Genomic DNA, 57,671 nt, shown 5'->3' on the forward strand with positions numbered 1-57,671 from the left:
GCCCTCGGCGTCGAGGACGGCATCGCTGGTCATCAGATGGCCGACGTTACGGACGAACAGCAGCGACCGGCCGTGCAGCGCCAGCTCGGAACCGTCGAGCGCGGTATAGACGCGGTCCGGGTTCATGGTGCGGGTGAAGGTTTTGCCGTTCTTGGTGACCTCTTCGGCGAGATCGCCCTTCATCAGGCCCAGCCAGTTGCGGTAGCAGAGGGTTTTGTCCTCGGCGTCCACGGCGGCGACCGAATCCTCGAAGTCCATGATCGTGGTGACCGCGGATTCGATGACGACGTCCTTGACACCGGCGGTATCGGTGCTGCCGATGGGCGATTCGGGGTCGATCTGGATCTCGATATGCAGGCCGTTGTGCTTCAGCAGGATCGCGCTGGGCGAGGCCGGATCGCCGATATAGCCGATGAGCTGGCCGGCGTCGGCCAGGCCGATGGTGGTGCCGTCTTCCAGACCGACCTCGAGCTCACCGTCGACGATCGCGTACGAGGTGGATCCGATATGCGAGCCGGTGATCAGGGTGACGGCGTCGTCGAGGAAGTTACGCGCCCATTCGATGACCTTGTCACCGCGCACCTTGTTGTAGCCGGTGCCCTTCTCCGCACCGCCGGTCTCCGGGATGGCATCGGTGCCGTAGAGCGCATCGTAGAGCGAACCCCAGCGCGCGTTCGCGGCGTTGACGGCGAAGCGGGCATTGCTGACCGGCACGACCAACTGCGGGCCGGCGGTGCTGCTGATCTCGTCATCGACACCGGTGGTGCCGATCGTGAAATCCGCAGGTTCGGGACGCAGGTAACCGATCTCGGTCAGGAACTGTTTGTAGGCCGAGCGGTCGTAGCCCGTGCCCGGGTGCTCGCTGTGCCAGGCGTCGAGCTTGCCCTGGATTTCGTCGCGTTCGGCCAGCAGGGCCCGGTTGCGCGGCGCGAACTCCTCGATGATCCGCTCGGCGCCGGCCCAGAACGCGGCGGAATCGACGCCGGTGCCGGGCAGCGCCTCGTTCTCGACGAAGTCGTGGAGAACGGTGGCAACCTCGAGCCCGCCGACCTTTTTCCGCTCTGTCATCTACTTGCCTCACTTCCGCGAATACCGGGTGGAAAGTCGATAGATATGTTACCGACCGGTAGTGCCGCTTCGGCCGCCGGGTGAGCTGTGTATATCGCGCCGCCTCCGGCGTCGGGGGTCGGGGCCCTGTCGACCCCTGTTCTTCACTCCTCCGCCGGCCGTTCCGGCACAGTCGAAGGCGCCGCAACGGCCCCGAAAAATGGGCCGACAACTGCTGGGGCCCTGTGCCACCATGTATTCCACCGGCCATCACAGGGGCGGCCGATGATTCTCAGGAAGGAGGAGTGGTCTTGTATCCCATCGCACCGGCAGAGAAACCCGGTTCGTGTGTGCCGTCCGGGCAGTGCGCCGGCGTCGCCGAGCGGCCGATGAACGCCGAACAGTCGCGGCAGCCGAAATACGCGAACGATTCGATCGACCGGCTCCTCCCGCAGCAGCGCTGAGTCGCTCACCTCGCTCCCTGTTCAAGTCCGGGCTCTCCCGGCCGTCGAAACCTGGTGATTCCCATGCCGTTTCCCGCTGTCACCGAACCGGTGACCATCACTGCGGACAATTGGATACACAGTCGAGTGTTGGTGCTCAATGCCAGCTACGAGGCGCTGGACCGGGTTGCCGCCGATCGGGCGGTGGTGCTGCTGATCAGCGGGATCGCCGAATCGGTAGTGGTCCGCCGGCCGCATTTCCCGATCCGGTCCCGGCATACCGAGATCATGCTGCCCGAGACCATCCGGCTGGTGCGGTACCGGTACCTGGCCCATATCGCCGTCCGGACGCCGGGCAGCCGGGCCACCCACGCCGGGGTGTTGCGACGGGACGGGAACCGGTGCGGCTACTGCGGTGACTGGGCGCCGACCGTGGACCATATCCGGCCCCGCAGCCGCGGCGGACCCAACACCTGGGAGAACCTGATCGCCTGCTGTGTCCCCTGCAACACCGGCAAGGCCGACCGCACCCCTGAAGAGGCGGGGATGCGGTTGCTGTGGGAACCCCGGGCACCGCAGCCGCTGGCCCGTGAACAGCGGCGGGTGTGGAAACACCTGGCCGCTACCCCCTGAACCGATCCGCGAAAGGAGGGGATCGATATGACCGTCGAAGTGCTGGCGGACCTGCTGCCCATATCCGACAGCCGCGGATGGCACCGCGCCGCCTGTCGCGGCGACCCGAACCACGAAGCGTGGTTCCCGTATCCATCGCAGGACTTCGAGTACGCGCGTGCGGTATGCGGCCGGTGCCCGATCCGGCCGGACTGCCGCGGCTTCGCCGAACGGACCGGCCAGTCCGGGGTGTGGGGCGGGCACGAATTCGACCGGGGAAAGATGATCCGCGAATAGCCGGCTCGAACCGGCGCGACGCCGGAGGTGGTGCCGAGTGCACCCCTCCGGCGTCGTGGGGTGAGCCGTCCGTGGCGCCACAATCGGTTGTCCTCCTTACACTGACTGGCCGTGGGTACCCATCGCAGCACCGGCTCTTCCCGGGAAATCAGCAGGGGGCCGGTGATCACCGCGGTGGTGGTCGTGGCCCTGATCGCGGTCGTCGTCGGCTGGTGGCAGTTACGCCCGGATTCGGCGAATGGCACAACGGCCGGCGGCACCTGCTCGGAGGGCCGCGCCATCCTCGATGTCACCGTCGACCCGGAAATCGCCGACCCGGTGCGCACCATCGCGGCCCGCTACAACGAGACCCGGCCGGTGGTGCTCGATCATTGCGCGGAGGTGGCGGTCACCGAACGGCCGACCGCGGATATGGTTGCCGCCTTCACATCGGGTGCCACCTGGAATCCGGTCCTGGGGCCCCGGCCGGCACTGTGGATTCCGGTATCGGGCAGGCAGATCGAGTCGATGCGGGTGCCCGGGCTGATCGAAGGCACGCCGCGTTCCATCGCGTCCAGCCCGATCGTGCTGGCCGTCCCCGAGATACTGCGCCATGCACTCGCCGCCACCCAGACGTCCTGGGCGGACCTGCCCCGGCTGCAACAGGACTCACTGGAGGCCATCGGTCTACCCGGCTGGAACGGACTCGAGCTGGCGCTGCCGCCGGGCGATACAACGCTGGCGGTGGCCGCCGCGGTGGCGGGAGCCGTCGCGGGAACCGACCCGCTCACCGCGGAGGCGGCGACCGGCGGACAAGCCGTCTCCGCGGTATCCGCGCTGGCGGCCGCGGCGCCGGAGGTCGCCGACACCTCGGCAGCGATCACGGCACTGTCGGCGGCCGCCCCGGCCGAGGCCGCGGTCCACGCGGTGCCGGTGACCCAGCGGCTGCTCGCGGCGAACCCTGGCGCCACGTTCTACCTACCGGTCGGCGCAGCACCCGTGGCCGACTATCCGGCCGCGGTGATGGCGGGGCCGTGGGTGGACAAGGCCGAGAACTTGATCGCCGGTCTGTTCGCCGAGTACCTGCGCAAACCGGAACAGCAACGTGATCTGATCGCGGCCGGCTTCGCCGCCCCGCCGGCCCAACCCGTTCCCGTCCCGCCGCGGGAAGCGCTGGACCGGCTCCGCGCTGTCCTCGACAACCCTGTCCTCGGGGTACACGCGACAGCGCTCGTGGATATCTCGGCGTCGATGGCGACCACCGACGGCGAACAGAGCCGGCTCACCAATACCGTCGGTGCACTCGCGTCCACGGTCAACGTCATGCCACCCGAATTCGGCCTGGGCATATGGACCGTCGGCGCGGACACCGGCGGCGGTAACCCGTACGAGGTGGTCGTCGGCACCGCTGCACTCACCGACGAGCACCGCGGGACACTCATGGGTTCGCTGGGCGATATCGAGGCCGCGGCCGCGGACACCGGCGAGTGTTACCCGGCGCTGCTCGCCGCCTACCGCGCCGCAGTCGAGAACTATGCCGCCGACCGCACCAATTCCCTGCTGCTCGTCACCGACGGCCCGGAAGAAAATTCCGCCCTGAGTGGCGCCGACTTGCTGGACGCCATCGAGGCGGCAGGCGGCCCGCAGACCCCGATCCGCGTCGACGTCATCGTCATCGGCGGTGTCGGCGCCGGCGCCGACACCCTGCGCATCCTCACCGAACGCACCGGAGGCACTTACAAGGTCCTGCCCACCAGCAACGATCTCGAATTCGGAACGGCCATGGTCAACGCGCTGACCGCCCCCTGACCCGCCGACGAGGTCAGCCGACGCCGCTCACACCGTCGAGCGGGCCCAGGCCACGGGCCGGCTCTGCGGTGCGAGCGGTGGTTCCGGCGCTGGCCGCTGGGAGACTTCGTGCCCGATTACGGGCGCTACACGATCGGCGGCACAGTCGAATCCGCGGCCGACCGGCTCATCGGCGAACGGGCCCAGCACAGCGGTTCACGGAAACCGCCGCCGCGAAACGCGGGCCGAGCCTCCCCGTACCCCGTCTTCCGATACGGCACCGGACCGGCACCGCCGGCGGACGACCGAACCGCTGGTGGGACGGCCGGGTGGCTGCCCGACAACCGCCGAACGGTCGAGCCCGGAGGCGAACCCCGGCGACCGGGCAGCCGGAGCGTCGATACCGGACGGCACTGTGGTCAGCGTCTTCGGATCGAACCGCTCAGTCGATGTACGCCTCGGGCGGTGGGCAGGTGCACACCAGGTTGCGGTCGCCGAACGCACCGTCGATCCGGCGTACCGCCGGCCACACCTTGGCCCGGGTATGCGCGACCCCACGCGGGTATACCGCGACCTCCCGGCTGTAGGGATGATCCCATTCCGCGACCAGGCACGCCGCCGTATGGGGCGCGTTGCGCAGCGGGTTGTCGTCCACCGGCCACTCCCCCGCGGCGACCCGGTCGATTTCGCGGCGGATGGCGATCATCGCGTCGGCGAATGCGTCGAGTTCGGCGAGGTCCTCGCTTTCGGTGGGCTCCACCATGAGTGTGCCCGCCACCGGGAAACTCATGGTGGGGGCGTGGAATCCATAGTCGGCCAGTCGTTTGGCCACATCGTCGACGGTGACACCGGTGCGTTTGGTGATCTCGCGCAGATCCAGGATGCATTCGTGGGCGACCATATCGTTGGCCCCGGTGTACAGCACCGGATAGTGCTCTCCCAGCCGGCGAGCCAGATAGTTCGCCGAGGCGATCGCGGTGAGGGTGGCGCGGCGCAGACCGTCCGCACCCATCATCCGGATATAGGCCCAGGTGATCGGCAGAATCGATGCCGAACCGTATTTCGCCGCCGATACGGCGTGCGAATCGGGGACCAGCGGATCACCGGGCAGGTACGGGGCCAGGTGTGCGCGAACGGCGACCGGGCCGACACCTGGTCCGCCGCCGCCGTGCGGAATGCAGAACGTCTTGTGCAGATTGAGATGGCTGACATCCCCGCCGAACCGGCCCGGCCGGGCCAGCCCGACCAGCGCGTTCAGGTTCGCACCGTCGACGTAGACCTGGCCGCCGGCATCGTGGACCAGCGCGCACAGCTCGGCGATCTCCTGTTCGTACACGCCGTGCGTGGACGGGTAGGTGATCATGATGCAGGCCAGCCGGTCGGCGTGGTCGGCGATTCTGGCGCGCAGATCGTCGAGATCGACATCGCCGTTGGCCCGGCATTTCACCACCTCCACCCGCAGACCGGCCATGGCCGCGGAGGCGGCGTTGGTGCCGTGGGCACTGGACGGGATGAGGCAGGTGTCGCGGCCGGTATCGCCGCGGCCGAGGTGGTAGCGGCGGATGGCGAGCAGGCCCGCGTATTCCCCCTGGCTACCGGCGTTGGGCTGCAGGCTCACCGAGTCGTATCCGGTGATGTCGGCCAGCCAGCGCTCCAGATCGCCGATCACCCGCAGCAGCCCGGGGGCGTCGCCGGCCGGCGCGTACGGGTGCAGCCGGGCGAAGCCGGGCCAGGTGATCGGCTCCATTTCCGCAGTCGCATTGAGTTTCATCGTGCAGGAGCCGAGCGGGATCATACTGCGGTCCAGCGCGATATCCTTGTCCGACAGTGCCCGCAGGTACCGCAGCATCGCTGTTTCAGTGTGGTACCGCGTGAACGCCGGGTGGGTGAGGAACTCCGAGGTGCGGTCGGCGATACCAGGGCCGACAGGTTCGGCGGGCGCGACGCCGAATGCGTCGAGCACCGCGGCGATATGGTCTTCGGTCGTGGCCTCGTCACAGGCAACAGCGATATGGTCGTCGTCCACCTGGCGCAGGTTGATCCCGCGCGCCGCGGCCTTGGCGACCACGCTCTCGGCGTGCCCGGGCACGCGGGCCAGAACGGTATCGAAATACTTGTCGTGCACCAGGGCCTCGCCCAGCGCGGCCGCCAGCCGTTCGGCGTGCCGGTGCACACGCCTCGCGATGGCCCGTAATCCGTCGGCGCCGTGGTAGCAGGCATACATTCCGGCCAGGATCGCCAGCAACACCTGCGCGGTGCAGATATTGGAGGTGGCTTTCTCCCGCCGAATATGCTGCTCCCGAGTCTGTAATGCGAGCCGGTAGGCCGCAGCGCCGTCGGCATCCTTGGACACCCCGACCAGGCGGCCGGGCAGCTGCCGCGCGTGCGCGGTACGCACCGCGAGATAACCGGCATGCGGCCCGCCGAAGCCCATGGGCACCCCGAACCGTTGCGTGGTGCCGAAACAGACATCGGCGCCCTGTTCCCCCGGCGGAGTGATCAGGGTGAGCGCAAGCAGATCGGCGCCGGCCGCCACCAGCGCACCGCGCTCGTGGGCCTGCGCAATGGTGCCGGTCCAGTCCACCACGCGTCCGGAAGCACCCGGCAGTTGCACCAGCACGCCGAAGAACTCGCCGTCGGGCAGCCCGGCGCCGGCCAGATCGGCTTCGACGATTTCGATACCGAGCGGTTCGGCGCGGGTGGCCAGCACGGTGCGGGTCTGCGGGAAGAGATCCCGATCGACCACCAGACGGGTACCGCGGCCGCGGCCGGCCCGGTGCATCAAGGTCATCGCCTCGGCCGCCGCGGTGGCCTCGTCCAGCATGGACGCATTCGCCACGTCCATACCGGTCAGGTCGGTGACCATGGTCTGGAAGTTGAGCAGCGCCTCGAGCCGGCCCTGGCTGATCTCGGGTTGGTAGGGCGTGTAGGCGGTGTACCAGGCCGGGTTCTCCAGCAGGTTGCGCACCAGCACGGGCGGGGTCAGGGTGTCGTAGTAGCCGAGCCCGATCATCGAAGTGGCCACCGTATCGGTGGCCGCGAGCGCGGCCAGTTCGGCCAGTACCTCGTGCTCACTCGCGGCCGGCGGCAGCCCTGCGAGGGGGTCGGAGGGGCCCGTCGGCGGGTAACTGTCCCGGATCCCGGTAGGCAGTGCGGCGGCGGCGAGTTCCTCGGCGGAGGCGATACCGATCTCGGCGAGGATATGCGCGAACCCGGCGCCGTCGGGTCCGATATGCCGGTCTGCGAAGCTCTGGGTCACCACGGCTCCCTGGTAGAGCGGGCCGACCGTACGGCCGGCGCTGGACCCTCCCCCTCTGTCGCGGCGCCTGAGAGCTTCGGCAACCGGCCGGGGACCGGGCGCCTTTCACCATGGGCGGGTGGCCCGCAGCCACCTCTTTCCAGAGGCGCCGGTTCCCGCACGGTCCTGGTGCCTGAGAGATTGACGGGGAGGTGCTGCTCCTTCGGCGCCCGGCTCCATCGAGGATCCGGGGCTCTCCCGCACGGCTACGGCGCCCGGCTATCTTATCCCGGTGGCCGGGCGGGACGAGAACTCACCCAGAATGTGTCCTTCGCCGCACCGGAATCCCGCGAACCGGGCACAGGGCTACGTCAGCCGGTTTTCCGGGTCATCCGCGCTTTGCGCCGGTAGGACAATTCGTCCTCGGGCCGCTCGGTCGATTCCGCCGCGCGTTCCGCGGGAAAAGCCGCGATCGCGCCGGTGAGCTCCCGCATCGCGCTGTTGACCGCGATACCGAATACGCCTTGGCCGCCCTGCAGTAAATCGACGACTTCTTCCGGCGAGGTGCACTCGTAGACCGAGGTGCCGTCGGAGAACAGGGTGATATTCGCCAGATCCTGCACGCCGCGGCTACGCAGATGATCGACCGCGATGCGGATGTTCTGCAGCGAAATACCGGCATCGAGCAGACGTTTCACGATTTTCAGGACCAGGATGTCCTTGAAGGAGTACAACCGCTGGCTACCCGACCCGGCCGCGCTGCGAATGGAGGGTTTGACCAGGCCGGTCCGCGCCCAGTAGTCCAATTGCCGATAGGTGATACCCGCGACCTGGCACGCCGTCGGAACCCGGTATCCGACCAGGTCGTCGGGGACCGAATCGTCGGGGAACAATCCGGGTTGTATTTCGTAGCGCCGAGGCGGGCCCACTTCCGACCGCATATCCCGCATATGCTCTGCCACTGAACTACTCCCTTGCTCCGCCGATCTGTGCCCATACCCGACGGCCCGGCGTCGAGTACGAGGCTACTCTTCCCATTCTCTCGGCCGCAGAGGTGCCGATCCAAACGCGACGCGCGGTAATGGTCTCGACCTGTAGTTGAGGTCTAGAAAATATTCGGGAAACTCAACTGTCGGTCGCTTTGAAATCGTCCGGGGATACCGACTCGAGGAACTCCTTGAACTTTTCGACTTCGTCCTCGCGTTCATCGGGCATCACCAGACCGGCTTCCTCGAGCACGGATTCCGCCGCATAGATCGGGCAGCCCACACGGAGCGCGATGGCCACCGAATCGGAGGGGCGCGCCGATATCCGCACCTCGTTCTCGAACACCAGATCCGCGTAGAAGGTGCCTTCCTTCAGATCCACGATATGGACCTCTTCGAGAGTGTGCCCCAGATCGGCGATCAAAATCTTGATCAGATCGTGGGTGAGCGGCCGGACCGGTGTGACGCCCTCCTGTTCGAGCACTATCGCCGTAGCCTCGGCCTGCCCGATCCAGATGGGCAGATACCGCTCGCCCTCGGCCTCCCGCAGCAGCAGGACGGGCTGATTCTGTGGCTGCTCGACCCGGATGCCGATCACGCGCATTTCGCTCATCGCACTGCCTCCCATACTCCCCGGCCGCCCGCCCTCGCCGATGCAGGACTCGCCGTACCACGAGTCTAGGCGAATTCCGGGCGCTGCCGCGATGGCACACGGGGCTAGCGGAATCGGTGTGTTGCCACCGGCGTCGGCGCCGGCGATCCCCCCGCAGGTCAGACCGATACCGCCGCCGGGACGGCACCCGGCGCGGGCAATTCAGCCGCCCAGCGAGTTGCGCACCGACGCCTTCACCAGGCTCGCGTGCAGGGTGAGCGACAGTGCGGCCAGTTCGCGCACGGTCTCCTCGGCCCGGGCGCGGGCGCCCGCGTCGCGGCTCTTCGCGATCGGCGCGGCGATCTGCGCAACCAGCGCCGCCTCCCGGTCCGCGGCGAGTTTGAACGCCCGCAGATGCCGGGCTTCCAAACCGAATTCGGCCATCGCCTTGGCTGTGGTGGCCAAAGTCACCGCATCGGCATCGAAGAAACCGGCGGCACCCGGGGTGATCAGATTCGCCCGGATCAGATCGGTGAGGAATTTATCGTCGATACCGGCCTGCTCGAGCAGATCCTCGCGGGTCACCCGGATCTCGTGATCGAATTCGAGTTCGTCGGCGGTGATCCGGCCGGGCTGGACCGCCAACCGGCGCGGCGGCCGCGGTGTCAACGCGGCCTCGTCCGCCACATCCCGCCCCGCGTCCGGCCGGGCGGTGCGAGCCCGCGCACGGGCCTCACGTACCCCGAGCGTCGCGGCTCCGCTGTCGATGGCCTCGAGCTGTTCCTTGATCACCTTCAGCGGCAGATACTGGTCACGCTGCGCGGTGAGCACGAATCGGAGCCGCTCGTAATCGGCCACCGAGAACCGGCGGTAACCCGACGGGGTTCGTTCCGGCCGGATCAGGCCCTCTGCTTCCAGGAAACGGATCTTGGAGATGGTGATATCCGGAAAATCCGGCCGCAGCAGATCGAGCACGGAGCCTATCGACATCCCTCCGTGCGCCCATTGCTGCGCCGCGCCTGTCATGACTTGGAGTCTTTCATGCCGAAGCGCCGATCACCCGGATCGGCGCACCGATCATCACCTGTTCACAAACTACCGGCACCGGCGGCCGAACCGGCCTCCTGTGTCCGCGGCCCGGTGAGGAAAACCAGCCGGAACTTACCGATCTGCACCTCGTCACCGTTCTGCAGTTCCGACGAGTCCACCGGCTCCCGGTTGACATAGGTGCCGTTCAGACTGCCCACATCCACGACCTGGAAGGAGTCCTCGTCCTGCCGGAACTCGGCATGACGGCGGCTGACGGTGACATCGTCGAGGAAGATATCGCTGTCGGGATGACGGCCGGCCGAAGTGGTCGGCTGATCCAGCAGGAACCGCGAACCCGCGTTCGGGCCGCGTTTGACCACCAGCAGCGCCGCTCCGACCGGAAGACCCTCGACACCCTGCACCGGCTGTTCACCGGTCGGCTCGCCGGAGCGCGATGCGTCGACCTCGTTCAGGAAATCCGCGCGGAAGACCGACGTCGTCTCGGCCGCGGTCTCCCCGTAACCCGGGTCTTTGTTCTCGCTCACCGTTTCTCTCCTCCTCGAACCTCATAAACCATGCAGGCAGATGCCGCGGTGCGACGTGGCTCGGCGGCCCCGACTCCGGGCGGCACATCCGTTGGCATTGACCGTACCCTGCCGGGCCGTGCCCGTGCAGGTAGAACCGGGAAGGCTGAATCAGCCCCCGATAACTCCTTGATAACCTGCGGCATCGAGCAGTTCACCGAGACTCGAGTCCAGTGCCGGAGCACTGTCGACCTCGAGTTCGAACAACCACCCGCCACCGTAGGGATCGGTGTTCAGCGTTTCCGGCTTCGCCTCCAATTCCTGGTTCACCGCAACGACTTTCGCGCTCAGGGGAGCGTAGATGTCGGAAACGCTCTTGGTCGATTCGACCTCGCCGACGCCGTCCCCGGCGGCAACCTCGGCACCGGTTTCGGGCAACTGAACGAACACGACGTCACCGAGTTGCGACTGCGCGTAATCGGTGATCCCCACCCGGACCCGGGTGGGCTCGATCCGACGCACCCATTCGTGTTCGGCGGTGTAGCGCAGGTCCTCCGGAGCCCGGTTCACGTGGTGTCCTTTCCTCGTGTCGTCGTGCACGATGCAGCAACTCTATGCGAGCCCGCCGGGATTCGCCGCGCCGGTATCCCGACTGCGGGCGTCACCGGGGCGCGCCGGGGGCCGGGGCACCGTACGCGCGACGGCGATCGCGCGGCCGAGATACAACAGGCCGGTCCACACGTAGACCGCGGTGCCCCAGATGAGCAGCGCCCCACCGAAGGCCCGGCCGAAGCCGTCCCCGGCCCAGTCCATCTGTCCGGCCAGTAACCAGGGCAATGCCGACATGAGCGCGAACGTGGCCGCCTTGCCCAGATAGATGACCTCGGGTGGGTCGAGGTCGCGCCGGCGGTACACCGTGAGCGTGAGGGTGAGCACCAGATCGCGGCCGATCAGCAGCGCCGCCACCCACCAGGGGAGAAGACCGCGAGCGACGAACGCGGCGAGCGTGGTCACCAGGTAGAGGCGGTCCACGAACGGGTCCAGCAGCGCGCCCAGCCGCGACGACTGATCGAGCAACCGGGCGAGTTTGCCGTCCAGGAAATCGGTCAGGCCGCTCACTACCAGCAGGGCGAACGCCCAGCCGTCGGCGCGCTCCACCAGCAGCAGCCAGAGGAACACCGGGACCCCGATCAACCGCAGCACGCTCAGCACATTGGGGACGGTGAGCAGCCGATCGGACAGCACCGCCGCCAGGGCGCCACCGGATCCGCGGCCCGCGGCCGTGGTCTCGGATCCGCCGGTTCCCGAATCACTCGTCACATGCCAGTGCTTACCGCACGACCTCCGCAGATGCCAGCACGCCCCCCGCACGGGCCGCGGAGACGTAACGAGCATCGAACACCCGGTACCCCCGGTATGAGTGAGAGAAAGATCATGTCGGGTCGGCGGGGTTCGTTCCGATTCGGCCTTTCCGGTCGCACTGCCGCGCGTGAACGGCATGTCGGGTGCGGCATTCGGATGTTGCTTCCGGCCACATCCAGGTCCTGGCCCGGGACGCTGCGCCGGACCGGCGGACCGGCGGGTGACCTCCCCCGAGCCCGGCCGGACTGTGCTCACCGGACCGCGGCACCGCCCGGCGGCGACTCTGGACAACGCGGCAGAGGCTCACCGTGACGGGGCTGCGGCCACGGCCTGACCGAGCAGTACGGCGAGTGCGCACGGGATCCAGACCGAGAAGCCCGCACCGGCCGGAACCACTCGATTCTGTGCCGCCAGGAGCACGGGAGGGGTCCGGCATACCGAAACCTCGCTGTGATCCGGCGCGAGCCACGATCACCGTGGGTACGGTTACCCGGTGTCGAACAGCCGGATCCCCTTGCGCTCGTATATCCCCGCCGAGGACATGCTGGCCCGCGGCCGTGCGGTCCGCGGCCGGGTGTCGCTCACCGCACGGGATCGCGCGATCCGCACCGAGGGGCGGCCGTCGATCGTCGAATTCGTCGAGGCCACCAACAAGGGCCGGCTCGAACATCTGGTCCCGTTGCGGATCGGCCGGATGCTGGCGTCGCCGTTCGCGTTCTACCGGGGCGCGGCCGGTCTGATGGCCCGCGACCTGGCGGGCAGCCCGGATACCGGGTTCCACGCCCAGCTCTGCGGTGACGCACATGCGGGCAACTTCGGCCTGTACGGCACCTCTCGGGGCGAAATCGTCATGGATATCAACGATTTCGACGAAACCGTACCGGGACCGTGGGAATGGGACCTGGAACGGCTGGCAGCGAGCCTGGTCCTGGCCGGGCGGGTCGGCGGCGCGAACGAGCACGAATGCCGTACCGCCGCTGCCGATGCCGCGCGCAGCTACCGGCGCACCGCCGCGGCGCTGGCGCAGCGACCGTTTCTGACCTCGTGGTCGGCCCTGGCCGACGAATCGATTCTGGATCGCGTCGAAGCCGACGATCTGCTGGACAACTTCAAGAAGGCCGCCAAGAAGGCGCGTAAGAACACCAGCGAGAAAGTCGTCCGCAAATGGACACATATCGACGATCACGAAACGGGTATCGAAAGTCATCGCTTCGTCAGTGATCCGCCGATCCTCACCACCGTGGCACAGGAGGTGGAGGACGCGGCCATCGATGCACTGGAACGTTACGGATCGAGTCTGCGCGAATCCCGGCAGGAACTGCTGGGACGGTTCGCCGTCGCCGATATCGCGTTCCGGATCGTCGGCACCGGTAGCGTGGGTATGCACAGCTATGTCGCTCTACTGCACGGCAATTCGGGTGAAGTACTGGTATTGCAGCTCAAACAGGCCGCGCCTTCGGCCTTGGCATCGGTACTCGGGACCGCCGCACCGAAACACGAAGGCAAGCGAATTGTCCAGGGTGCCAGACTGGTTCAGACGGAAACCGATATCCTTCTCGGCTGGACCACCATGACGATTCCACAGCCCGGAGGCGGCAGCCGGGAACTGCCGTTCATCGTCCGCCAGTTCCGCAATCTCAAGGGCGGAATAGCGCCGGAAGAACTCGAACCGCACGATCTCGACGATTACGGCCGTCTCGCCGGTGCCCTGCTGGCGCGCGCCCACGCCCGTTCCCTCGATCCCCGGTTGATCAACGGCTACCTCGGCGAAGACGCCGACTTCGACGGAGCCGTGGCCGATTTCGCGGTGCGCTACGCCGATCGCACGGAAGCCGATCACGACGAACTCGCCGCCGCGGTTCGGGCGGGGAAACTTCCGGCGGAGGAGCCGGACCGGTAGTTTCGAGAGGTGCGCCGCGCTCGGCGCCGCAGGAGTCCCGGTTCGGACGCGAAGGGCGGTCACCATGCTCGTGCAGGTTCAGGACGGCACCGACAGTTTTGCCGAGCGGTCCCTCATCGATTGGCTCAGTGGGTGGGGCACGGTCGACAGTCCGCACGGAGTGGCGATCCTCAACTGCGATCTGCGGTACGACAACGAGATCCACCACTTCGATGCCGTGGTGTGGACACCCACGAGCTGCGTTGTCATCGATGTGGCGGGCTTGCGCAGCGATCAGGGTGGCACCCTGCATGTTCCGCTCACCGGCAGGTCGACGCTCAACGGGGTCCGCGCGGACTTGGAGGCCGCCGACGACCGCTCGCTGCTGGAACGATCCCGCGAACACACTTTCGCGATGCAGAACTGGCTGGCCGCGCGCGGGTTGGGACAGCGCATGGTGCACGGTGTCGCGCTGATCGTGCCGTTCCATCCGGTCCCGGTGCAGATCGACCAGAAAGTGCACGACCCGAGTTTCGATGTGATCGTCGGCAACGATCCCGAACGACTGCGGCACTATTTCGGGGTCCTCGCCCAACGCGAATCGCACCGCTGGACCGCCAACGATGTGGCCGCCGCATTCCGCGGTCTGGGAATCCTGGCGTACCTCCCCGCACCCCAGCTACTGATCGACGAGGGGTTCCTCGGCCCGATCGATGTCACGCGGTGGCACGGCAGTCCCGCGCAGGCGGAGGCGGAGAAGTACGCCGAGGATCTGGCCGAGATGGAGCGGCTCGCCGGAACACGCCGGTTCCGCGCACCCTGGTACAGCCCGTGGCTGCTGTATCCCAGGGAGACCGGCGATATCGATTTCGGCCGGGCCGTTATGCGCGCGCTCTACGCGCTCGGAATCTTCGTCGCGGTGGCATGGGTCCTGTGGTTCGTGATCACGGCCTTCGTCACCTACGGGCCCGGCTGAGCCGTAGCCGTCGCAGCACCACGGATTACCCCGTGGCCGCCCGCGATGGATATGGTCGGCTGGTGAGCACCACATCCGGCGCGCCGAACCCGTATCCCGCGGATCAGCCCACCGGAGACGATCACCGCCCGGCCGAGAACCGCCCGAGGCCACCGGCGCACCTGTCCCCCGCCCACCGGGATCGGCCGCCGGGCCCGCACCCGGTTACCGCCTCGATACCGCAGGCCGCCGGCCCCCTGGGCACCGGAGTCGTCGCGGCGACCGCAGCGACGGTGGCGGCGGCGTTACCCTGGTCGTTCCCGCCAGGCGGCGGGCCCACAACCTTCGATCTGGTGGTCGGGTCGCGCGTGGACCCACGGCTGGATCCGCGGCCCTGGGTGGCCGAGGTCCTCGCGCTGGCGACCAACACCGGAGTTGTGCTCGCGCTGCTCTGCGGTAGCGCGCTGTGGTTCACCTGGCAACGCCGGTGGTGGGAGGCGGCAACCGTGGTCCTGGCGCCGGAACTCGCGGTGGCGGTCAACACCTGGGTGCTGAAACCCTGGTGGGGGCGGCCGCTGCACGACTATCTCGCGTATCCGAGCGGCCATACCGTGCATCTCGTATCGGTGGTCACAGCGTTGGTCCTGTTGCTGCGCTCCGCGCGGGCCCGGGCGGTGATCGTCGCGCTCGCCACGGCCGCCTGGTGTGCGGGCGCGGCCGGTATGATCGCGCTCGACTACCACCACGCCACCGATATCATCGGCGGGGCAGCCGCAGGGATCTCACTGACCATTGCCCTCTACTGGGTCTCGGTGTGGATCCGCCGCACTTTCGGGCCGCGCCCGCGCTGACCCCCATGCCACGGCACCGCACCATCCAGCTCATCCCTGACCGCGACGCCCGGCGCGACAGCCGCGACCACACCCATGACCGGCTGAGTTCGGCTGGTCGTACCCGGTTGCCCGCCTTCGCCTCGTACCCGGCGGCACCGGGCTTCGCCGCTGGTTGCCGCTTGTTTCCGCCGGGCCGACCGGGCTCCGCGCGGCCACCGCTATGCGTGACCCCCAGGACTACCGGCCCCGAACAACCGGATCCGGACCCGCCCGTAGTGGTCGAGACGGATCCACCGACCGGTGCCATGGCGGCGTACATACATGGTCGGCGTACATATCGGAGACGCGCCCGGCTGCCTGCAAGGCCGGCGCCCCGCTATTGCCGCTCGTAGACGCTGGCGTCGTCCAGCATGGCGGCGCCCAGCATCGATTCGGGTACACCGAGTGCTTCCACCAGAGTGAGGGCATCCGGGCGGAGGCGGTCGACCAGTTCGTTCACCCCGCGCCGGATGGCTTTCGCCCGTTCGACCGAGATGAAACGGTGCATGATGAACCAGGCGGAGTTCTCCTCCAGCACGGAGTACACGTAGAGATCGCAGACGGTTTCGGCCAGCGCGCGAGCGTGCTCGTCCTCGATATCGGCGATCCCCTCGATGAACGCCTCGAGTACCAGCCGATCGATATGGGCGGACCCGGCCGCGAGGATATGGTCCTGCGCATTGTTGAATGCCTCGAAGGGCCCGGTTTCCTCGGCCCGGGCGCGCAGCCGGTGGGCGGCGGTACGGGTGAGATAGTCCTCGCGGTCGGCGAACAGCTGCAACTGGGTGGCGCGTTTACCGAGGTCGCCCTCGTCGACGGTTTCGCCGCTGCGGTCGCGCAGGGTCTGGATCAGCTGGCGCACGCCGGAGCGTTTGCGCACCACATCGCCGGCCATGGTCGCGGCGAAGCGGACCCAGCCGAGCGCGTCCAGATCGCGTACCTCATCGGCGTACGCGGTGAGGATCTCCTTGGCGACGAGTTGGGTGAGCACCACATTGTCGCCCTCGAACGTAGTGAACACATCGGTATCGGCCTTCAGCGTGACCAGGCGGTTCTCCGTGAGATAACCGGCACCGCCGCAGGCCTCCCGGCATTCCTGGATGGCGCGGGTGGCGTGCCGCGTCTGCGCCACCTTCAAACCCGCGGCGCGTTTCTCCAGCGAGCGCTGCGCATGCGGATCCAGGTTCTGGCCCGTCTGGACCAGATGCATCCGGCGGACCAGATCGTTCTGCGCGAAGGCCAGCGCGTACGAACGGGCCAGCAGCGGTAGCAACCGGCGCTGATGCATCCGGTAGTCCAGCAGCAGGGTTTCCCCGCCGTCGTCGGGGTTGCCGAACTGGCGGCGCTTCAGCGCGTAGCGCACCGCGATACTCAAGGCCACCCGGGCGCCGGCCGCCGCGGCGCCGCCCACGCTCACCCGGCCGCGTACCAGGGTGCCGAGGGTGGTGAAGAAACGCCGGCTGGGGTTGTCTATCTCGGAGCTGTAGGTGCCGTCGGGGGCGACATCGCCGTAGCGGTTGAGCAGATTCTCCCGCGGTATCCGTACCTTGTCGAAGACGATCCGGCCGTTGTCCACGCCCGGCAGGCCGCCTTTGCCGCCGCAGTCGGAGGTGGTGACGCCGGGCAGGTCGTTACCCTGTTCGTCCCGGATCGGGACCAGCAGGCAGTGCACCCCGTGTGCGCCCGCCGGTGTCCGCAACTGCGCGAAGACCGCCGCCATCCGGGCGTGTTCGGCGGCACCGCCGATATAGTCCTTGCGCGCCGAAGGGGTGGGGGTGTGGATCACGAACTCTTCGGTGGCCGGATCGTAGGTGGCGGTGGTCTCCAGATTCGCGACATCGCTGCCGTGCCCGGATTCGGTCATCGCGAAACAGCCGAGCAGATCCAGCGAGATCAGCCGCCGGATATGCTCGCTGTGCCGTTCGGTGCCCAGGTTCTCCACGGCGCCGCCGAACAGACCCCACTGCACCCCGGACTTCACCCAGAGCGAGAGGTCGGCGTAGGCCAGCATCTCCAATCCCACCACGGCGGCGCCGGGCTCGCCCGTACCGCCGTGCTCGCGCCGGAAACCGCGTTCGGCGAGGCCGAGTTTCGCGATCTCGCGCATCTGGTCCAGGACCCGGGCGCGGGCGTCCTGTTGATCGAGGCCGGGATCACCGGCGAACCGCCCGTCCGCGAGTTGGGTGCGGGCCTCCTCCCGGACTTCGCGCCACGGCCCGTCCAGTGCCTGCCGTAACTCTTGTGCTGTCGCAGTGCTCCCGGTGCTCATACCTTCGACCCTAATGGCGGCGGCAGGGGGAAGCCCGGCGACAAACCGCACACGATCGCGGCGCCCGCGGGCGTACATGGTCACGACGGGAGCGGGTAAGCCCGGAACGCGGAACGAGGCCGGGCGGAGTCGGCACCACAGCGGGTGGCGATGCGCCGGACGTATCGGCAGCGCGGGCGTAACACCTGCGCGGCACCCGCCGACGCATTAGGAAAGACCTCGCTCAGCTGGGGAAACGTGCCTCTTTTTCCATTTCGAACCGGGAATAAACCGGCACGTAACGAAGATCACATTCATCCGACCTATTTTTCGGTGGATAAGAGGGCCCTCCGGCCACTACCTTCGCGGCTATGGCTGCGCAAGGATTCCTGGAAGGAGCGACCTCCACACCACAGATCTCTCCGGACCCGTCGGGTTACGCCGAGCACCGGCGTACTCCCCTGCGTTTGCCTGTGATCACCGGTGCCATCAAGAAATTGGTCGCCGATCGGCCCGCGACGGCCGATACGATCGTCTCCGCACCCGCCCCGTTGCAGCCGATCGATCTCACCGACGACGCCACCGTGGCCGAGGTGATGGATCTGGCCATCCGGATGGGTGAAGTGGTGCTGGCCTCGGGTTCCGCCGTCACCGATACCGAGACCACAGTGCGTTTCATCGTCGCCACCTACGGTCTGTCCGAATGCGATGTCGAGGTCACCTACAACGCCATCCGCATCTCGGTGCATCGCGGCCGCCGGCTTCCCCCGGTCAGTTCCATGCGGGTGGTGCAGTACCGCTCACTGGACTTCACCCGGCTGGCCGCGGTGGATCGGCTCACCCGCCGGATCCGTCGCGAAGTCGTGCCCCCGGCCGAGGCGCGCGCCGCACTCGATGCCATCACCTCGGCGCCGCACCCCTACAAGCGGTGGACCGCCACCTTCGGCTGGTCGCTGATGGCCGCGGCGATTTCGCTGCTGCTCGGCGGCGGTGTACTGGTCGTCGCGTTGAGCTTTGTCACCACCGCCCTGATCGATCGGACCAACCGCGCCCTCAACCGGTACGGTCTGCCGTTCTTCTTCCAGCATCTGGTGGGCGGCGCCATCGCCGCCACACCGGCCGTGGTGCTGGCCGCCGTCGCCGAACCGCTGGGTATCTCGGTGAGTCCGACGCTGATCATCGCGGCCGGGATCACGGTGCTGCTCAGTGGGCTGAGCCTGGTGGGCTCGGTCCAGGACGCGATCACCGGGGCGCCGATCACCGCGGGCGCGCGAATGCTCGAACTGCTGATGATGACCGGCGGCATCATCGCCGGTATCGCGCTCACGCTGCGGGTCGGCGAAATGTTCGACGCAACGGTGCCCCTGGACCTCGGGCCCGGCCACGCGCTGACCAATCTGCCTGTGCAGGTCATGGCCGGCGCCACGGCCGCGCTCGCGTTCTGCCTCGCCTGCTACGCCGAGAAGAGGGCACTGGCCGCGGCCGCCGGGAGCGGCGCCATGGGCACTATCTGCTACCTGCTGGTGATGGCGGCCGGATTCGGGCCCGTGCTCGCCGCCGGTGCGGCGGCCGTGGTGATCGGCATGGTCGGTGGTCTGCTCGCCCGGCGGGCGCTGACGCCGCCGCTGGTCGTCGCACTCGCCGGTATCACCCCGCTGCTGCCCGGCCTGAGCATCTACCGCGGCCTGTACGGCATGCTCAATGACGAGTTCACCCGCGGCGCGGACCAATTGCTGGCCGCGTTCGGTATCGGCTGCGCGCTGGCCGGTGGGGTGACCCTCGGCGAATGGTTCGACCGGACCGTGCGCCGCCCACCGATCCTGCGCAAGTTCGGGGCGCTGCGGCGCCCGGTGGTCACCCGCAAGCGGTTGCCTTCGGTGAACCTGGCCAAACGCCTGTACTCGGTGAACCTGGGCAAGCGCCGGGCCGCGCCGCTGGGCCGGGCCCACGGACCGGTGCTGGGGGCGCCGCCTGCCGCGGTCATGGCTTCGCCGGAAATGCCGCTGGGGTTCCCGGTCGCGGGGCAACTGCCGCAGGCGCCCGTGCCGGTCGCTCCGCCGGCACGGCGGACCACCGCACCACACGCACCCGTACCGCCCGCGCGCGGGCGGGCCACGGTATCCGGTTCCGGCTACAACGTCTGGACCCACGACCTGGATCCGGCACCGTTGAGTTCGGCGGTCTCGGCGCAGCCGCTGGATCTGTCCGATACTTCGGCCGTGGCGGCGTCGCCGGAGATACGCGAGATGCCGGTACTACCCGCAGATCTGCTGTCCCTGCCCACTGCGGCACTGGGTATGGCCGAGGATATGCTGCCCACCGCGGCGATACCGTTCGCCCCGCCGGAGCCGGTCGGTGTCGGCGCCGCGGCCGAGCCGGTAGGCGTGGGTGCGGGTGAATCCGGCCCCGTGCCGACAGAGCCGCTCCCCGCGTCCCGGCGCCCGGACGCCGGCTGACGGAGATCCCCACGGGCGGTATCCGCCCGGTATCGTCGGGTTGCCGGTGCCGGCGGCGGCGCGGTACGAAGCCGCGCCGCCGCCGGCGGCGTGGAAGGAGCGGCGCACTGCCGCCGTGTTCGCAGGAAGGGTTTTGTATGCCGCAGACCACCGAGACCGCCGATCCGGCTGCCCCTTTCTCCACCCGGATCCGGGAGGCCACCGCGCGCGAACACGAGGAAGCGGAGAATTCCTCCTTCATCACCGATATGCTCGCCGGCGCGCTCGGCATCGATTCCTACCGCCGCTACACCGCGCAGCTCTGGTTCATCTACCGGGCGCTGGAGGATCACAGCGCGGCGCTCGCCGACGATCCCGTAGCGGGACCGTTCATCAAACCCGAACTTGCGCGTACGGCGGAGCTGGAACGCGACCTGGCCCATCTGGCCGGGCCCGGCTGGCGCGAACAACTGGACCCGCTACCCGCCACCGCCGCCTACGCCGCCCGGATCGAGGAATGCGCCCGGACCTGGCCGGGCGGCTATATCGCGCACCATTACACGCGGTATCTGGGCGATCTGTCCGGCGGGCAGGTGATCCGCGGACACGCCGAGAAGCTGTGGGATCTACCGCATCGCGGTGACGGCGTCCGGTTCTATGTTTTCGACGGTATCGGCAATCCGGCGGCGTTCAAACGGGAATACCGGGCCCTGCTCGACCGGATCGGCGCCGACGAACTCGAACAGCGCCGCATCCTGGACGAGGGCAAACGGGCCTTCGTCCTGAACCGCGCGGTGTTCACCGAATTGGCCGCCGAATTCGCGGTTCGGCGGCCGGGCTGAACCCTGTCCGGCCGGCCGGCGGGTCTGATAGGTTTCCCGCCGGTAACTACCGTGAGCGAAGGGTGAACCGTGTCCGAAACCTCTCCCGGTGACCGGGTATCCGACGAATATCCCGTGATCGTCGTCGGCGCCGGATTGGCCGGTCTCGTCGCCACCTACGAACTGACCCGGGCCGGGCACCGAGTTCTCGTCGTCGACCAGGAGAACCGCAACAATCTCGGCGGGCAGGCCTTCTGGTCGCTCGGCGGGCTGTTCTTCGTGGACAGCCCGGAACAGCGGCGGCTCGGAATCCGCGACTCCTACGAACTCGCCCTGCAGGACTGGCTGGGTTCGGCCGGATTCGACCGGGACGACGAGGACCACTGGGCCCGGCAGTGGGCGCAGGCCTACGTGCAGTTCGCGGCTACCGAGAAGCGGGACTACCTCTACGACCTCGGTCTCCGGGTGACGCCGCTGGTCGGCTGGGCCGAACGCGGTGGCGCCCTCGCCGACGGACACGGCAATTCGGTGCCGCGGTTCCACATCTCCTGGGGAACAGGCCCCGGCGTGCTCGAGGTCTTCCTGAACCCGGTCCTGGAAGCGGAACGCAACGGCCTGGTGCGGTTCGCGTTCCGGCACCGGGTCGACGAACTGATCGTCGACGACGGTGCGGTCACCGGGGTCCGCGGCAGTGTGCTGGAGCCCACCGAGCTGCCCCGGGGGGTCGCCACGTCGCGCACCGTGGTGGACGATTTCGAATTCCGGGCCGGTGCTGTCCTGGTGACCTCCGGCGGTATCGGTCACAACCATGACCTCATCCGGCGGAACTGGCCGGTCGATCGGCTGGGGCCCGCGCCGCGCACCATGATCTCCGGGGTGCCCGCGCATGTGGACGGCCGGATGCTCGGTATCGCCGAATCCGCCGGTGCCGCACTGGTGAACCGGGACCGCATGTGGCATTACACCGAAGGCATCAACAACTGGGACCCGATCTGGCCCGACCATGCGATCCGCATCATCCCCGGCCCGTCGTCGCTGTGGTTCGACGCGAACGGTAAACGGCTGCCGGCGCCGTGTTTCCCCGGTTTCGACACCAACACCACCATGAAGGCGATCCTGTCGACCGGCCACGACTATTCGTGGTTCGTGCTGACCCAGGCCATCATCGAGAAGGAGTTCGCACTCTCGGGATCGGAGCAGAACCCGGATATCACCAGCAAAGACCGGCTCACCACCGTACGCAGCAGATTCACCAAGGGGGCGCCCGCCCCCGTGGAGGCGTTCAAGGAACACGGCGCCGATTTCGTGGTGGCCGATACCCTGCGCGAGCTGGTGGACGGGATGAACGCGATCGCCCGCGGACCGCAGCTCGACTATGCGGATATGGAACGCCAGATCGTTGCGCGGGACCGGGAGATCACCAACAAGTTCAGCAAGGACGCCCAGGTGACCGCGATCCACAACGCGCGAACTTTCTTCGGTGACAAGACCGCCCGGGTCGCGAAACCGCATCGGATCCTCGATCCGGCGGCGGGGCCGCTCATCGCGGTCCGGCTCAACGTCCTCACCCGCAAGACGCTCGGCGGCCTGCAAACCGACCTGGACTCCCGGGTGATGCGCCCGGACGGCGCCCCCTTCCCCGGCCTGTACGCCGCGGGCGAGGTCGCCGGATTCGGCGGCGGTGGCGTGCACGGCTACAACGCGCTGGAAGGGACGTTCCTCGGCGGCTGCATCTTCTCCGGCCGGGCCGCGGGCCGCGCCCTCGCGCGGTCGCTGGACACGCCCTGACCGCACTGCACCGGGATTACTCGGGTCCCGGGCGCTCGGCGTATCGCCGACTCGCCGTCACATGCGCGTGTACCTCATCGAAAAGTTCCCAGCCGTCGCACGGACCGGCGGTCCGTGCGACGGCTGGGAAGCCTCGCCGAACGGCCGCGTCGAGAAACGCCCGGACCACACCCGGCTCGTTCAGGTTCAACCAGAGGTCGCGGGTCCCGACGACGCCCGCCGTGGAGACACCGCCGTCGGGTATACGGCGCTCCGCACCCGGGCGAAAGACCAGTGTCAGGCCGGCCGGCGCCCCACGCTGCCGTATCCACAGGACCTCCTCGCAGCCATCCACGTGCCGGTGGTAGGTCCGCCAGCGGAATTGCTGACCACGCACAGTGAGAACGCGCGGGCGACGGCTGTTACGCATGGCTTGCGGGCCTCATTCCCGGGAGAGCAGCCGGCCCGCTTCGGCCGCCAGCGCGCCCAGTTGGCGGGCCTGTAGTCCGGTATCGACGACCGGGCGGCCGGAGCCGATCCGGGTGGCCAGCGACAGCGCCGCCACCGCCACTCCCCGGCGTCGCACGGGTACCGCCACGCAGCCGATTCCGGCGACCGCTTCCTCGTTGTCCACCGCGACCCCTTGGCGGCTGCGGATCCGGGCCAGTTCCCGGTGCAGTTCCAGCCGGTCACCGATCGTGCGAGCGGTGAGCCTGGGCAGCTGTTCGCGTAAGGAGGTTTCCACGACACCGGGGTCCAGGCCGGCGAGCAGCGCTTTGCCGAGCGCGGTGCTGTGCGCCGGCAGCCGACCGCCGACCCGGGTGGGGACGGTGGCGCTGGTACGGCCACCGGTTTTGTCCAGATACACGACATCTCGGCCGTCGAGGACGCCGAGATGCCCCACCGAGGTGGTCCGCTGGCACAGTTCGTGCAGTAGCGGGCCGATCACGGCGCGCAGTTCGTTGTGCCCGGCCGCCAGCCCGCCCAGTTCCAGGGCCCGCAGGCCCAGGCGGTAGCCGCCGGGCGAATGCGCGAGCCAGCGCAACCTGATCATCTGGTCCAGGATGCGGTGCACCGTGGACCGGGGCAGACCGGTGCGCTCCACCAGGTCGTGCAGGGTGAGCATCGGTGTGGCGGGCGCGAACGCGTCCAGGATCGATGTCATCCGCTCGATCATCGATACCGGTGGTGTGGGCCGGGCCGGTTGTCGCCCGCCCTGCCACGACCCGCCCGGCTCCGGGTCGGCCAGTACCTCGACCGTCAAGACTTACCTCCATCGTGCAGCCCGGTCAGCTTATGCGTAGCGAACCGGACGCTATCGACGATGCCCCGTTCCGGGGCTGTGCAAACCCCCCCTAGCCGATCATCCCGGCATGAACGGGGCGTCGAACACGCTGCACAGCCACCGCCCGTCGACGAGTTCCATCACAGTGGACACCGACAGTTCCCGCGGTGTCTCCGCGGCGCCGGGTTCGGCGTTGAGGGTGGTGAGCTGCACCTGGACCTCGGCCCGGGTATCGGCCGCGCTCATCGTCGCCACACAGGTGGCCTTCTCGACCCGGGACCGTTCGGGATCGGCGGAGATGAGGACCCTGGCCATCGGCAGGACGGTTTCGGCCTGGCTCCTCCACTGCCCCGTGGCGCCGGCCTGTACTTCCTGTTCCCAGCCGGCCGGGTCCGCGTAGTCGTAGGTGCCGACCAGAGTCGTGTAGGCGCAGGCGGCCTGTTCGGCGGCGGCTTTCGCGCCGGCGGGCGGAGCCGGCGGACCGTCGGAGCCGGCGGTGCCGGTGCGCGAGATCCCGGTGAGCCAGGCCGCCGTGCCGAACACAGTCAGGGCCGTCGCGGCGGCGAGTGCCGTCAGCACCCGCCTGCCCCGCGAAGGCCGCCCCGGCAGAGGCGATGTGGAGGGCGCGATCGGCGGCACGGGCAGGCTCGCCGGCCGGGTGACCGGCGGGTCGACGAGCGCCCGGCGGGCGGCCAGCGCCAGCTCACCGCAAGTCGGGAAACGCTCGGCCGGGTTCTTCGCCATGGCCTTGGCGATCACCCCGTCGAAACCGCGGGGCACCCGGGGATCGGCTTCGGACGGTCGCGGGACCGGCGCATTGAGATGGGCGTTGATCAACGCGCCGGTGGTGGCCGCCGGATACGGCAACCGGCCGGTCAGCAGGTAGTACAGCGTGCAGCCCAGCGAGTACACATCGGCGCGGCGGTCGATATCGGGGCGCATCTCGAAGTATTCGGGTGCGGCGTAGTGGAAACTCGCGTACAACTCGCCGGTGCGGGTGAGCCCGTCGGAACGGTCGAGTGCCTTGGCGATACCGAAGTCGGACAGGTACACCCGCTGGTGCTCGCCCCAGGCCAGCAGGATGTTCGCGGGTTTCACATCGCGGTGCAGGATTCCGGCGGTATGCGCGTGGTCCAGGGCCCGCGCGGTCTCCTCGGTGATCCGTACGGCATGGTCGGGCCGGACGGGCCCGTCGCGCAGGACCGCCGCCACATCGGTGCCCTCGATGTACTGCATCGCCATCCAGAGGCGGTGCTGTTCTTCCCCACGGGCGTAGACGGCGACGATATTCGGGTGTGCGAGCCGTGCGACGGTATCGGCCTCGCGCAGGAACCGGGCCCGGACCTCCTGCTCGGCACCGGCCACCGGGTTCAGCAGTTTGAGGGCGACCGGGCGCGGCAGGTCACGATCGCGGGCCAGATACACCTGCCCCATTCCGCCCACGCCGAGAAGCCGCTCGATGCGGTAACCGGCGAAAACCGCGCCCGGTTCGAGTGCGCCGTTCACGCCGGCCGCAGACCGGGCCACCCGTAGGGATGGGGTCCGGGGACGAGCCCCGCCCGCCCGTCCGCGGGTTCGGTCACGGCGGGAGCGGTGGCCCCGTGTGACGGCTGTCCGTGCTCGCGCCGGAAGGTCTCCATATCCATCCACCGGATCTGCTGGACCAGTTCCTCGAGCTGAGCGGGCGGCAGGAAGCCGGCCTGCGAATGCACCAGCATGCCCTCGCGGAACGCCATGATCCACGGGTACCGGTCGACCTGTCCGGCCGCCGCCAGCGCGGGTTCGGCCTCGGCCTCGACCGTGGCGTGCACGATATCGCGATGTGTTTGCGAGGATGCCTCGTACACCGGCGCGAATCGGGTGCACCAACCGCACCAGGTCGCCCAGAAATCAACCAGCACAATGTGATTGGTGGCAACTACCGTCTGGAAGTTCTGCTGGGTCAGTGGCGTCGTCGGCATCTGTCGTCCTCCCGGCGGCCCGCGCCGACCGCCCCGCGTGCGTATCACCCGTCCGGAAATACTCCCATGAACGAGCGCCGGATGCCCGGCGAAGAAGTACTGCCGGACAGCCGTTGCCCGGCAGCCTACGCGGTCCGAGCAGCACGGGGCCGATCGGTGCTGGGCGCGCGGTACGGCCCCGGCCGGCCGCGACCACGGACCCGAACGATAACGTGTTCTCATGAGCGAAAACGAGGCCGGGAACGCACTGCCGAGCGCGGAGCATCACGAAGGCGGCTTCCGGCCGATGTCGGAGCTGATGGATCAGATCCGTTCGGTGGACACCAGCCGCGGCGGACCCCACTACGGCGATTTCATCGAACAGGTCCGCACGCTCATGGACCGGGCCCGGCTGGCGGTACCGCCGGACGATCTGGTGCAGGAAGCGGCCGGCATCCTGGAAAAGCTCAACGACCGGCTGGCCGGGCATGTCCACGAGGAATGGGACGCCCCCGGCTGGACCCGGTTCGATCTGCCGTCGCGAGGCAATGTGACCCTGCCGCCCTACCGTGTGGACCGGGCGAAACCGGACGGGGTGGAGGCCCGGATCACCTACCGCACCTTCCATCTGGGCGGGAACGCAGCGGCCCACGGCGGATACATCTCCCTGGGTTTCGACGATCTGATGGGTCTGGCGGGTTCCCTGTATTCCGGGTCGGTCACTCGCACGGCCTCGCTGACCGTCGACTATCGGGCGATCACACCGCTGAACAAGGAACTGCAATTGCGTGCCTGGGGGGAACGGCATGAGGGCCGCAAGGTCTGGATCAAGGCCACCCTGCACGACGGCGACCTGCTCTGCGCCGAAGCCCACGGCCTTTTCATCGTGCTGAAACCCGGCCAGCCCTGACACTCGGCCCGGCTGCGCCGGCCGCCGCCGCGGCAGTGGGATCGACAGCCGACGGCGGGCTCACTCCCTGAGCTGAGCCGAAGTATGCGCATCGGGCGAGGAATACCGGGGGTGCAGACCGGTGGATTCCGAGCATGGTCATCATGGTGCAGAACAAGCTCGATCGACTCACCCGGTTGAATCCCGGTACGACGCCGCCGAAGAATACGAACCCATCGGAACGCGCAGGTCCGGGAGCGCTTCGGAGGCGCAGCGGTAACCCGTGTTGCGTCCACGGCCGGGCCTCGCACGCGGCCGGCGCGCACGCCCGGACAGCGAGCGCCGATGCGCCCACTGTCCGGCGCTCGGCTACCTGCCGGTACCGGCCGGATAGTGCTCGGCCAGGTACGGGGCGAATGCTTCGTCGACCTGTTCGGCGGTGAGACCGAAATCGGCCAGCGAGTACTTGTGCGCGGGACGTGCGGCGCCCGAGGTGGATTCGCTGTGCAGGCCGGCCATCCGGGTGCGCGCCGCTCCGGTGAACTCGATCCCGAAGTGGTCATAGACCCGCTCGACGGTGGCGATCGGATCGGTGACGAAGTCCTCGTAGTACACATCGCAGAACTGCGCGGCGGGATACTTCGCGCGATCGGCGAGGAATGTCCGTGCGCCGCGGGACCACAGCTCGAGCTGCGCCTGTCCCACCACCGGACCGCGGAACTTCTCCGACCAGCCGTCGGTGGCCTGTTCGTTCAGGCTGCATACCGACGCCACGATCGTGCGTGGCTGCCGGTGCATCTGGATGATCAGCGCGTCGGGGTATACGGCGAGCAGAGCGTCGAGCGCGAACAGGTGACTCGGGTTCTTCAGCACCCACCGGCGGTCCGGATCGTTGAGCCCGATCAGTTGCAGATTGCGGCGGTGGCGTTCGTAGGCGGGTGTCCAGTCCTGGTTGCGCAGCCAGTCGGAGTAGCGCGGCAGGTAGGCCAGGCATTCGTAGGAGATCGACATCGCCGACTGCCGCAGCAGTTGCCAGCACTCCTCCACCTGGTCGGCCGAGATATGGTGCACGCCCATGAACTCCGGGTGCTCCACGTGATGTTTCTCGTAGGCCGCCTGCAACTGCTGGAACACCGGGTTGTGCTCCCAGGTCTCGCGCGGCGGGCGCGGCTGCGGCATCTCGGTCAACCACATCTCGAGGCCCTGATGGCCGGGGTCGGCGGTGAGCAGGCGGTGCACGGCCGTCGTCCCGGAACGCGGTAGCCCGGTGACGAAGATCGGGCGTTCGACTCCTACCTCGGCATGCTGCGGATACTGTTTCCAGCCGGCTTCACTCAACGCCCGGGCGATGAGCGCCCCGCGCAGGAACGCGCGGTTGACCTTGTTGCCGAACGGAGTGAGTTCGGCGTCCCGTTCGAACGATTCGAGCAGCACCGACAGTCCGGTGCGGTAGTCGTCGGCGCCGAAATCGTCCAGGCCGATCACCTTGGTGGCGGAGGCGTGCAGATCGTCGATCGTGCCGACGTCTTCCCTGCCGATCATTTCTGGTTTCTCCTCAGTGGTGGAATTCGCCGCAGTTCACGTCGAGACAGGTCCCGGTGATCGCCCGGGACATCTCGGAGGCGAAGAAGATGACGGCATCGGCGATTTCGTCGGGTTCGGGCAGCCGGCGCAGATCGATATCGGCGGCGGTCTCGGTGTATACCTGCGCGGCCGTGATTCCGCGTTCCTTGGCGAGGTAGTCGAAATACCATTTCAGAGTGTCGGCCCAGATCCAGCCCGGCGCCACCGAATTGACCCGGATACCCCGGGGTCCCAGTTCGGTGGCGAGGCTCTGCGCCAGCGCCAACAGCGTGGTCTTGGCCATCTTGTACGGGCCGTAGGGTTGCCGGGAGTGCCGCAGGACGGCCGAGTTGATCATCACCACCGACCCGTTGCGTTCGGCGAGCGCCGGTGCGAACAGGCGGGTAAGGCGTAGTGCGGCGAAAACGTTGGTGTCGAAACTGGCGCGCAGATCGTCGATCGCCACATCGGCGAGGTCGGCCATCGGCGGCATGGCGAACGCATTGTTCACCAGCGCGTCCACCCGGCCGAATTCTTCGTGGGTGGCGCGCACGAGTTCCTGCGCCGCCGCATCATCGGTGATATCGGTCGGCACGACCAGCGCGTGCCCGCCCAACGCCTCGATTTCGGCGGCCACCTTGCGTAGGCGTTTCTCGGTACGCGAGGCGAGCACCACCTTCGCGCCCGACTTCGCGCTCTGTACCGCGATGGCCTGGCCGAGCCCGGGGCCGATTCCCGAGACGACCACCACTTTGTCCCGCAACAGCATCAGCCCAGCATCCTTTCCGCCACCGCGGCCTGCCGGGCGGCGATGCGCACCTTCCAGTCCTGCGGGGTGATCCGGGATTCCCGGTAATAGGGCAGCCGGTCCGGCAGTTCGTCGAAGGACACCAGTTCCACCGTCGGCCCGTCCTCGGGTTTCAGTTCCCGGGACAGCCGCTGCCAGCGGAACTGCAGGTAGGCACGGTCGTGGCCGGTGCGCTCGATCCAGTTGACCAGGCCGGGGTCGCGTTCGCTGATCACCAGCCGGATCATGCCGTCCGGATCCACCTTCGCCTGGTCGGCGTTGAGGCTGGTCTGGTGGTTGATGTAGTCCAGCGACAGGTACCACATACTGCCGAGCTGGAACCCTTGGTAGGGGGCGTCGGATTTCGGCACGGTGAGGATCATGACCTGGTCGCCGGTGAGTTCGTAGTGGCCGACCGAGGAGAACTGCGTGGACAGCCCACCGGGGGTACGCCGCGGTTCGGTCATGGTGTTGACCGGCAGATTCAGATAGAACCATTCGGGGAAGGCCAGGAAGGTCTTCAAACGGGAGACCAGCATCTTGCCGGCGACTTCGTACCGTTTGGCCATCAGGTCGGTGGTGACCGCCGGTGGCGCCGTGCCGGCGGTGTCGACCCGGCGGATCCGGACGGTACCGGCCTTCTCGTTCGCCCAGTCGCCGTAGACCTCGCGCACCGCGAGCATGGTCGAATCGGCGGCGAGCTGGATATGGTTGCGGCCGCCGGCTCCGGGGCCCAGTGTCAGTTCGTAGGTGCCGTCGGCCGCGATATCGATGGAGCGGTCGTCGAAGGCGGTTTCCCCGCCGGGCACCTCGGTCGGCGAATAGTTGCCGTTGAGCACCTGGAAGCTCAGGTCGCGGGTGGTGCCGCGGGTCCCCGTCACCACGTATTCGGCGTCGGGGCGCAGGTTGGCGTGCCAGTAGAGGGTATCCGGGTTGTCCAGGCCCATCTTCGTATAGGGGCCGGTGGAAGTCACGAAGAACGGGAAATCCTTGTCGAAGGCCCACGACATCTGGATGGCGGCCCGGATACTTGCGGCCAGATAGTCGTACCCCTCGGCCAGATCCTGTTCGGTGCGGATATGGGGGGCGCCTTTGATGATTTCCTCGGCGGCGGCGATCGCGTCCGCGAACGGCTGAGTCAGCACGATACTCCCGGTGTTCCATATATGTACCGCCCTGGTACATTCTTATATCAAAAAGATTAGAACCTGTTCTAGGAGTGGTCAATGGCAGCGGGCCCGGCGGAGGTGCGCGAGGTGGGACGGCGATCGGCGCCCACACAGCGCGTGATCCAGGTGATCGATTACCTCACCGCGCGGCGCGGCCGCCGCGCCGGACTCTCGGAAATAGCGCGTGACCTGGGTCTGGCCAAACCCACCTGCCTGGGAATCCTCACCGAGCTCACCGCCGCCGGCTACCTCACCCGCGACCCCCGCACCCGCGACTACGGCCCGGGTCCCGCACTCATCGCCGCGGGACGGGTCGCCCAGGACAGTTTCGCCATTGCCGGGCTCGCCCACCCCGAACTGGGGCGCCTCAGCGCGAAATATGCCACCACCTGCACCGCGTCCGCCGTGGTCGGCGAACGGATCAGCGTCTTGGACAGCGCCGGCCCGGCCATGGTGCGTGTCGGAGCGACCTATCGTTTCGCGCCGCCGGTCGGCCTGATGTACGTGCTGTGGGATACCGATGCCGCCTTCGACGCCTGGCTCACCACCCCACCGACGGTGCCCCTGCATCAGGACGAGACCCGGCTGCGCCGACTCGTCGCGGAATGCCGCGAGCGCGGCTATCTGGTGGAGAGCATGACCGGCGCGGGCCGGCAGCTGTACTCCATGCTGGCCGGGGTCGGCGGCCACGAAATGCCGGATGAGCTGCGCACCGCCGTTGCGGAGCTGGTGACCACACTCGGCGAGCGGGTGTACCTGGGCGCGGATCTGCGTCCCCGCAAGGAGCATCCGGTGAGTCTGCTGGCCGCCCCGACGTACGACGCCGACGGCCGCCAGCAACTGGTGCTCACGATGTATGTGGGCACCTCGATCACCGGCGCGGAGATCGCCCGCCGCGGCACAGCGCTCGTGGCGGCAGCGGACGCGGTCACCGCGGCGGCGGGCGGGCAGCGGCCGCAACACCATTGACCGTTCATAGAAACGTGTTCTAGTTTTTAAGCGTGAGCCAGCACACGAAGTCGGCAGCGGGCACTTACGAGCTTTCGCATCAGGCCGCACTCGAGGCCGAATCGGTCCACATCCTGCGGGAGGTGGCCGCGACCTTCGAACGTCCCGTTCTCCTGTTCTCCGGCGGTAAGGATTCGGTGGTGATGCTGCATCTGGCCACCAAAGCGTTCTGGCCGGCGCCGGTACCGTTCCCGATCCTGCACATCGACACCGGGCACAACTTCGACGAGCTGATCGCCTACCGCGACGAGGTCGTCGCGAAGTACGGGTTACGCCTGCTCGTGGGCCGGGTCCAGGACGATATCGACGCGGGGCGGGTCACCGAGGACACCGGCCCGCGGGCCAGCCGTAACCGGTTGCAGACCACGACACTGCTGCGCAGTGTGCGCGAGGGCCGGTTCGACGCAGTATTCGGCGGCGCCCGCCGCGACGAGGAGAAAGCCCGCGCCAAGGAACGGGTCTTCAGCTTCCGCGACGAGTACGGCCAATGGGATCCGCGCCGGCAGCGGCCGGAGCTGTGGAATCTCTACAACGGCAAACACCGCCCCGGCGAGCATATCCGGGTGTTCCCGCTGTCCAACTGGACCGAACTCGATATCTGGAGCTATATCGCGGCCGAGGATATCGATCTGCCGCCGCTGTACTACGCCCATCGCCGGCCGGTGGTCCAGCGCGACGGGATGCTACTGGCCCACACCCGGTTCCTCACCCTGCTCGACGGCGAGGAACCGCGGGAGGCGCTGGTCCGGTTCCGCACCGTCGGCGATGCCACCTGCACCGGCTGTGTGGAATCCACCGCGGCCACACCGGCCGAGGTGGTCACCGAGGTCGCCACCGCCCGGATCACCGAACGCGGTGCGACCCGCGCCGACGACCGGATCTCCGAGGCCGGGATGGAAGACCGTAAACGAGAGGGTTACTTCTGATGAGCTCCCTGTTGCGCCTGGCCACGGCGGGCAGCGTCGACGACGGGAAATCCACCCTCATCGGCCGGCTGCTGTTCGATTCGAAAACCCTGTTCACCGATCAGCTCGACGCGATGGAACGCACCAGCCGCGACCGCGGCGAGGACTATCCGAACCTGGCTCTGCTCACCGACGGATTGCGTGCGGAACGGGAACAGGGCATCACCATCGACGTCGCGCACCGCTACTTCGCCACCCCGCGCCGCAAATTCATCATCGCCGATACCCCGGGGCATGTGCAGTACACCCGGAACATGGTGACCGGCGCCTCGACCGCCGATTTGGCACTGATCCTCGTGGACGCCCGGCACGGCGTGGTGGAACAGACCCGCCGGCACGCCTTCCTGGCCTCCCTGCTCGGCGTACCGCATCTGGTGCTGTGCGTGAACAAGATGGACCTGGTGGACTGGTCGGCGCAGCGGTTCGCCGAGATCCGGGAGGAATTCGCGGGTTTCGCGTCCCGGCTGAACATCGCCGATCTCACCTTCATCCCGATGTCGGCATTGCACGGCGACAATATCGTGCACCGCAGCGCCACCATGGACTGGTACGAGGGCACGCCGCTGCTGCACCATCTCGAAGAAGTGCATATCGCCTCCGACCGCAACCTGATCGACGCCCGGCTGCCCGTGCAGTACGTGATCCGCAGTCACACCCCCGATTTCCGCGGCTATGCGGGAACGATCGCCAGCGGGGTGTGGTCGCCCGGGGACGAGATCACCGTACTGCCCTCGGGGCTGTCCACCACGGTGACCGGGATCTGGGGGCCGGGCGGCAGCCCGCTGACCGAGGCTTTCCCCCCGCAGGCGGTGACGGTGACGCTGGCCGATCAGCTCGATATCGGCCGCGGCGATATGCTGTGCCGCCCGGCCAACCGGCCGCAGACCGGCCGCGATCTGGACACCATGGTGTGCTGGTTCAGCGACGAAGCGGAGCTGCGCCCCGGCGCGTCGTACACGGTGCGGCACACCACCCGCAGTGTCACGGCGGAGATCCGCTCCCTGGACTACCGGCTCGATGTGAACACCCTGCACCGCGACGAGAACGCGAATACCCTGGCGCTCAACCAGATCGGCCGGGTCCAGTTGCGGACCCGGCAGGCGCTGCAATTCGATCCGTATCGCCGTAACCGCACCACCGGCAGTTTCCTGCTGGTCGACGACGCCACCGGCGATACCGTCGGCGCCGGGATGATCACCGGTCCCAGCCTGCCCGCCTCGCGGGTGGTGTGGCATTCGAGCGCGGTCGGCCGCGCGGAACGGCCCACTCGTGGTCGTACGGTCTGGCTCACCGGGCTGTCCGGTTCCGGGAAATCGTCGGTGGCGGTGGAGCTCGAACGCCGCCTGGTCGCGGCGGGGCGGCCGGCGTTTCTGCTCGACGGCGACAATCTGCGGCACGGCCTCAATGCCGATCTGGGGTTCTCGGCCGCGGACCGGACGGAGAACATCCGCCGGGTGGGTGAGGTCGCGCGACTGTTCGCCGAGTCGGGAACGGTCGCGATCGTCTCGCTCATCAGTCCTTACCGAACCGACCGCGAAAGGGCCCGAGCGGTGCACGACGCCGCCGGTATCGCGTTCCTGGAGGTCTTCGTGGACACCCCGCTGGACATCTGCGAGGCCCGCGACCCCAAGGGGCTGTACGCCAAGGCCAGGACCGGGGAAATCCGTGGGTTCACCGGTATCGATGATCCCTATGAACCGCCCGTGGCCCCGGCGCTCGTGCTGCGGCCGGAGGACGGCGACCCCGCGGCGATGGCCGCCGCGATCCTGGCGTTGCTGGCCAGCGAGGACGACGCCTGATACGCACGGCCGGCCCAGCGCGGAGACCCGCGGCGTTCGGGATCACGACATCCGGCCATATTTGATACTCTGGCCGCAACTTGTACCGAAAGGGTGGTTATGCGGTCTACTCTGCTGTCCCGGCGTGATCTGGAGTTCCTGCTCTACGAATGGCTCGATGTCGAAAGCCTCACCCGGCGGGACCGCTATGCCGAGCATTCGCGGGAGACCTTCGATGCCGTTCTCGACCTGAGCGAGCAGCTGGCCACCAAATATTTCGCCACCCACAACAAACTCAACGACAGCCGCGAACCGGCCTTCGACGGTGACAAGGTCACGATCATCCCGGAGGTCGGACAGGCATTGTCCGCTTTCGCCGACGCCGGGATGGTCGGCGCCACCATGGACACCGAGCTGGGCGGCGCGCAGTTGCCGGCGGCCGTCGCGCAGGCCGGTTTCGCCTGGTTCCACGCCGCGAACCCGGGCACCAGCGCCTATCCCCTGCTGACCATCGGCAATGCCAACCTGCTCGCCGCCCACGCCGAACCCGGCCTCGTACGCCGGTTCGTACCGCCGATGCTGGCGGGCCGGTTCTTCGGCACCATGTGCCTGTCGGAACCGCAGGCCGGATCCTCACTCGCCGATATCGTCACCCGCGCCGAACCCGACGCTTCCGGTATGAGCGGGCCCGACCCGGAGGCGGTAGCGGAAGGTAACCACGCAGGGCCGCCGCCCGGGCCCGGTCGTTACCGGCTGTTCGGCACCAAGATGTGGATTTCGGGCGGCGATCACGAACTCGGTGACAATATCGTGCACCTGGTGCTGGCCAAGATCCCCGGCGGCCCGGCGGGCACCAAGGGAATCTCACTGTTCGTGGTGCCGAAATTCCTGGTGCACGAGGACGGATCGCTCGGCGAACGCAACGATGTGGCGCTCGCCGGACTCAACCACAAGATGGGTTTCCGCGGGACGGTGAACACGGTCCTCAATTTCGGCGAGGGCCGCTGGACGCCACACGGTGCCGCGGGCGCGATCGGCTACCTGGTCGGCGAACCGCACCAGGGACTGAAATACATGTTTCACATGATGAACGAGGCACGCAACGGGGTCGGGCTGGTGGCCGCCGCCCTCGGTTACACCGGCTACCTCGAATCCCTCGACTACGCCCGCAGCCGTCCCCAGGGCCGCACCAAAGGCGCCGCCGATCCGGCCGCCCCGCAACGCCCGATCATCGAGCACGCCGATGTGAAACGGATGCTGCTGGCGCAGAAGAGCTACGCCGAGGGCGGGCTGGCCCTGGTGCTGTACTGCGCCCGGTTGATCGACGAACAGCGCACCGCCGAATCCGATGAGGAACGCCGCGCCCGCACCCTGCTGCTGGACATACTCACGCCGATCGCGAAGAGCTGGCCTTCGCAGTGGTGCCTGACCGCCAACGATCTCGCCATCCAGGTCCTCGGCGGATACGGCTACACCCGCGAATACAACGTCGAACAGCACTACCGCGACAACCGCCTCAACCCCATCCACGAGGGCACCCACGGTATCCAAGGCCTGGACCTGCTGGGCCGTAAAGTCACCCAGCAGGGTGGGGCAAGCCTGCGCGAACTCGACGACCGCATCCGGGCCACCCTTTCGGCCGCGCACGAACTCGGCGGTGAGCCCGCCGAACTCGCCGACCGGCTGGAGAAGTCGTGGAGTCGACTGATCACGGTCACCGGCAACCTGTTCACCACCGGGGATATCGAGGTCGCGCTGGCCAACAGCTCCGTCTATCTGGAAGCCTTCGGCCACCACGTGGTCGCCTGGATCTGGCTGGAGCAGATGCTCGCCGCGCACGGCCGCACCGGCGATTTCTACGACGGTAAACGGCATACGGCTCGCTACTTCTTCCGCCACGAACTTCCCCGTACCGGACCGCAACTGGACCTGCTGGGCGATCTCGACACCACCACACTCGATATGGCACAGGATTGGTTCTGACCCGGCCGGACACCGCACCGTATCGCGGCGCGAGCCCGGCTTCCGGACCGGCCGAACGGTTCGCGACAGACTGCTCCCCGGATGCAGTGATCCGGGGAACTCGGCTCGAGCAGGCCGAACCCGGCGCCGGCCGGTGTGGTCATCTCCGCACCCGGAGATGTGGTCGGTCCCGGGACAGTGGCGCGTCGCAGACGACCGGTTAGATTGGTCGGGATGAGCTGGCGCGCCCCCGATATCGACCGGATCGACACCGTACCCACCGGCCCGGAACGGCCGATGCTGCAGTCCTGGCTGGACTTCCACCGGCAGACCCTGCTCGCCAAATGCGCCGGCCTCGGCACCGCGCAGCTGAAACAGCGTGCGGTACCACCCTCGGCACTGTCGTTACACGGCTTGGTGCGCCATATGTCGGAGGTCGAGCGCGGCTGGTTGCGAATCACCGCGGCGGGACAGCGGCTCGAGTATCTCTACTGCTCCGAAACCGACCCGAACGGCGATTTCGGCAATACCGGCACCGCCGATCCGGCTGCCGATTTCGCCGTCTACCGGCAGGAGACACAGCTGGCGGACGCAGCGGTGGCCGATCTCCCACTCGACCACCGCTGCCACCATCCGGCCGGAACCGAATACAGCCTGCGCTGGGTATATCTACATCTCGTCGAGGAGTATGCCCGGCACAACGGTCACGCGGATCTGCTGCGCGAACAGATCGACGGCCGGACCGGAGACTGAGCCCCCGGGTACGACCGGCGGCCACGCGAGCGAGCGCCGCGACGAAGCCGGACGGATTCCGCCCCCGCTCACCCGCGAGCGGCCGTCCCGGCGGCCCGCACCACGGCTGCCACCGCGGCCGCGTCCACCGAATCGGCGCGGGCACACGACCATCCGATCCGGCCGGCACGCCGATACTCCAGGTAGGCGATCGCCTGTCCGGCGACAGGGTGGCCGGACAGGCCGAGCACCTCGATCACGCGGCCCACCTGCCCGAGTGCCGAGACCACCGCGGATACCGGGCTGCGCTCCGCATGGGTACTCCGGTGCGGCCGGCCGTCGACCACGAGCCCCACGCTGATCACCGGGAACTCCTCCGAGCTGACGACACGCAGGTCTTTCAACTCTACGTCGGGCGGTTCCGGCGTATCCAGATAGGCCGCGTCGAACAGGGCACGCAGTTCGGCTCCGGTGACCTCCGTCCCGGAACCGTCCGTATGCCGCTGCACCTGCCGGGCGAAGTCGATCTGCAACCGCCGGGGCAGGTCCAGACCGTATTCGGTGTCGAGCAGGTAGGCGATACCGCCCTTGCCCGACTGCGAATTCACCCGGACCACGGCGTCGTAACCGCGTCCGATATCGGCCGGATCGATCGGCAGGTACGGTACCCGCCATTCGATCTCGTGTTCGGGTCGGTTCGTGCGCGCGGCCCGTTCCCGATGCTCGGCGAATCCCTTCTTGATGGCGTCCTGGTGGGTGCCGGAGAACGCCGTGTGCACCAGATCCCCGACATAGGGATGCCGTGGATGGACGGGCAGACGGGTGCAGTATTCGACGGTGCGCCGGATCTCGTCGACATCGGAGAAATCGATCATCGGGTCCACGCCCTGGGCATGCAGATTCAGGGCGAGGGTGGCGATATCGACGTTGCCGGTGCGTTCGCCGTTGCCGAAGACACAGCCCTCCACCCGTTGTGCACCGGCCAGTACCGCCAGTTCGGCGCAGGCCACCCCGGTGCCGCGGTCGTTGTGCGGATGCACCGACAGCACGACGCTGTCGCGACGGGCCAGATTGCGGTGCATGTACTCGATCTGGTCGGCGTACACATTGGGAGTCGCGATCTCCACCGTGGCCGGCAGATTCAGGGTCACCGGGCGCTGCGGACTCGCCTGCCACAGCTCGGTGACACTGTCGCAGATGTCGAGGACGTAGCCGGGTTCGGTTTGGTTGAACACCTCCGGGGAGAACTGGAAACGCACCCGCGGCAGATCACCGGCGAGTTCGAGAACATCGCGCGCGCCGGCCAGGATCAGTTCGCGGACTTCGCGGGAATCTTTGCCCAGCACGGTATCCCGCCAAACCGGGGCGGTGGCGGTGTACAGGTGGATCACCACCTCGCCGGCCAGCCCGCGGACCGATTCCACCGTCCGGGCGATCAGGTCCCGCCGCGCGGGGGTGAACACCACGACCGTGACGTCCGGCGGGACGGTCCCGGTATCGGCCAGGACCCGTACGAAATCGAAATCGGCTTGCGAAGCCGACGGATAGCCGACCTCGATCTCCTTGTACCCCATGGCGACCAGCAGGGCGAAAAACCGCAGCTTGCGCTCGGGATCCATCGGTTCGGCCAGGGCCTGGTTGCCGTCGCGCAGGTCCACCGGGACCCACAGCGGGGCCTGCCGGATCCGGGCGCCCGGCCAGCGCCGCTCCTGCTCGGGAACCTGTACCCGATCGTGGATATCGCGATACCGGTGCGACGGCATCTGTGAGTGCCGCTGCCGGTACCAGTCCGGCGCGGCCTCGGGGAGCGCGCCGGCGGGTGTGTCGATGGTGGGGTATGTCGTGGTCATGGGGATTCGTCCCGAATCTTCCTGTTCGTTCGGCCGCACGGAAACGGTGATCGGCCGACGACAAGACCCCACGGCGGGGCGGCCGATCGTTCAGGCCCCGCCGTGGCGGCCGAGGAGAAGCTGCTGCGACATATGGCAGACTGTACACAACTCATCAGACAAGTAGCGAGGTTCGGATGGTTACCCAGGTGCGACGCCACCCGTTGGCCGAGCAGGCAGCCGATCTACTACTGGCCCGCATCCGGGCCGGCGAATGGCCGCTCGGGCATAAGCTGCCGGGCGAGACGACGCTGGCCGCCCAGCTCGGCGTGGGACGCTCGACACTGCGCGAGGCCGTGCGCGTCCTGGCCGGTAAGGGCGTGCTCGCCAGCCGGCAAGGCGCGGGTGTCTTCGTCACGGCACTGGACATCCCTGAGGACTGGGATATCGTGCTGCGCCGGGCCACCATCGCCGCGGTCCTCGAAGCCCGGATCGCCATCGAGGCCGAGGCCGCCGCGCTGGCCGCCGCGCGGCGTACTCCGGCCGATCTGCGCGCCATCCGGCGGGCGCTGTCGGTACGGGCCACCGAGGGTGGCACGATCGCCGACCTCGTCGACGCCGATACGGCGTTCCATCGCGCCGTGATCGTGGCCGCGCACAACGACATCCTGACCCAGCTCTTCGACACCTTCCTCCCCCGGTCCCGGGCCGCGATGATCGATATGCTGCAACTGCGCCCGATGCCCACCCCGGACGAGGACCACGCGGCGCACGAACAGCTCGCCGAGGCGATCGCCGCGCGCGACTCCGCCGCGGCGGCCACCTACAGCCGCGCCCACCTCCACACCATCAAGGAAGCCTTCGCGTGAGCGTGTCACCGCGGCGGGTCACAGCGCCGGCCAGCCCCCAGAGTCACCGACGATGCCCCATCGCACAGAGCACACCCACACCTGAAGGAAAAACACAGTGAACACCACCGTTGTGGAGCTGACCGATGTCACCTTCCGGCGCGACGGCAATCCGATCATCGACGGCATCTCGCTGACCGTCCGCGCCGGCGAACACTGGGCACTGCTCGGCCCGAACGGGGCAGGAAAGAGCACACTGCTCGGTTTCTGCGGCGCACTCACCCATCCCACCAGCGGGACGGTCCGCATCCTCGGGGAACAACTCGGGCGGGTGGAACTGCAGAAACTCCGGCGCTCCATCGGGCATGTGAATCCCCGTCATCCACTGCGGTCGCCACTGACGGTGCGGGAAGTCGCACTCACCGGGCTCACCGGCACGGTCGATTTCCCGATGCGCTGGACACCGCGCCCGGCGGATATCGATGCGGCGAACGATGCGCTCGAGGCGGTCGGCATGGCCGCCAAGGCCGGACGGACCTGGCCCACTCTCTCCCAGGGCGAGCGGGGACGCACGCTGATCGCCCGCGCGCTGATCACCGCCCCGCGGCTGCTACTGCTCGACGAACCGACGACCGGCCTCGATGTGGCCGCGCGCGAACAACTGCTGCACACCATCGCCACCCTGGACCGGACATTGCCCGACCTCGCATCCGTGCTGGTGACCCATCACCTGGAGGAACTGCCGACGAGTACCTCCCATGCACTGCTGATCGCCGGGGGGCGGCCGGTCGCCACCGGCGCGGCGGACGAAACCATCACCACGGCAAACATTTCCGAGGCATTCGACCATCCAGTCCGCGTCGACCGCCGGGGCGGCCGCTGGTCCGCCCGATCCCCGGTGACCCAGCCGGTGGCATGATCTCTACACTCGGAGCCCGGATGACCCCAGAAACCACCCTTTAGATACACGGGACACTATGTGTATCGTAACTGGGGTGACCACAGCCAGCCGTACGTCCCGACCCCCCGGCCGTCCTGCCTCTGCCACCCGGGAAGAAGTCGTAGCCCTGGCCCGGCAGGCCTTTCTGGCCGGCGAACGGGTCGATATCCAGGCGATCGCCGCCCAGCTCAAATTGAGCCGCGCCTCGATCTACCGCTGGTTCGGCTCCCGCGACGGCGTCCTCGGCGCGGTCCTGTCCGGGGAATTCGAATCACTCATCGAACGCGCCGACGCGCGACGGCGCGATACGGGCGCCCGGCGCATCCTGGCCGTACTCGACCGGGTCAACCGCTGGATGGCGGGCAACGAACCGTTCCGGCGCTATTTCGAGAACGAACCACTGGCCGGCCTGCGCATCCTGACCTCCAGCGACGGCCCGGTCCAGCCACGCGTCCTCGCCGCGGTGCAACAGCTCATCACCCGCGCCGAAGAACAGGACGGATACGCACCGCAACTGGAACGCCCGCTGCTCGCCTACTCCCTGGTGCGACTGGGTGAGGCATTCCTCTACCACGACAACGTGACCGGGCTCCGCGGCGACGTCGACCGGCTGTACCAGGTGCAGGCCGCGCTGCTGGGTATCGACCTACCGCAGGCATAGGCCCCGCCGGCCATGGATGCCGAAAGTTCCGGTCCGCGCACGGAAGCCGCGGGAGTGGTGCTCGCCGCCGGCGCCGGCCGCCGGTTCGGCCGGCCGAAGGCCGAGGTGCGGTTCGCGGGGGAGCGGCTGGTGGATCGCGCCGTCCGGCTGCTGCGCGACGGCGGCTGCACGCGGGTGGTCGTGGTATCGGGTGCGGTGCGGTTACAGGTCGCAGAGGCCACGGTGGTGCACAATCCCGGCTGGGCCGGCGGTATGGGTTCGTCGCTGGTGACCGGCCTGCGCGCGGTCCGGGAAAGCGCGGCGGTGGTGGTACCGGTCGATATGCCCTGGCTGGGGTCCGGCGCCGTGCGCAGACTGCTCGATACCGGCGCCCGCCTCGCCGTGGCGACCTACGGCGACCGGACCGGGCACCCGGTGCTCCTGGGAGCCGAACACTTCCCGGCGGTGATGGCCACCGCGGTCGGCGATACCGGAGCACGCACGTTCCTGGCCGCCAATCGTGAACTGATCCACTATGTTCCGTGCGACGACACCGGTTCGCCCGATGATGTCGATACCCCGCACGACCTCATCCGCTGATCCCCGGACCGCTCCACCGCCGCGACCGGCGCGTGAATCGGCCGGGTGGTGGCCGACAGCGAACGCGCCGAACCACCGTGCCGATGCGCGATGATCTCCGCGCCGATGGCGACCGCCGTCTCCTCAGGGGTCCGGCCTCCCAATTCGAGCCCGATCGGGGAATGCAACCGGGCGAGTTGGGCCGCGGTGACACCGGCCTCGCGTAACCGGGCCCGGCGCTCGATATCGGCTCGGCGCGACCCCATCGCGCCCACATAGGCGACCGGCAGCCGGAGCGCTTCGACCAGAACCGGGATATCGAATTTCGGATCGTGGGTGAGCACGCACAACACGGTCCGCGAATCCACCTCGGTGGTGCGCAGATAGCGGTCCGGCCATTCGGCGACCACCTCGACGTACTCCGGATATCCGCCGCGGTCGGCGAAAACCGGTCGCGCCTCGCAGATCGTGACGCGGTAGCCCAGTAACCGGCCCACCCGGGCGAGCGCATCGGCGAACACAGTGGCACCGAAGACGATCATCCGCGGTGGCGCGGTGAAGGATTCGGCGAACAGTTCGCGGGCCGATGCTCCGCATCCGATCGTCCGAATTCCGCAGACGCCCTGTTGCGCCGCGGAGCGGGCGAACGCCGCCATCGACTCCGGCGGGTCACCACCTGATCCGATCACCGACTCCGGTGTCACGGCCACTGTTTCCCCGGTCGCGAGATCGCGGACCAATGCCGCGGAGCCGCGCGCGTTCAGGGCGGTTTCGAGCACCGGCCGCTCGGCCGCGCCGATCCGCTGGACGAAAACCTCCAGTTCACCGCCACAGGTGAGGCCGACGGCCAACGCGTCGGAATCGCTGTACCCGAAGCGCTGCCGGACCGGCACCCCGGAGGCCAGCACCGCGGTGCACAGATCGTAGACGGCGCCCTCGACACATCCGCCGGACAGGCTGCCCCGGACCGCACCGGAGGCGTCCACCGCCATACTCGCCCCGAGCGGTAGCGGCGCGCTTCCCCGGATGTCCACCACAGTCGCCAGGGCGTACTCGACCTCCTCGGCATGCCAACCGGCCAGGTGTGCTGCCAGCTCGCGCATACACCATCTCCTCACCGCGACGGTAGCGGGAAACCCCGGATCACATGCGAGAATAATACTGTCCAAAACCGATATTGCAATTCTTTGAATCGGCATATCCTGTATTGACACTGCCGAGAGGCCGGTGCTAAACAAGTGCTCAGCATCGGCGTGCCGAACCCCGTAACGCCACCGGGCCCGACCGGCCGAATCGGGGACCACACAGCGGTCCGGGCGTCCGCACGCCGGTACCCGCGATATCCCGCGAACGGAGGAACGCCGGATGGGTCGACACAGACTGTTCCGCAGCGCCACACCCCCTGCCCCGACGCGACGGAGCCGACGATGAGCACCACCGAGAAAACGACCGCGGTCGGCGCACGGATCCCCCGGATCGAGGATCTGCGCCTGCTCACCGGCGCCGGCACCTTCGTCGACGACATCACCCGCCCCGGCATGGTCCACGCGTGTTTCGTCCGCAGCCCGCTCGCCCGGGCGCGGATCACGGCGATCGACACCACCGAGGCCGCCGCGCTCGACGGTGTCGTGGCGATCTACACGGCCGCCGAACTCAACCCGCTCGTCACCGAGATCTCCTACGCCCTGGACACTCCCGGCTTCCCGGAGGTACCCCGGCCGCCGCTGGCCGAGGGAGAAGTGCGTTTCGTCGGCGACCCGGTGGTCCTGGTGGTTGCCGCCGACCGCTACATCGCCGAGGACGCCGCTGAACTCGTGGTGATCGACTACGAACCGCTGGACCCCGTGGTCGACTACGAAACCGCCGGTACCGCGACCGGACTCGTTCATGCCGAACACCCCGGCAACTCCGCGGGCGGGCTGGCCGGGCGGGCTCCCGCCGATCTCGCCCCGGTGTTCGAATCGGCCCCGCATGTGGTGCGTCAGACCGTGCACCAGCAGGCCTACGCTCCGGTCCCGCTGGAAACGCGCGGCATCGTCGCGGAATGGACCGCCCCCACCGGCGAGATGACCGTCTGGACCTCCACCCAGTCACCACACGAGGTGCGAGGCTTCTGTTCCCGGCTGCTCGGCGTCGACGAGCACCGGGTGCGAGTTATCGTGCGCGACACCGGCGGCGGATTCGGCCAGAAAGTGGCCCCCCAGCGGGAGGAAACCTGCGTGATGCTGGCCGCCCGTACGCTGCGGCACGCCGTGAAATGGATCGAGGACCGGCAGGAGAACCTGATGGCCGCCGGCGCCGCCCGCCACGAACACGGCGAGGTCGCCATGGCTTTCGACGACGACGGCCGCATCCTGGCCGCCACCATCGAGCATGTGCAGAACGTGGGGGCCTACCCGATCCCCTCGCCGCTCACCTCCTCGATCGCGGTCGGGATGCTGTTCCCCGGCCCGTACCGGGTACCGGAAGCCGGATTCAGCACCGCCTCCTACTACTCCAACACCGTCGGCCGGGTGGCCTACCGCGGTCCCTGGCAGTTCGAATCGGTATCCCGCGAACTACTTCTGGATACGGCCGCCCGCCGTCTCGGTCTGGACCCGGTAGAACTGCGGCGGCGGAATATGCTCAGCCGCAGGGAAATGCCCGTCGCCAATCCGAACGGTATGCCCTACTCCGACGCCTCGCCGCTGGAGACCTTCGAACAAGCGCTGCAGATCCTCGACTACGACGCGTTCCGCGCCGAACAGGCCCGGGCCCGTGCGGAAGGCCGCTACCTGGGGGTCGGAACCTGCACCTATGTGGAACCGACCACCGGCAGCACCCCGTTCCTGAGCACCGAGGGCGCCACCATCCGGATCTCGGCCACCGGCAAAGTGAACGTCTACCTTTCGGGCGGGTCGGCGGGTAACAGCCTGGAGACCACCGCCGTCCAGCTCACCGCCGACGCGCTCGGCGTGGATCTCGCCGATGTGCAGACCGTGCAGGGCGATACCGCCGTGGCCCCGCAGGGTGGCGGCACCAACGGCAGCCGATCCGGTTCCATGGCCGCCGGCGCCATCGCGCAGACGGCCGCGATACTGCGGGACCGGATCGTCGCCATCGCGGCGCATCAACTAGGGGTCCCGATCGAGGACGTCGAGTTCGCACATGGTCGCGCGGAGGTGACGGGGACCGGGAAATCGCTGTCACTGGCCGAGATAGCGCAGATAGCGTACTTCCAGACCGAACTCCTTCCGGCGGGAGTCACGCCCGGGCTCGAGGCCACCGGACGGCACCGCGCCGATCAGATGATGATCTGGGCCAACGCCACCCACGTCTGCACCTGTGAGGTCGATATCGACACCGGTGCGGTGAAACTGCTGCGGTTCGTCGTCAGCGAGGACGTCGGGCCGATGATCAATCCCAACGTGGTGGAGGGCCAGATCTACGGCGGCACCGTGCAGGGTATCGGCGGCGCGCTCTACGAGCATCTGGCCTACGACGACGACGGGAACCCGGTCGCCACCACCTTCCTGGACTATCTGCTGCCCACCGCGACCGAGGTCCCGGTGATCGAACTCGGTCATGTCGAAACGCCGAGTTCCGGGCCGGGCGGGTTCAAAGGGGTCGGCGAGGGCGGCGCGATCGGCTCGACACCGGCAGTGCTCAACGCCGTCGCCGACGCGCTGGCGCCGTTCGGCGTGCAGATCGACCGGCTCCCCCTCTCCCCGGCCCGGATCGTGGAAATGATCGAGACGGCCCGCGCGAACCGGAACCCGGAGGTGACCGCATGAAACCCGCGGCCTTCGACTATCACGCCCCCGCCACCGCGGACGAAGCAGTGGCCCTGCTGACGAACCTCGGCGACGAGGCCAAGATCATCGCCGGTGGCCAGAGCCTGGTCCCGATGCTGGCGCTGCGCCTCGCCGTCTTCGACCATCTCGTCGACCTGCGCCGCGTCGACGAACTGCGGGGTATCGAAACCCGCGGCGATTCGATATGGGCCGGGGCCGGCACCACGCACGCCGCGGTGGGGCGGTCCGCGGAGATCCGCCGCGATATCCCGCTGCTGCACCGGGCGACCCCGCTGATCGGCCATTTCCAGATCCGCAACCGCGGCACCCTCGGCGGTGCGATCGCCCATGCCGACGCCGCCGGCGAATACCCGGCGGTCGCGCTGACCCTCGACGCGCGGATGCACACCCTCTCGCCGCGCGGCCGGCGCGAAATCGCGGCGGCGGACTACTTCACCGGAATGTGGAGCACCGCCATGGAGCCCGACGAACTACTCACCGGGATCACCTTCCCGGTGTGGCGGGGACGTACCGGGTTCGCGATCGAGGAATTCACCCGCCGGGCCGGTGATTTCGCCATGGCCGGAGCGACCGTCGCGGTCCGGTTGAACGCGGACTCCCGGGTAGAGCAGGTCGCACTGGGACTGTTCGGCCTGGCACCGACACCGGTGCGGGCCACCGCCACAGAATCCGAGGTGCTCGGGCGCCCGGTCGCCGAGATCGACCCCGCGGAAGTCGGGCGGTCCGCTACCGCGGCTCTGAACGCTGTTCCCGCCGATATCCACGGATCCGCCGAGTACCGGCGCCGGATCGGGGCGGTCATGGTCGCGCGGGCCTGGACTCGCGCGGTAGAGGAGGCGAGCAATGACTGATATCGAGATCTCGGTGGTGGTCAACGGGGTTCGGCGCCGGGACCGGATCCCGCCCCGGCGCACCCTGGCCGACTACCTGCGCGAGACCTGCGGTCTCACCGGCACCCACCTCGGCTGCGAGCACGGCGTCTGCGGTGCCTGTTCGGTGCTGCTCGACGGCGCGGCGGTGCGCGCCTGCCTGGTTTTCGCGGTCCAGGCCGACGGCGCCGAGGTGACCACAGTCGAAGGTCTGGCCGAACCCGACGGCCGGCTCTCCCCGGTGCAGCAGGCATTCCGCGACCACCACGGCCTGCAGTGCGGTTTCTGCACGCCGGGGTTCGTCGTCTCCGCCACCGCGTTCCTCGCGGAAAATCCCGACCCCGGTGACGACGAGATCCGCGAGGCGCTGTCCGGGAACATCTGCCGGTGCACCGGCTACCAGGGCATCATCCGGGCCGTCCGGGACGCCGCCACCACGATCGCCGCCGAAACCCCCGCGACCCCGCATGCCTGACCGGCCCACCGAAGCCAAGGACCGCGAATGAAACTCGAGAACACTTTCCAGATCCCCGTTCCGGCCGACCGGGCCTGGCCCGTTCTGCTCGACCTCGAGCGGCTCGCGCCGTGCGTTCCGGGAGCCACCCTCACGTCCCGGGAGGGCGACGATTTCCACGGCAAGATCAAGGTGAAACTCGGACCGGTCGGGCTCACCTACAACGGTGTCATCAAGATCCTGTCCCAGGACGCGGACGCCAGAATCGCGGTCCTCGAAGGTGGCGGTCGCGAAACCCGCGGCAACGGCACCGCGAAGGCGGTGATCACCTGCCGCCTGGTGGAATCCAGCGGGGTCACGGATGTCTTCGTCGACACCGAACTGGCGATCACCGGTAAACCGGCCCAGTTCGGCCGGGGCGCACTGGCCGATGTGGCGGGTACGTTGATCGGCGCCTTCGCCGACAACCTCGCCGCGGAGATCACCTCGTCGGCGGGCGGGGTCGCCCACGACGAGGTATCCGATGCGGCGAGCAGTGCGGCTACGGCCGACGCCACCGAACCCGCCCCCGCCGACGCCACCGAACCCGCTGGATCCGCACCGGCCGGCTCGCCGGCACCGTCTCGATCGCCCGCGCCGACATCTGTCGCCGCGCGGCCCGCCGCCGAACCCATCGACCTGATGGCGGCCGCCGGATTCTCCGCCGATCGCCGACTCCTGCTCGCGCTGGGCGCGGCAGCGCTGGTGATCCTGTTCCGGCTGTCCCGGAATCGGCGGGAGTACGGGTAGGCGCGCCTCGCACGGCCCACAACCCGAACACCTTCACGCGATCCGGACGGAGCCTCCTTCGCACGCTGTTTCCCCGCCGGCCCGGGCGAGCGGCCTGTCACCCGCAAAGCCGGCGCCGGTGCACGCCAGGGCCCAAGCACCGTGGGCGCATCGGTGTACGTTTGTCCATGGACAAACGTACACACTACGGAGGGACCGGGCCATGGCACTGGTTATGCTCGGACTGGCGATCGTCGCCGAAATCGTCGGAACGAGCCTGCTCAAGGCCACCGAGGGATTCACCAGGCTCTGGCCGACCGTCGCTTCGCTGGCCGCGTACACCGTCGCCTTCGTCCTGCTGGCCCAGGCGATCGCACGCGGAATGCAGGTGGGGTTCGCATATGCGGTGTGGTCGGGTCTGGGCACCACCCTGATCGTGATCGTCGGCGCGCTGTTCCTGGGCGAATCACTAGGCCCCGCCAAGATCGCGGGGGTGGCGCTGGTGGTCGCCGGTGTGGTCACCCTCAACCTGGCGGGCGCGCATTGACACCCCGGGACCCGCACCGGCGCCGCCGCATACTCGACGCCACCCGCGCCCTGATCCCCCGTCACGGGATCGCGGGAATCACCCATCGCCTGGTGGCGGCCGAAGCCGGCGTGCCGGTCGGCTCGACAACCTACTACTTCGCCGACCTGGCCGAGCTCACCGAGACAGCGCTGGCCGAAACCGCCGCGGCCACCCGTGCGGCCCTGGCGGACTGCGCCGACCGACTGGCCGGCGGCGCCGATCTGCCGGCCACGCTGTCGGCGCTCACCGCCGGCTACCTCGATCACCCGGAGCAGATGCTCACTGTCAACGAGCTCTATCTCGCTGCGACCCGCCACCCCGAACTCCGCCCGCTGGCCCGGGTGTGGTTCGACGGACTCGTCGATATCCTCACTCCGCACACCGGTGCCACCGCCGCCCGGGCGATCGCGATGTACCTCGACGGGGTACTGCTGCACGCCCTGTCCAACGATTCCACGATCGACACCGCCGCGATGACCGCGGCTCTGACAGCCCTCACCACGCTCGGCGACGAACCGACCTCCGGCCGGGCCGGAAACAGGATGACCGGGATCGCCACCGGCCGCGAACAGCACGCCCCGCCCGGGGGAACCCCTATGCCGTTTCAGCTTCCGCCCGCGGTTCACCGCAACGACAACCCCGCTACCCGGCGAAACCGCACCGGGTAGCGGGCCCGTGACTGCGCCCGATATCCCCGGAACGGCGCGGCCTGGACACAGCCGGGTCGCCTGCTCCGAACGCACGCTCGAACCACGGCATCCCGGAAACCGGCGAGGTGACCCGGCCCGCCGAATACGGCCGGGTCACCTCACTCGCTCAGCCTTCCAGGATCGCCCGCATCTCCTCGATTTCGGCCTGCTGGGCGTCGATGATCTCCTGCGCCATGGTCCGGGCCTGCGGATCGCTGCCCTCGGCCAGTTCGGTCTGCGCCATCTGGACCGCGCCTTCGTGGTGGTCGATCATCATCGTCAGCCACATCCGGTCGAATTCCGCACCCTGCGCCGCCTCGAGTTCGGCCATCTGCTCATCGGTCATCATGCCCGGCATACCTTCGTGATGGCCGCCGGAATGACCGGTGCCCTCCGGTACCGGGGCACCCCACGCCTGCAGCCACCCCGTCATCGCGGTGATCTCGGGATCCTGCGCCTGCTGGATGCGGGCGGCGAGATCGATCACCCGGGGGTCGGTCGAATGCGAGGGCACCAGCGCCGCCATCTCCACGGCCTGCCGGTGGTGCGGGATCATTTCCTGCGCGAAGCGGATATCGGCATCGTTGTGCTCGCCCTCCGCCGGCGACGTACCCGACGGACCCGCGACCGCGGAGGTGGTCATCGCACCACTCGCCGGCCCGGTGCCCGATTCGCCGGTGTCGTCACCGCAGGCGGTCAGCACCACGGCCGAGGCGAGGAGGGCGAGCGCGGATGCGGTCAGCGACTTCGTGTTCATATTTGCGTTCTCCTTGAGTGTCGGTTGTCGTGACTGGCGCGGCAGCGCCGCGACCCGGAACACCGGGCCCGGCGGGCGTCCGTCACAGCCGCAACACACCCAAGGAAGCCAAACGCCGGGCAAGTGGTGGCGGGGGGCGCGCCCAGCCGATCGGGGCGGGCGGGATGACCGTCACCGGTGTGTACCCGTCCATGCCGTGGGCGACGACGAACAACGCCAGCACGATCCCGGCCAGTGCGGTCAGGACGGCCAGGCACAGATGCAACAGTTCGTGGCCGGCACCATGGCCGCCGGGAACGTCGTGCGCGGGGTCCGACGCGACCGCGGCCGGCGTGGTGCAACAGCGTGAGTTTGCCGGATCGGACTGCGTACCGGCTGCCGGAAAACCGGTTCCCGGGACGGTGGACAGCAGCAGCTCATGGTGCGCCGGGGCGGCAGCGGGATCGCCGGCGGGGAGATGATGCATGCCCAGCAGTGCCACCGCCAGAAAGGCCGGCAGCATCCACCGAACGAACGTTCCCGCGATGCCGGAGTGCACGGAACCGAATCTAGCAACCTGCTCCGCACCCGGCCGTCACGGGCATTACCGTCCCCATTGCTCACCCGTCTATGCAGTTCCCACGTCTACGCGGCCCGTTCCGGCGGAGGCTCGACGCGGCAGCGGAGGCCGCGGTCGCTGTTCTCCGGTCGGCTCCCGAGGCGCCGACCGGAACCGGCCGCGGCCCCGGAGCCACGATCCCCCGCGATCACCCGGCCGCCGGTAGCCGGTGCACTCTGCGGTACCCGGCGTTCTCGAGGGCAGAGCACCCACGCCGTACACGAGACGTCGAACGGACCCGGCACCGCGAGCGCCACGGCAGCGGCGATCCCGGACCGACAGTACCGAGACCCGACCGACCCACGTGATGGCGATAGTCGGCGTCGAACAGGGCGGCAGGCCCTCGCCGCCCCTGGGCGGCCCCTGCCCAGACCGCCGGCAATTCCACGTCGCGGTTCCCGCCTGCGTCGGCAACGTCCGGTTCGCGTTCGACCGGCTCGACGTCCGCCGGTAACCCGTCCGGGCCGTTCGCCGGACCCCGAGTCGCTGGACCCGGGTACCCGGGTCCTGGAACCGGGCCCCCCGAACCGCTGGATCCCGGAACCCGCGGGCCGCGGAATCCGGACCGCCCTGACCGGCTGCGCCGGAGCCGTGGAGCGTTGAGCCCCGTCGAGCCATCGAGACCCATATAGCCATATAGCCGTGGAGCCGTGGAGCCGTGGAGCCGTGGAGCCGTGGAGCCGTGGAGCCGTGGAGCCGTGGAGCCGTGGAGCCGTGGAGCCTAGCGGACCAGCCCCTGGCGACCGCGATTCCGGGGGATCGCGGTCGCCAGGGAAGCCCATGCCGACTGAAACGCCGGTGACGCCAACCCGACATCGCGGTGGACGGGTCCGGCCGATGCCGTGGCTGTGGAGCCGGTGGGACCGGTCAGCCGCCCATGATGGCGTTCATGATCGTTCCCGCACTGGTGGCGACCGCACCGCCCATCATGGCGCCGGCGATCTGCTTCGGCGCGGTGAGGGCGCCGCCGTTCCATTTCTCCCAGGCGAACTTGCCGCCGCCGAACATGATCGCGGTGACGCCGGAGAGCAGGACGAACCAGGTCAGATACCGGGTCATCTGGGTGATCTTGTCCGATAGCGGTGGCGCTTCGGGGGTGGGATTGCCGACCTGGGCGAGCGTCGTATAGCTGTCGTGCAGCGCCGGAAGGCCGTCGTGCAGTGCGGTGAGGATCATGCTCATTGTGGTCGTGCCCCTCTCGGATGCCGGTGTATCCGGTGGCGGACGAATGCCGTTTCCGTAAAGCCGAACCCGATCGGTTATTGAAGCGCAATCGACCCCTTCATGGGGAGAGACTCGCCGAATTCTTCTGGTCAGCGCCGTAAATCACGGCGTGTCGCCGATACGACACGCGGGGGCCACTACCCGGCCGGCGGCCGGCCGGCATCCGGTGTGCCCGGGGCAGCGCGGCCGTGAAGCCATACGGTCACCGGGGCGTTGCGGTTCTGCGACAGTTGCCTCACAGGCTGTGCGGTGGGGTGGCTGATCGGGTCAGGAGGCCGGCGCCGCGGACACTCCGAGCAGCTCCATCAGTTCGGCGAAGGTCCGCGCGCCGGCCACTTGCCGGTCCGGTAGTTCGATACCGTACTTCTTCTCGACCAGCACGATGATCGACAGCACGGTGAGCGAATCCAGGCCGAGTTCGGCCGGGGTCGCCTGGGGTGCGATGGTGTCGAACTCGAGATCGCAGTGGGTACGCAGGAATTCGGCGATGTAGTCGCGGATCGGCATATCGGACACGGCGGCCGGCCCTTTCCCCGGTGCCCGGCACCGGTCAGCAGATGGGCATTGGTCGGCCCGGTAACCGACCTGCACAGGGTCGCCCACCGAGACGACCACCGGATGACTGCCGGGCGAACGGGATTCGTCCACCGGCCGACGGGTTCGGCGAGCCCCGTAGCCGATGCCGTCTCACCAGGTGAGTACGGGTTTGATCACCGATCCCGCATGTTGGGCGGCGAGGGCCGCGGCGATCTCGGTATGGGGGAAACGGGTCACGAGCCGGTCCACCGGCAACTTCCCGTCGGCGTAGAGGCCGAGCAGGTGCGGGATGAAGCCGGCCGGTTCCGCATCGCCTTCGAGGCAGCCGCGGATCGTCTTGCCCTGCAGCACCATATCGCGCACGTCGATGGGCGGCACCCCGGTGCCGAGGCCCACCGCAACCACCGTCGCGCCGGTGGTGAGCGCCGCGAACGCATCTGCCAGCACGGCCGCAATCCCTGTGGTGTCCAAGGCGTGCGTGGCCCCGCCACCGGTGATCTCCCGAACCGTTTCCGCAGTTCCCGCCCCGGCCGGATCCAGGACGATATCGGCACCCAGTTCCGCTGCCAGAGTACGCCGCGCCGCGGAGGTTTCCACCACGACGGTGCGCACGCCCGGTACGGTACGCGCGGCCAGCAGCGCGGCCGAGCCGACCGCTCCCCCGCCGTAGATCGCCAGCCAGGCCCCGGATTCGGGCCGCAGGGCGTTGAGTACCGCGCCCGCGCCGGTCTGGAAACCGCAGCCGAAGGAGGCCGCGACGGCGGGGTCCACCGCCGGGTCGACGACGACGGTGTTGTCCGCGGTCGCCAGTGCGTACCCGGCGAAACTGGATTGCCCGAAGAAGCCGTCGCGCACCGGGGCGCCGTCGACGGTGACGCGCGGCGATTTATCGGCGCGGCGTCCGAAATGGTTGAGCGCGGTGGAGTGCCGGCAGTAGGCGGGCCGGCCGGTCGCGCAGTTCGGGCAGGCGCCACAGTGCCGGAACGTGAGCACCACATGGTCGCCGGGGGCCACCGAGGTCACCGACGCACCGACCGCAGTCACGACTCCGGCGCCCTCGTGACCCAGCAGAACCGGCCGGTCGGGTTTGCCCGCCGCCCGGTTGACCAGATCGGTATGACAGATTCCCGAGGCAAGGATGCGTACCAGGATCTCGTCGTCGCGGGGGCCGTCGAGTTCGACCGTTTCCGCGGTGAACGGTGCCGCCGGATCGCGGGACAGAAGCGCCGTGGTCCGCATCGTTACGCCCGTTCCAGCAGGAAATAGAAGTACTCGCCACCGGCGAGGACCAGTTCCGGGCGGCCGTTCATGATGCCCATCAGGGTGGTGTCGTCGAGCCATTTGAAGTGGTCGAACACCGCACGGCCGTCGTAGACCATGGTGGCGGTGACCTCGCCGCGGAACTCGATATTCCACAGGGTGGCCTCGCCCCCGCCGAGTTCCACATCGGAGAACAGCGAACCGTCCTCGGCCCGGCAGATCAGCGGTTTCGCATCGTCGAGCGCATGGAAGGTTTTGCCGTACCAGCGGCTCTTGGGGAGCGCCCGGCATAGTGGATGGCCGGTCTGGAAGGCGGCACCGCGCCATTCGCCCAGGATGTCCTCGGCGCGCGCGGGCCGCAGCCGCGCCCAGAGATCGTCGAGTTCGGCGACCGAGACCCCCTCGGTCTGCTCCCGCAACTGCTGCCACCGTGGTGTATCCGCGCTCACATCTGTCCCATCGACCGGTTCGGCGAACCATCTGGTTCGGCAACGAACATAGTTCCGAACCATCTTGTTCGGCAAGCTACGATTCACCGTATGCGTGCGGCAGGCCAGGCGACCCGGGACCGGATTCTCGCGGCGGCCAGAGCGGAGTTCGCCGAGCACGGCATCGCGGGCGCCCGGATCAACCGGATCGCCGCGGCCGCGCGGGCCAGCAAGGACCGGCTCTACGCCTACTTCCCGGGTAAATCGGACCTGTACGCCGCGGTCACCGAACAGTGGACCGCGCAGACCACCGCCGAAACCGCCCTGCGGGCCGACGACCTGCCCGGCTACGTGGGCCGGCTGTTCGACCATTTCCGCACCCACCCGGAGAACGCACGATTACAGGCGTGGGCAGACCTGGAACCGGCCGACGAGCGGATTGCGCAGGTATTGCGCCGCGCCGTCGACCCCAAACTGGCCGAGATCAGACGCGGTCAGCGTGCGGGGGCGATCACCGCCGATATCGCCGCCCCGACCCTGTTGCGCATGCTCACCGAACTGGCCCGCAGTACCGCGGTCCACAGCGGCGCGGGACCGGCCCGCCGGGTCGCCGAGCAGCGGGCCGCCGTCGTACTGGCCGCGCGCCGGCTTGTCGAGCCGGGGCCGGCGGACCGATAGCTCCCCCTCAGGCCGGGCCTGCCGGGGCGTCACCGTAGACCACCAGCCAGATCGAGCGGCCGAGCGCCCGGGCGAGTTCCGCATCGGATATGCCGGTGCGCACGGCGAATGCCGTGCTGATGGACCGCTCCACCATGGCCGCCAGCACCAGCGCCGTCGCGGCCGGGTCCAGTTCGGGCGCCACCCGGCCGGCGGCGCGGTCGGCCTCGAGCCGTTGGCGTACCAGATCGACGAAACCGGCGACCCGGCCGCGCCAATAGGCGCCGACGTCGCGGTCGTAGGCGGCGAGTTCACTCAGCGCGAGCAGCAGGAAGCGGTGCCGGCGAAAGCCCGCGATCATGGCGCTCATCGCTTGCCGTACACCGGCTTCGCGATCGGTGTGCTCGGCGTTCCACCAGCGTTCGGCGGCGGCGAACAGATCACTGGTCGCCAGTTCCGCCATCCGGATGAGCAATCGGCTCTTGTCCGGGAAGTAGCGGTAGAAAGTGGATCGCGCCACCTCGGCGGTCGCGGCGATCCGCTGCACCGCGATCTCGGTGAACGGGGTGCCGTCGGCGAGTAGATCCTCGACCGCGCGCAGGACCCGCTGCTCGAATTCGGCCCGGCGATCGTCGTCGGGCTTCCGGGCGGGCCGGGCGGCGCGGGTCAGCGAGGGCATCCGGGGACCGCCGTATCGCTCGACCACTGTGGTGGGTGTCCGCTCGCAAGGTCCATGGGCCCATTGTGCCCGCAGTTCGGCGTGGAAAACTGTGCGGGACAGTGTGGCCCGGACGGTTGACAACCTCGCCACCACACCGCACCATCAATCGGACATAGTGTCCGAGACTCGATGACCGAGGCGGTTCGTATGGCTGGCTTCCCCGCCGCGGTCGAACAAGCCGATGTCGTGGTCGTCGGCGCCCGCTGCGCTGGTTCCGCGACCGCGGCCACACTCGCCCGGGCCGGGCGCCGGGTAATCGTCCTGGACAGCGCCCGATTTCCGTCGGATACCCTGTCCACCCATCTGCTGTGGCCGGCCACGGTCGCCGAACTGTCCCGGCTGGGCGCGCTGGACGCGGTATCGGCACTCGGCGCTCCCGCCCTCACCCATGCCTTCGCGGCGGGCTCCGGGTATACCATCGCGACACCGTTTCCCGAGGTGGACGGCATCGGCTACACCCTGTGCGTCCGCCGGACCGGCCTCGATCACGCGCTCGTCCGCACAGCCACCCGTGCGGGGGCCGAGGTACGCCAGCACTGCCGGGTCACCGAACTGGTCTGGGACGGTGTGCGGTGCGCGGGCGTCCGGTACACCGGACCCGATGAACGCACCGTCGAACTCCGCGCCGCCCTGGTGGTCGGGGCGGACGGCCGGCGCAGTACCGTCGCGCGGCAGGTTGGTGCGGAAACGCCGTACGAGGCCGAAGCCAGTGGTCGCGACTGCTATTTCGCGTATTGGCGCGACAGCGCCGCCGAATGGCGCTCGACCGCCGCGCAATGGCGGGTGGGAGCCGATCTCGGCACGGCTTTCCCGTGCGACGACGGACTGGTGCTGTGCCTGGTCCAGCCGCCGGCCGACACCGGCAAACTCCGTCCCGGCGATGCCGGACGCCGCTACGCCGCCGCCCTGGACCGGATCCCGCCGCTGCGCGAACGTCTGCGCGGCTGCGAACAGGCCGGGCGGGTACGGGCGGCCACCAGGATCGCCTCGTACTTCCGGCGGTCGAGCGGGCCCGGCTGGGCGTTACCCGGCGACTCCGGGCATTTCAAGGATCCGGTGACCGCTCAGGGCATTCGCGACGCCCTGCACTACGGCCGCCTGCTCGCAGAAGCGGTGGCCCCGGTCCTCGACGATCCCGCGCGGCTGGACCGTGCGGTCGCCGCCTGGGAACGGCGCCGCGTGCGCGAATGCCGGGAGATCTACCACTGGACCAACCGGCTCGCCCGCGGAACCGCGATGAGCCCGCTCGAGGTCGAGCTGTATCGCGCCGCGACCACCGACCCGGAGCTGGCGGCTGTCACCACCGGGATCTTCTCCCGCACCAGACGTCCCGCCGAGCTCTACACACCGGCCCGGATGGCGCGGCTCACGGCCGGCGCACTGTGGCGGCACCGCCACGATCCACGGCCGGTCCTGGGCGATATCGCGCACGAACTCGCCGTGGCCGCCCGTGAATTCCGTACGTCGTGCACCACGCTGCGCGGCACCCCACCCGTCACCGGCACTTCAACCGCTTGACCAGGAGAGCACCATGTCGGATCAGCTGCCGAAGAAGTCAGCCGCGATCGACCGTCGTACCGCGCTGCGCGGGGCACTCGCCGGCGCCGCCGTACTCGCGGCCGGACCGGGAATCGCCACCGCGGCCCCCGCGCGCCACCGAACTCCCGGTTTACGTACCGGCGGTAAGGAGGTCGCGATCTTCGGCGGCGGAATGGCCGGTTTGTCGGCCGCCCACGAACTCGCCGAACGCGGTTTCCGGGTGACCGTCTACGAACCGTCCTATCTGGGCGGAAAGGCGCGCAGTATGGGTGTTGCGGGCACCGGCACCGGCGGACGCGCCGATCTGCCCGGCGAGCACGGTTTCCGGTTCTTCCCGGGCTGCTATCAGAACATTCCCGACACCATGCGCCGGATACCGTTCCCCGGCAATCCGAATGGAGTCCTGGACAATCTGACCCGCGTGGAGGGCACCGTGGCCGGTTTCCGCGACCGGCCGCCGATCTTCGTGCCCGTGGAGATCGCCGGCCTGGACCAGATCACCCCGGAACGCCTGCAGAACAGCATTGTCAGCGCATTCGGCTTCATCCCGGAACTGCCCCCGCACGAACTGGCCTTCTTCGGCAAACAGATGCTGATGTGGTTCACCTCGAGCACCGAACGGCGGTTCGGGCAGTGGGAGTACCTGACCTGGGAGCAGATCATGCGGGCCGACGGTAAATCCGCGGCCTACCGGACGTATCTGGTCAATGCGCTGACCCGTATCACGGTGGCCGCCAAACCACATCTGAGTTCGGCGCGCACGATCGGCACAATCGGCGAGGCCCTGGTGCTCGCCGGGACGGGATTGATCCCGGAGTTCGCCGGCGGTGTGGACCGGATCCTGAACCGTCCCACGAACGCCGCGTGGATCGATCCGTGGGTGGCCTATCTGCAGTCGCTCGGCGTGCGATTCGTCATGGGGCAGCGCGCGAGCCGGTTGTCCTGTACCGACGGCCGGATCGACTCCGCCACCGTCACCGACGCGCAGGGTACGGCGACGCCCGTGGTCGCGGACTACTA

General features: G+C 68.6%; 52 protein-coding genes, 1 pseudogene and 1 riboswitch (2 of these 54 only partly in view). Of the genes and pseudogenes, 29 read left to right on the forward strand and 24 right to left on the reverse strand.

The genetic code is table 11. From position 1 onward, the window contains the following. Positions 1–1,068: the start of a malate synthase G gene (locus IU448_RS03405; RefSeq protein ID WP_195053998.1), read on the reverse strand. Its footprint begins 1,122 nt before the window's first position; 1,068 of the gene's 2,190 nt are visible here — the first part of the coding sequence; the start codon lies at positions 1,066–1,068; the stop codon falls past the left edge of the window. Positions 1,069–1,358: 290 nt separating this feature from the next. On the opposite strand from IU448_RS03405, the gene IU448_RS03410 reads away from it, so the two are divergent. The 4 genes from IU448_RS03410 (at position 1,359) to IU448_RS03425 (ending at position 4,187) form a co-directional block, all read left to right on the forward strand. Further along, positions 1,359–1,511: a hypothetical protein gene (locus IU448_RS03410; protein WP_195053999.1), complete on the forward strand. Its 153-nt coding sequence runs from the start codon at positions 1,359–1,361 to the stop codon at positions 1,509–1,511. A 63-nt stretch (positions 1,512–1,574) separates the two neighbouring features. Next, a complete protein-coding gene (locus IU448_RS03415; RefSeq protein ID WP_195054000.1) occupies positions 1,575–2,123 on the forward strand; it encodes an HNH endonuclease in 549 nt (182 codons plus the stop codon). 27 nt (positions 2,124–2,150) lie between these two features. Next, on the forward strand, positions 2,151–2,399 hold the full coding sequence (locus IU448_RS03420; protein ID WP_195054001.1) for a WhiB family transcriptional regulator: 249 nt from the start codon (positions 2,151–2,153) through the stop codon (positions 2,397–2,399). Between the two features lie 111 nt (positions 2,400–2,510). Further along, positions 2,511–4,187, forward strand: a complete 1,677-nt coding sequence (locus IU448_RS03425; RefSeq protein WP_195054002.1) for a hypothetical protein — start codon at positions 2,511–2,513, stop codon at positions 4,185–4,187. 421 nt (positions 4,188–4,608) lie between these two features. Here IU448_RS03425 and gcvP read toward each other — a convergent pair whose 3' ends face one another. The 7 genes from gcvP to IU448_RS03460 all read right to left on the reverse strand — a co-directional run bounded on the left by gcvP (position 4,609) and on the right by IU448_RS03460 (position 11,789). Then, positions 4,609–7,425: an aminomethyl-transferring glycine dehydrogenase gene (gene gcvP, locus IU448_RS03430; RefSeq protein WP_195054003.1), complete on the reverse strand. Its 2,817-nt coding sequence runs from the start codon at positions 7,423–7,425 to the stop codon at positions 4,609–4,611. Between the two features lie 150 nt (positions 7,426–7,575). Further along, positions 7,576–7,675: riboswitch (glycine riboswitch) on the reverse strand. Between the two features lie 100 nt (positions 7,676–7,775). Further along, positions 7,776–8,354 (reverse strand): MerR family transcriptional regulator, encoded by a 579-nt coding sequence (locus IU448_RS03435; RefSeq protein WP_228812196.1) that lies wholly within the window; start codon positions 8,352–8,354, stop codon positions 7,776–7,778. A gap of 175 nt (positions 8,355–8,529) precedes the next feature. Beyond that, positions 8,530–9,003: a bifunctional nuclease family protein gene (locus IU448_RS03440; RefSeq protein ID WP_195054004.1), complete on the reverse strand. Its 474-nt coding sequence runs from the start codon at positions 9,001–9,003 to the stop codon at positions 8,530–8,532. A 201-nt stretch (positions 9,004–9,204) separates the two neighbouring features. After that, positions 9,205–10,008: a MerR family transcriptional regulator gene (locus tag IU448_RS03445; RefSeq protein WP_195054005.1), complete on the reverse strand. Its 804-nt coding sequence runs from the start codon at positions 10,006–10,008 to the stop codon at positions 9,205–9,207. Positions 10,009–10,070: 62 nt separating this feature from the next. Next, on the reverse strand, positions 10,071–10,556 hold the full coding sequence (locus IU448_RS03450; protein WP_030520553.1) for an FHA domain-containing protein: 486 nt from the start codon (positions 10,554–10,556) through the stop codon (positions 10,071–10,073). Positions 10,557–10,706: 150 nt separating this feature from the next. Further along, the gene (gene gcvH, locus IU448_RS03455; protein WP_195054006.1) at positions 10,707–11,105 is read right to left on the reverse strand and encodes a glycine cleavage system protein GcvH; all 399 of its coding nucleotides are present in this window, start codon (positions 11,103–11,105) and stop codon (positions 10,707–10,709) included. A gap of 42 nt (positions 11,106–11,147) precedes the next feature. Next, positions 11,148–11,789 carry a CDP-alcohol phosphatidyltransferase family protein gene (locus tag IU448_RS03460; protein WP_195055006.1) on the reverse strand — a complete coding sequence of 214 codons (642 nt, stop codon included), beginning with the start codon at positions 11,787–11,789 and terminating at the stop codon, positions 11,148–11,150. Positions 11,790–12,438: 649 nt separating this feature from the next. Between IU448_RS03460 and IU448_RS03465 the strand changes: the two genes are divergently transcribed. The 3 genes from IU448_RS03465 (at position 12,439) to IU448_RS03475 (ending at position 15,582) form a co-directional block, all read left to right on the forward strand. After that, on the forward strand, positions 12,439–13,797 hold the full coding sequence (locus tag IU448_RS03465; RefSeq protein WP_195055007.1) for a DUF2252 domain-containing protein: 1,359 nt from the start codon (positions 12,439–12,441) through the stop codon (positions 13,795–13,797). A gap of 64 nt (positions 13,798–13,861) precedes the next feature. Next, positions 13,862–14,752 (forward strand): NERD domain-containing protein, encoded by an 891-nt coding sequence (locus IU448_RS03470; RefSeq protein WP_195054007.1) that lies wholly within the window; start codon positions 13,862–13,864, stop codon positions 14,750–14,752. A gap of 62 nt (positions 14,753–14,814) precedes the next feature. Beyond that, positions 14,815–15,582, forward strand: coding sequence for a phosphatase PAP2 family protein (locus IU448_RS03475; RefSeq protein ID WP_280456847.1), 768 nt, complete (start codon positions 14,815–14,817; stop codon positions 15,580–15,582). Positions 15,583–15,940: 358 nt separating this feature from the next. Here the strand turns inward: IU448_RS03475 and IU448_RS03480 are convergent, their stop codons facing one another. Then, positions 15,941–17,872 carry an acyl-CoA dehydrogenase gene (locus tag IU448_RS03480; RefSeq protein WP_195054009.1) on the reverse strand — a complete coding sequence of 644 codons (1,932 nt, stop codon included), beginning with the start codon at positions 17,870–17,872 and terminating at the stop codon, positions 15,941–15,943. A gap of 446 nt (positions 17,873–18,318) precedes the next feature. Here IU448_RS03480 and IU448_RS03485 point away from each other — a divergent pair. The 3 genes and pseudogenes from IU448_RS03485 to IU448_RS03495 all read left to right on the forward strand — a co-directional run. After that, positions 18,319–19,728: pseudogene (locus IU448_RS03485) on the forward strand (threonine/serine ThrE exporter family protein); the annotation flags it as partial. Positions 19,729–20,444: 716 nt separating this feature from the next. After that, positions 20,445–21,128, forward strand: a complete 684-nt coding sequence (locus IU448_RS03490; RefSeq protein ID WP_195054010.1) for a heme oxygenase (biliverdin-producing) — start codon at positions 20,445–20,447, stop codon at positions 21,126–21,128. 69 nt (positions 21,129–21,197) lie between these two features. Next, positions 21,198–22,895, forward strand: coding sequence for an FAD-binding dehydrogenase (locus IU448_RS03495; RefSeq protein WP_195054011.1), 1,698 nt, complete (start codon positions 21,198–21,200; stop codon positions 22,893–22,895). Between the two features lie 421 nt (positions 22,896–23,316). Here IU448_RS03495 and IU448_RS03500 read toward each other — a convergent pair whose 3' ends face one another. The 3 genes from IU448_RS03500 to IU448_RS03510 all read right to left on the reverse strand — a co-directional run bounded on the left by IU448_RS03500 (position 23,317) and on the right by IU448_RS03510 (position 26,120). Further along, entirely contained in the window at positions 23,317–24,138 is an 822-nt protein-coding gene (locus IU448_RS03500) for an IclR family transcriptional regulator (RefSeq protein WP_195054012.1), read from the reverse strand. A gap of 99 nt (positions 24,139–24,237) precedes the next feature. Continuing rightward, positions 24,238–25,686, reverse strand: a complete 1,449-nt coding sequence (locus IU448_RS03505; RefSeq protein ID WP_324188497.1) for a serine/threonine-protein kinase — start codon at positions 25,684–25,686, stop codon at positions 24,238–24,240. After that, positions 25,662–26,120: a thioredoxin family protein gene (locus IU448_RS03510; RefSeq protein ID WP_195054013.1), complete on the reverse strand. Its 459-nt coding sequence runs from the start codon at positions 26,118–26,120 to the stop codon at positions 25,662–25,664. The genes IU448_RS03505 and IU448_RS03510 overlap by 25 nt, the downstream gene beginning before the upstream one ends. Before the next feature lie 220 nt (positions 26,121–26,340). Here IU448_RS03510 and IU448_RS03515 point away from each other — a divergent pair, with 220 nt between their 5' ends. Beyond that, complete coding sequence (locus IU448_RS03515; RefSeq protein WP_195054014.1) at positions 26,341–27,009, forward strand: PaaI family thioesterase; 669 nt, start codon at positions 26,341–26,343, stop codon at positions 27,007–27,009. A gap of 348 nt (positions 27,010–27,357) precedes the next feature. Here the strand turns inward: IU448_RS03515 and IU448_RS03520 are convergent, their stop codons facing one another. The 3 genes from IU448_RS03520 to IU448_RS03530 are packed head-to-tail and all read right to left on the reverse strand — an operon-like array spanning position 27,358 to position 30,483. Beyond that, entirely contained in the window at positions 27,358–28,530 is a 1,173-nt protein-coding gene (locus tag IU448_RS03520; RefSeq protein ID WP_195054015.1) for a sulfotransferase family protein, read from the reverse strand. Positions 28,531–28,543: 13 nt separating this feature from the next. After that, complete coding sequence (locus IU448_RS03525) at positions 28,544–29,320, reverse strand: SDR family oxidoreductase (RefSeq protein WP_195054016.1); 777 nt, start codon at positions 29,318–29,320, stop codon at positions 28,544–28,546. Continuing rightward, the gene (locus IU448_RS03530) at positions 29,320–30,483 is read right to left on the reverse strand and encodes a hypothetical protein (protein ID WP_195054017.1); all 1,164 of its coding nucleotides are present in this window, start codon (positions 30,481–30,483) and stop codon (positions 29,320–29,322) included. The genes IU448_RS03525 and IU448_RS03530 overlap by 1 nt, the downstream gene beginning before the upstream one ends. Before the next feature lie 81 nt (positions 30,484–30,564). Between IU448_RS03530 and IU448_RS03535 the strand changes: the two genes are divergently transcribed. The 5 genes from IU448_RS03535 to IU448_RS03555 all read left to right on the forward strand — a co-directional run bounded on the left by IU448_RS03535 (position 30,565) and on the right by IU448_RS03555 (position 36,973). Continuing rightward, the gene (locus tag IU448_RS03535) at positions 30,565–31,476 is read left to right on the forward strand and encodes a helix-turn-helix domain-containing protein (protein ID WP_195054018.1); all 912 of its coding nucleotides are present in this window, start codon (positions 30,565–30,567) and stop codon (positions 31,474–31,476) included. A 32-nt stretch (positions 31,477–31,508) separates the two neighbouring features. Further along, the gene (gene cysD, locus IU448_RS03540) at positions 31,509–32,441 is read left to right on the forward strand and encodes a sulfate adenylyltransferase subunit CysD (protein WP_195054019.1); all 933 of its coding nucleotides are present in this window, start codon (positions 31,509–31,511) and stop codon (positions 32,439–32,441) included. Next, positions 32,441–34,279, forward strand: coding sequence for an adenylyl-sulfate kinase (gene cysC, locus IU448_RS03545; protein ID WP_195054020.1), 1,839 nt, complete (start codon positions 32,441–32,443; stop codon positions 34,277–34,279). Before cysD ends, cysC begins: the two co-directional genes overlap by 1 nt. A gap of 99 nt (positions 34,280–34,378) precedes the next feature. Continuing rightward, positions 34,379–36,241: an acyl-CoA dehydrogenase gene (locus IU448_RS03550; RefSeq protein WP_195054021.1), complete on the forward strand. Its 1,863-nt coding sequence runs from the start codon at positions 34,379–34,381 to the stop codon at positions 36,239–36,241. Positions 36,242–36,454: 213 nt separating this feature from the next. Further along, entirely contained in the window at positions 36,455–36,973 is a 519-nt protein-coding gene (locus IU448_RS03555) for a DinB family protein (protein ID WP_195054022.1), read from the forward strand. A 68-nt stretch (positions 36,974–37,041) separates the two neighbouring features. Here IU448_RS03555 and IU448_RS03560 read toward each other — a convergent pair whose 3' ends face one another. After that, positions 37,042–38,715 (reverse strand): 2-isopropylmalate synthase, encoded by a 1,674-nt coding sequence (locus tag IU448_RS03560; protein ID WP_195055009.1) that lies wholly within the window; start codon positions 38,713–38,715, stop codon positions 37,042–37,044. Positions 38,716–38,978: 263 nt separating this feature from the next. On the opposite strand from IU448_RS03560, the gene IU448_RS03565 reads away from it, so the two are divergent. From IU448_RS03565 to IU448_RS03580, 4 genes are all read left to right on the forward strand, one after another. Next, positions 38,979–39,650: a FadR/GntR family transcriptional regulator gene (locus IU448_RS03565; RefSeq protein WP_195054023.1), complete on the forward strand. Its 672-nt coding sequence runs from the start codon at positions 38,979–38,981 to the stop codon at positions 39,648–39,650. 97 nt (positions 39,651–39,747) lie between these two features. Next, entirely contained in the window at positions 39,748–40,548 is an 801-nt protein-coding gene (locus tag IU448_RS03570; protein WP_195054024.1) for an ABC transporter ATP-binding protein, read from the forward strand. Positions 40,549–40,624: 76 nt separating this feature from the next. After that, a complete protein-coding gene (locus IU448_RS03575; RefSeq protein ID WP_324188498.1) occupies positions 40,625–41,230 on the forward strand; it encodes a QsdR family transcriptional regulator in 606 nt (201 codons plus the stop codon). A 12-nt stretch (positions 41,231–41,242) separates the two neighbouring features. Then, positions 41,243–41,809, forward strand: a complete 567-nt coding sequence (locus IU448_RS03580) for a nucleotidyltransferase family protein (RefSeq protein ID WP_195054026.1) — start codon at positions 41,243–41,245, stop codon at positions 41,807–41,809. On the opposite strand, the gene IU448_RS03585 is transcribed toward IU448_RS03580, so the two are convergent. Further along, positions 41,743–42,891 (reverse strand): XdhC family protein, encoded by a 1,149-nt coding sequence (locus IU448_RS03585; protein WP_195054027.1) that lies wholly within the window; start codon positions 42,889–42,891, stop codon positions 41,743–41,745. The genes IU448_RS03580 and IU448_RS03585 overlap by 67 nt on opposite strands. Positions 42,892–43,215: 324 nt before the next feature. Here IU448_RS03585 and IU448_RS03590 point away from each other — a divergent pair, with 324 nt between their 5' ends. From IU448_RS03590 to IU448_RS03615, 6 genes are all read left to right on the forward strand, one after another. Then, positions 43,216–45,561 (forward strand): xanthine dehydrogenase family protein molybdopterin-binding subunit, encoded by a 2,346-nt coding sequence (locus tag IU448_RS03590; RefSeq protein WP_195054028.1) that lies wholly within the window; start codon positions 43,216–43,218, stop codon positions 45,559–45,561. Then, positions 45,558–46,433, forward strand: coding sequence for an FAD binding domain-containing protein (locus IU448_RS03595; protein WP_195054029.1), 876 nt, complete (start codon positions 45,558–45,560; stop codon positions 46,431–46,433). Before IU448_RS03590 ends, IU448_RS03595 begins: the two co-directional genes overlap by 4 nt. Then, complete coding sequence (locus IU448_RS03600; protein ID WP_195054030.1) at positions 46,426–46,926, forward strand: (2Fe-2S)-binding protein; 501 nt, start codon at positions 46,426–46,428, stop codon at positions 46,924–46,926. Before IU448_RS03595 ends, IU448_RS03600 begins: the two co-directional genes overlap by 8 nt. A 27-nt stretch (positions 46,927–46,953) precedes the next feature. Continuing rightward, a complete protein-coding gene (locus IU448_RS03605) occupies positions 46,954–47,694 on the forward strand; it encodes an SRPBCC family protein (protein WP_195054031.1) in 741 nt (246 codons plus the stop codon). Positions 47,695–47,896: 202 nt separating this feature from the next. Further along, on the forward strand, positions 47,897–48,220 hold the full coding sequence (locus IU448_RS03610) for a DMT family transporter (RefSeq protein ID WP_195054032.1): 324 nt from the start codon (positions 47,897–47,899) through the stop codon (positions 48,218–48,220). Beyond that, the gene (locus IU448_RS03615) at positions 48,217–48,909 is read left to right on the forward strand and encodes a TetR/AcrR family transcriptional regulator (RefSeq protein ID WP_195054033.1); all 693 of its coding nucleotides are present in this window, start codon (positions 48,217–48,219) and stop codon (positions 48,907–48,909) included. Before IU448_RS03610 ends, IU448_RS03615 begins: the two co-directional genes overlap by 4 nt. Before the next feature lie 148 nt (positions 48,910–49,057). Here IU448_RS03615 and IU448_RS03620 read toward each other — a convergent pair whose 3' ends face one another. The 6 genes from IU448_RS03620 to IU448_RS03645 form a co-directional block, all read right to left on the reverse strand. After that, positions 49,058–49,687 (reverse strand): DUF305 domain-containing protein, encoded by a 630-nt coding sequence (locus IU448_RS03620; RefSeq protein ID WP_195054034.1) that lies wholly within the window; start codon positions 49,685–49,687, stop codon positions 49,058–49,060. An 82-nt stretch (positions 49,688–49,769) separates the two neighbouring features. Further along, entirely contained in the window at positions 49,770–50,225 is a 456-nt protein-coding gene (locus tag IU448_RS03625; protein ID WP_195054035.1) for a hypothetical protein, read from the reverse strand. Positions 50,226–51,152: 927 nt separating this feature from the next. Beyond that, on the reverse strand, positions 51,153–51,467 hold the full coding sequence (locus IU448_RS03630) for a hypothetical protein (protein WP_062979654.1): 315 nt from the start codon (positions 51,465–51,467) through the stop codon (positions 51,153–51,155). A 309-nt stretch (positions 51,468–51,776) separates the two neighbouring features. Beyond that, positions 51,777–52,016, reverse strand: a complete 240-nt coding sequence (locus IU448_RS03635; RefSeq protein ID WP_228812202.1) for an acyl carrier protein — start codon at positions 52,014–52,016, stop codon at positions 51,777–51,779. A 180-nt stretch (positions 52,017–52,196) separates the two neighbouring features. Beyond that, a complete protein-coding gene (locus IU448_RS03640) occupies positions 52,197–53,285 on the reverse strand; it encodes an NAD(P)-dependent alcohol dehydrogenase (protein ID WP_195054037.1) in 1,089 nt (362 codons plus the stop codon). A gap of 2 nt (positions 53,286–53,287) precedes the next feature. Further along, a complete protein-coding gene (locus tag IU448_RS03645; RefSeq protein ID WP_195054038.1) occupies positions 53,288–53,818 on the reverse strand; it encodes a DUF4334 domain-containing protein in 531 nt (176 codons plus the stop codon). Positions 53,819–53,845: 27 nt separating this feature from the next. Between IU448_RS03645 and IU448_RS03650 the strand changes: the two genes are divergently transcribed. Next, positions 53,846–54,412, forward strand: coding sequence for a TetR/AcrR family transcriptional regulator (locus IU448_RS03650; RefSeq protein ID WP_195054039.1), 567 nt, complete (start codon positions 53,846–53,848; stop codon positions 54,410–54,412). Positions 54,413–54,419: 7 nt separating this feature from the next. Here the strand turns inward: IU448_RS03650 and IU448_RS03655 are convergent, their stop codons facing one another. Next, on the reverse strand, positions 54,420–55,202 hold the full coding sequence (locus tag IU448_RS03655) for a TetR/AcrR family transcriptional regulator (RefSeq protein ID WP_280457516.1): 783 nt from the start codon (positions 55,200–55,202) through the stop codon (positions 54,420–54,422). Positions 55,203–55,259: 57 nt separating this feature from the next. Between IU448_RS03655 and IU448_RS03660 the strand changes: the two genes are divergently transcribed. Both IU448_RS03660 and IU448_RS03665 read left to right on the forward strand, forming a co-directional pair. Next, positions 55,260–56,630: an NAD(P)/FAD-dependent oxidoreductase gene (locus IU448_RS03660; RefSeq protein WP_195054040.1), complete on the forward strand. Its 1,371-nt coding sequence runs from the start codon at positions 55,260–55,262 to the stop codon at positions 56,628–56,630. 13 nt (positions 56,631–56,643) lie between these two features. Beyond that, positions 56,644–57,671, forward strand: partial view of a hydroxysqualene dehydroxylase gene (locus IU448_RS03665; protein ID WP_195054041.1) — the 5' portion only. It continues 766 nt past the right edge of the window; the window shows 1,028 of its 1,794 coding nt (coding positions 1–1,028); its start codon is at positions 56,644–56,646; its stop codon lies beyond the right edge, outside the window.

It is taken from the genome of Nocardia flavorosea, from assembly GCF_015477805.1.
Taxonomy (GTDB): Bacteria; Actinomycetota; Actinomycetes; order Mycobacteriales; family Mycobacteriaceae; genus Nocardia; species Nocardia flavorosea_A.

Bases quoted from the DNA above. Each gene is read 5' to 3' on its own strand.
- IU448_RS03415 (WP_195054000.1), top strand. From the start codon at position 1,575: ATGCCGTTTCCCGCTGTCACCGAACCGGTGACCATCACTGCGGACAAT.
- IU448_RS03420 (WP_195054001.1), top strand. From the start codon at position 2,151: ATGACCGTCGAAGTGCTGGCGGACCTGCTGCCCATATCCGACAGCCGC.
- IU448_RS03435 (WP_228812196.1), bottom strand. From the start codon at position 8,354: ATGCGGGATATGCGGTCGGAAGTGGGCCCGCCTCGGCGCTACGAAATA.
- IU448_RS03440 (WP_195054004.1), bottom strand. From the start codon at position 9,003: ATGAGCGAAATGCGCGTGATCGGCATCCGGGTCGAGCAGCCACAGAAT.
- IU448_RS03445 (WP_195054005.1), bottom strand. From the start codon at position 10,008: ATGACAGGCGCGGCGCAGCAATGGGCGCACGGAGGGATGTCGATAGGC.
- IU448_RS03465 (WP_195055007.1), top strand. From the start codon at position 12,439: ATGCTGGCCCGCGGCCGTGCGGTCCGCGGCCGGGTGTCGCTCACCGCA.
- IU448_RS03470 (WP_195054007.1), top strand. From the start codon at position 13,862: ATGCTCGTGCAGGTTCAGGACGGCACCGACAGTTTTGCCGAGCGGTCC.
- IU448_RS03480 (WP_195054009.1), bottom strand. From the start codon at position 17,872: ATGAGCACCGGGAGCACTGCGACAGCACAAGAGTTACGGCAGGCACTG.
- IU448_RS03490 (WP_195054010.1), top strand. From the start codon at position 20,445: ATGCCGCAGACCACCGAGACCGCCGATCCGGCTGCCCCTTTCTCCACC.
- IU448_RS03510 (WP_195054013.1), bottom strand. From the start codon at position 26,120: ATGCCGACGACGCCACTGACCCAGCAGAACTTCCAGACGGTAGTTGCC.
- IU448_RS03515 (WP_195054014.1), top strand. From the start codon at position 26,341: ATGAGCGAAAACGAGGCCGGGAACGCACTGCCGAGCGCGGAGCATCAC.
- IU448_RS03520 (WP_195054015.1), bottom strand. From the start codon at position 28,530: ATGATCGGCAGGGAAGACGTCGGCACGATCGACGATCTGCACGCCTCC.
- IU448_RS03525 (WP_195054016.1), bottom strand. From the start codon at position 29,320: ATGCTGTTGCGGGACAAAGTGGTGGTCGTCTCGGGAATCGGCCCCGGG.
- IU448_RS03535 (WP_195054018.1), top strand. From the start codon at position 30,565: ATGGCAGCGGGCCCGGCGGAGGTGCGCGAGGTGGGACGGCGATCGGCG.
- cysC (WP_195054020.1), top strand. From the start codon at position 32,441: ATGAGCTCCCTGTTGCGCCTGGCCACGGCGGGCAGCGTCGACGACGGG.
- IU448_RS03550 (WP_195054021.1), top strand. From the start codon at position 34,379: ATGCGGTCTACTCTGCTGTCCCGGCGTGATCTGGAGTTCCTGCTCTAC.
- IU448_RS03555 (WP_195054022.1), top strand. From the start codon at position 36,455: ATGAGCTGGCGCGCCCCCGATATCGACCGGATCGACACCGTACCCACC.
- IU448_RS03560 (WP_195055009.1), bottom strand. From the start codon at position 38,715: ATGCCGTCGCACCGGTATCGCGATATCCACGATCGGGTACAGGTTCCC.
- IU448_RS03565 (WP_195054023.1), top strand. From the start codon at position 38,979: ATGGTTACCCAGGTGCGACGCCACCCGTTGGCCGAGCAGGCAGCCGAT.
- IU448_RS03580 (WP_195054026.1), top strand. From the start codon at position 41,243: ATGGATGCCGAAAGTTCCGGTCCGCGCACGGAAGCCGCGGGAGTGGTG.
- IU448_RS03585 (WP_195054027.1), bottom strand. From the start codon at position 42,891: ATGCGCGAGCTGGCAGCACACCTGGCCGGTTGGCATGCCGAGGAGGTC.
- IU448_RS03590 (WP_195054028.1), top strand. From the start codon at position 43,216: ATGAGCACCACCGAGAAAACGACCGCGGTCGGCGCACGGATCCCCCGG.
- IU448_RS03595 (WP_195054029.1), top strand. From the start codon at position 45,558: ATGAAACCCGCGGCCTTCGACTATCACGCCCCCGCCACCGCGGACGAA.
- IU448_RS03600 (WP_195054030.1), top strand. From the start codon at position 46,426: ATGACTGATATCGAGATCTCGGTGGTGGTCAACGGGGTTCGGCGCCGG.
- IU448_RS03605 (WP_195054031.1), top strand. From the start codon at position 46,954: ATGAAACTCGAGAACACTTTCCAGATCCCCGTTCCGGCCGACCGGGCC.
- IU448_RS03610 (WP_195054032.1), top strand. From the start codon at position 47,897: ATGGCACTGGTTATGCTCGGACTGGCGATCGTCGCCGAAATCGTCGGA.
- IU448_RS03620 (WP_195054034.1), bottom strand. From the start codon at position 49,687: ATGAACACGAAGTCGCTGACCGCATCCGCGCTCGCCCTCCTCGCCTCG.
- IU448_RS03630 (WP_062979654.1), bottom strand. From the start codon at position 51,467: ATGAGCATGATCCTCACCGCACTGCACGACGGCCTTCCGGCGCTGCAC.
- IU448_RS03635 (WP_228812202.1), bottom strand. From the start codon at position 52,016: ATGCCGATCCGCGACTACATCGCCGAATTCCTGCGTACCCACTGCGAT.
- IU448_RS03640 (WP_195054037.1), bottom strand. From the start codon at position 53,285: ATGCGGACCACGGCGCTTCTGTCCCGCGATCCGGCGGCACCGTTCACC.
- IU448_RS03645 (WP_195054038.1), bottom strand. From the start codon at position 53,818: ATGGTTCGGAACTATGTTCGTTGCCGAACCAGATGGTTCGCCGAACCG.
- IU448_RS03650 (WP_195054039.1), top strand. From the start codon at position 53,846: ATGCGTGCGGCAGGCCAGGCGACCCGGGACCGGATTCTCGCGGCGGCC.
- IU448_RS03660 (WP_195054040.1), top strand. From the start codon at position 55,260: ATGGCTGGCTTCCCCGCCGCGGTCGAACAAGCCGATGTCGTGGTCGTC.